Origin of the sequence: Hyphomonas oceanitis (assembly GCF_036964545.1) — a bacterium.
Lineage (GTDB): Bacteria > Pseudomonadota > Alphaproteobacteria > Caulobacterales > Hyphomonadaceae > Hyphomonas > Hyphomonas oceanitis.
Genome location: NZ_JBALTL010000004.1, coordinates 1 through 57,671 on the forward strand (window position 1 = coordinate 1; position 57,671 = coordinate 57,671).

Here is a 57,671-nt window from a genome sequence, read left to right on the forward strand (position 1 = left end):
ATCGCGCTTGCAGCAGCCGTCATCTGGTGGCTGTAATGAGTCCGGACCCTAGTCACTACAGCTTGTCTGGATCCAACTCCTTTACTCACGATAAGCTTCTTTGTCGCTTCCATTGCCCGGGTTGTGCCGTTTGACACGGGGTGTTTCTGGTGCCAGTTTTGCTAGCGCTAACAAAACAATAACACAGCGATTAGGGGAGGAAGGGATGAGACATTCCCAAAGAGCAACGCGCGGTAAATCCGCCCGGATGTCAGCCTATCGATATTCGGCCATCGCGTTGCTGCTGATTGCCGCGTCGGGCTGTGCATCATCGCAATCTTCTTCCCCAAACGTGGACCTTCGCGCCGAGGAAGGGGGCACCACGGTAGCTCAGGCGACGGCAAAGGGCCTCCGCGGCGCCGAGCGGGTGGGCTTCATTCTCGATAAGATGACGACCGCCGAGAAGCTTGGTCAACTGAACCAGATGGCAGGTGGGCGGCAAATCGCGCTCAATTCGCGCATCACAGATGCAGAGCGCGATCGGGTCCGGACCGGCGGCGTTGGTTCCTATCTGCATGTGGCCGGCGCGGAATTCCTGGGCGACCTACAGCATGTTGCGGTGGAAGACAGCCGCAATGGCATTCCGCTACTGTTCGCCATGGATGTCGTGCATGGCTACCGCACTATTTTCCCTGTCCCGCTTGGCATCGCGGCAACGTTTGACGTGGATGATGCGGAGCTAGCTGCTCGTGTGGCGGCCGTGGAGGCATCTGCTGCCGGATTGCATTGGACCTTCGCGCCGATGGTGGACATCGCGCGTGATGCGCGCTGGGGGCGGATCGTCGAAGGGGCGGGGGAAGAGCCCTTTCTCGGCTCGGCCATGGCCCGAGCGCAGGTACATGGATACCAGGTTGAAGACCTGAAGCGTCCAGATACGATCATCGCCACTGCAAAGCATTTTGGCGCCTATGGTGCAGGTACTGGCGGGCGCGATTATGACAGCGCGGACATTTCTGAACGCACGTTGATGGATGTCTACCTCCCGCCATTCCGTGCAGCAGCAGAGGAGGGGGCGGCAAGCTTCATGGTTGCCTTCAATGACATCGGGGGCGTGCCGACAACGGCCAACAAGGCGCTTGTAAACGGACTGCTCAGGGGACAGTGGGACTATGACGGGCTTATAGTGAGTGACTGGAATTCCGTTCCGGAGCTGCTCAACCATGGTGTAGCGGAAACGCGCTCTGAAGCGGGGGCACTGGCGCTTCTAGCGAGCGTCGACATGGAGATGACGAGCGGGATCTACGCGGCGGATATGCTCGAAGCTGTCGAGGCCTCGCCGGCTCTTGAGGCGGCACTGGATGCCGCGACGAAGCGAGTGCTGATGGCAAAAGATCGTCTCGGCTTGTTCGATGCGCCCTATGCCTATCATGACCCGGCGCGGGAGGCGGCAGCTATGCTGACGCCGGACCATCGCGCCGCGGCACGGCACGTGGCTGAGCGCTCGATGGTGTTGTTGCGCAATGATGCAGGCATGTTACCGCTCAAGCCACAGCCGGGGAAGGTCGCCGTAATCGGCGCGCTAGCGGGTGACGCGCGTTCAATGATTGGGTCTTGGAAGGCGCAAGGACGCGAAGAGGATGTCGTCACAGTCGTGGAAGCCCTGCGCAAACGGCTAGGCGAAGAATTTGTTGTCTATGAACCCGGTGCCGGTACGCGCGATGTGGCAGACCCAGCCGCAATCGCCAAGGCTGTTGCGGCGGCTGAAGCGGCGGATGTGGTGCTCCTCATAACGGGTGAAGACTATAATATGTCCGGCGAAGCGCGTTCCCGCTCCGATATCGGCCTGCCGGTGCCTCAGAAAGCGCTCGCCGAAGCCATTCTCGCAACCGGTAAACCGGTCGTAACTGTGCTGATGACCGGGCGGCCCCTCGACATTAGTCCACTGGACAGTGATGACGCCTCAATCCTGTTAGCTTGGTTTCCAGGTGTCGAGGCGGGGCCTGCTATAATCAATGTGCTGTTCGGAGATGCGGTTCCGGCCGGCCGGCTCCCGGCATCGTTCCCGCGCCGTTCAGGTCAATCGCCCTATTTTATTGGACACAATCCGACGGGGCGGCCTGCGGATGCGGACCTGTCGAAAGACTCTGCGCGCTACATGGATATACCCATTACGCCAGCTTATGCCTTCGGTCATGGGCTCAGCTATGCAACGTTCGAATATACCAATCTGCGGCTATCGAGCGACACGCTTGCCCCTGACGATACGGTTTCGATTGGCGTCGATATAACCAACACGTCAATGACAAATGCCGATGAGGTCGTGCAGCTCTACACGCGCGATCCGGTTGCACAGGTTGCGAGGCCGCAACAAGAATTACGTGGGTTTGCGCGCGTGCACATCGATGCTGGCAAGACGAAGCACGTGACCTTCACTCTGCGGCCGGAGCAGTTCGCTTATTTTGCGCCATCTGCTCGGTTTGAGGCAGATGCAGGTCGCATTGATTTTGCCATCGGCGCGGGGGCGGCCGACATTCGCCTGGCCGGGAGTTTTCAAGTTACGGGGCACGTCATCGCGGATGGACCTGCGGCCGCAATTGCAACACCGGTTTCGATTTCGGAGGAATAAATGCAGACTGTATGGAGTATATCGGGTGCCGTCTTACTTGCGGGCGCCTTGGCGATTGCAGGCTGCGAGTTAAAAGACAGCACAGCGGTGCCGTCACCGCTGCAAGCGACCGCCGTGTATGCAGAGCCCGAAGGCGCCGAGATTGTGGTTCTGGATTCTGCGCTCGCTGCCGAGGTGTTGGCTGAGAGCGCGGGAATCGAGAAACTTACGGAGGATCGGTTCGGATGGTCCGAAGGACCTGTCTGGATAAAGGAGGGCGCCTACCTTCTCTTTTCGGATGTTCCCGGCAATACGATCTACAGGTGGACCGAACAGGCTGGTCTCGAGTCTTTTCTCCAGCCTTCCGGCTATGACGGTGAGGACACGGCAGGCGTATTTCGCGAGCCAGGCGCGAATGGCCTTATACGTGGTGACCTTCCGGGGACCATTTTACTCGGCGACCATGGTAATCGGGCCATCGCGCGACTTGATTTGGAAACAAAGGACAAGACCCTTCTTGCGACGGATTTTGAGGGCAAGCGCTTCTCAAGCCCGAATGATCTCGTCCTCACTGAAGAGGGGGCGATCTATTTCACCGACCCACCCTACGGCCTCAAAGGAGAGGATGAATCTCCCTTCAAGGAAATCCCTTTGAATGGCGTGTACCTATGGCGACCGGATGAGGACGGCACTTCTGTTGTCGTTATCGATGACAGCCTGACGCGTCCGAACGGCGTCGCACTCTCGCCGGACGGTGGAACGCTATATGTGAGTGTGTCAGACCCTGAGGCTGCTCGGGTATATGCCTATTCTCTTGGACCAGACGGCATGGCCACCGACCGCAGGGTATTTGTGGACCTGACCGCGATGGTAGAGCAGGGATTTAGCGGGTTACCAGATGGGATGGCAGTGGATGTTGATGGTCGGGTCTATGTTGCCGGGCCGGGCGGTATCCATGTGCTCTTGTCTGATGGTACGCCCATTGCCAGAATTGCGACTGGAGCACCGGTCGCGAATTGTGCCTTTGGTGATGACGGGCGTACGCTTTACCTGACATCTGGCGCTTTCCTCGCGCGCGTTCGCCTCCAGGCAACCGGACTCGGTTTCGAGGGCTGACGGTGATGGGGGAGACAGCCTATGCGCTGGTGGTTGTCACCGCGAGCATCGCGGCGCTCCTTGGCTTGATCCTTCGCGCGAGAATGCCAGCATTTCTTGCGCTGCTTCTGGTTAGTGCCGGCTTTGGAATCGTTTACGGCATGGAGCCAGCGGCGATCATCCTTTCGATCCAGGCAGGCATGGGCGGCACGCTCGGCTTTGTTGCCGTCGTCGTAGGACTCGGTGCGATGTTGGGTGGGTTGCTGGAGGTTTCCGGGGGTGTCCAGGCCCTGTCCTCGGGCACGCTAAATGTCTTTGGCGAAAAGCGGGCTCCTCTGGCGCTTGGATTTGTCGGGTTTGTGGTAGCGATGCCCGTATTCCTCGATGTCGCGCTGATCATTCTCGCGCCGGTACTTTACGGTCTGACTCGGCGCACAGGTCGCCCGATTGTCGCATTCGCAATTCCCCTCCTGGCCGGTCTTGCTGTGTCGCATGCATACATCCCGCCAACCCCGGGGCCTATTGCCGTCGCTGACATTCTCAACGCCGACCTGGGACTAGTCATCGCTTTCGGAGCGATCACCGGGCTGCCGGCAATGTTGGTGGCAGGGCCGCTTTTTGCGCGCTGGCTGGAGCGGCAACCGGCGTTTCAGGGCGAAATCCCTGAGGGGCTCCAAGAAGTGTCGACCCGTGACAGTGTGGGCTTCGTGTCCGCCCTGAGTATCGTCTTGATACCGCTAGTGCTTATCCTGGCGGGCACAATCGTCAACACGCTCGGACAGGCTGGCTTACTGGAATTGCCCGTTCTGGTTTCAAGTTTCGTGATGTTTGCCGGGCACCCCTTCATCGCGCTCATGATTGCATGCCTATTGGCTTGGTTCGTCTTCGGACGATTGCGCGGGGTGCCATCAAAAGCGCTGACAGGAGCTATGGTAAAGGCGCTCGAGCCAGCAGGCGTCGTCGTGCTGATTACTGGGGCAGGAGGGGCTTTCAAGCAAATCCTTGTGGATTCTGAAGCAGGGGCGGAGCTTGCGGCGACTTTGACGGCGACAGGCATGTCTCCGCTTCTGTTTGGTTTTGCTGTGGCGGCGATCATCCGTGTTGCGCAGGGTTCAGCAACCGTTGCGATGTTAACAGCAGCAGGCATCGCTGCGCCTGTGGTTGAGCTTGCCGGACTTAGCGCAGGTGGTACGGCGCTGATGGTGATGGCGGTTGCTTCGGGAGCGACCGTGCTCAGTCACGTAAATGACAGCGGTTTTTGGCTTGTGAGCCGTTACTTGGGATTATCGGAATCTCAGACGCTTCGCAGTTGGACTGTGACGTCTACATTGGTTGGACTGATTGGTCTCGCTTCTACGCTTGTCTTGTCGCTGTTCGTCTAGAAAGCGGCGCCGTGGCGCTGAGCCTAAGATATTCTCAGATCATGTCTGCGTGAAGCAGAGTGACCGTTGAGGTTTTATGTAAATGGATTTTGACTGGCATCAGCGATCTTTTGCTGGCCCTGTTCGCTCAAGAGGGAGCGCACATTGATTGTAAAAATCTTGGCAACAAGATCCCTGTCTCCCAGCAGTGTCGGCGGAATATAGGCTGCCTGACTACCGAGATAGAGGTGAGCCAGGCCAAAGGCAGTCGCTTGCAATGACGCCATGGCGAGGTCTGTATCGATCTCAATGAAAAGCCCGGTATCAATGCACTCCTTGACCAGTGACCTAACGAGCGAGAGGCCCTCGTCACGCTCTTCCTGATATTTCTCGGAAGAGAGAATTTCATCAGTCTCTAGATTTTTCATCAGCAAATAAAAGCCAGGGCATTCCTTTGCGAAATGCACGTAGGCATATCCAATCGAGAGGAGGCGAGCCAAAGGCGACGTCGCGCACTGATCCAGCGCATGGGCGCGAAACGCTTTCTGGAATTTATATCCGGCCACAGCGGTTTCCACCAGAAGATCCTGCTTGCTGGCGAAATGGCGGTAGATCGCTGGCGTAGATGTTCCAACAAGTGAGGCGACATCCTTAAGTTGGAAATCAAGCGATTTTCGCTGATCGATAAGTTGAGATACCGCCTCGATAATCGAATTCCGCAGATCTCCGTGATGATAAGCCGATTTTTTCTGGATATCTCTCGCGGTCCCGATCTCGGTGCTCTGCATCTCATTTCTCCCCCAATTAATATCGTCGCGCACGCGCGAAGTGATCTGCGTCACCCTTCGCAATATAGGCTGATATTTTTACCAATCAGACAATCATTTTCGCTCGACTAATTGAGTGTCTTGCGTAATGGGTTATGTTGACATAATGATGTTAATTAAATTAACATTATGTGGCAACAATGTTCTGGGAATGCCGACTTTGATGCTTCGGGGAATATAAATGCCGGCAAGGTCACCGGCGAAATCGGAGATAAAATGAGATACAATTTACTACTCAGCGTCAGCTGTGCATCCTTTGCTATGCTCGCTGCCAGCGGCGCAGCTTCGGCCCAATCAGAAACGGAAGCACCGGAAGATTCGGTGCATGTTCTGCAGGAAGTCGTCGTCACGGCAACGCGCCGGGCCGAAAAGCTTTCCGAGGTTCCAATTTCCATGTCGGTCGTAGGTGCCGGAGATATTGAACAGACAAGCGTACGCGAACTGTCGGAGCTGACCGGCACCATTCCGAACGTTTCCATTTCTGGCCATAACGATTTCAGGTCGGTTATCACGATCCGCGGCGTCGGCTCCGCCTCGCGCAATATCGGTTTTGACAGCCGCGTTGGCGTCTATGTCGATGGCGTTTACATGGGGCAGTCGCCCGCTGTGAACCAGGAGCTGTTGGATCTCGAGCGTGTCGAAGTTCTGCGCGGTCCTCAGGGCATGCTGTTTGGTAAGAACACGGTCGCGGGGGCGATCAGCCTTGTTACCAAAAAGCCCACCAACGAATTCTCCGGCAAGCTCAGCGCCAGCCTCGGCAATTTCAACTCGCGTGAAATTCAAGGCATGGTGAACGTGCCTCTGGCTGAAAACCTAGCCGCCAAGGTCTCGGTTTCCAAGACGGACCGTGACGGTTACATCAAGAACATCATCACCGGCAGCGATCTCGACAGCAAGGACGTCCTCGCCTATCGCGCCCAGCTCCGCTACGATCCGACAGACAAATTTGAAGTCAATTTTGCCTATGACGGCCTGCAGGCGGATAATAAAATCCTGGTCGGCGAGCCCCTGACGGATATGCTTGGCACGCGCCCTGCGCCCATCGCTCCCAAGAAACGCGAAGTCGCTTTCGATTTCGATCCGCAGGAAGACCGTGACGTCTCTGGTGCGATGCTGAATACAAACTAGATAGTGGCTTCACGCTGAAATCAATCACGGGCTACCGCGATACGGATGCATTTTATATGAATGCGACTGACTATTCGCCAGTGTCGATCATCTATGTGGAGTACTCTGACAAGTTTGAGCAGCTTACCCAGGAGTTCCAGCTTATCTCTCCCGCAAACGAGCGCCTGACCTATATGGCGGGCCTCTATTACTACAAGCAGGATGCTGATACCGAGCGTAACGTCACGCTGGGTGACGACTTCAATGAAACGTTCATTGCGCAAGCCGTCGCGCCATCAGTTGCCCCGCTTCTGGGGCTTGATCCATCTAATCTGACAGAGGCCCAGCTTGCCCTCATCGCAGGCGCGGTCGGCTTTGGGCCTGAGGGCTCAGTTGTTTTCAATTCGGGCACAGTCGCGACGGAAAGCTACGCCGCTTATCTCAATGGCAGCTTCGACATCACTGATCGGTGGACCCTTGGGTTTGGTGGTCGTTATAGTGTTGAAGACAAGGACGTGAACTGGCTTTTCGACGGTCGTAATTCCGGTATCTTCAACCTTGGTTCCACCAACTACGATCCGGCTAATCCATCCGTTGCGCCAAGCCCTCTCATCAATAGTCGGCAAGACACATTCTTCTCGCCCGCTATCAGCGTGAGCTATGCCCTGAGCGGGGATGCAAATGTCTACGCCAAGTATTCTTCGGGTTACAAAAGCGGCGGATTCAACCTCGACTTCATCAACAAGGACGAGCTTGCTGCCAACTCCGGTCTTGAGTTCGGCAAGGAAACCGTCGACAGCTACGAAGCGGGCTTGAAAAGCACCCTTCTGGGCGGTCGTATGACGCTGAACCTTGCCGCTTTCCTTTCCGAATATGACGACTATCAGGTCAACCAGTTCGTTGACCTTGGGGGCGGACGTACATCGATCCGCATCACGAATGCGGCAAAAGTCATCACGAAGGGTATCGAAGCAGACTTCAACTTCCAAGCCACCGAGAACTTCGGCGTGCAAGGCACACTCGGTATTCTGAATGCGGAGTTTGACTCCTTCCCAGACGGCGGCACCTTCGGTGAAGACGCGTCAGGCAAGAAACTGCCAAACGCACCTGAAATTACTGCATCAATTTCGGGGACCTATATGCGCGACCTTCCGGCCCTAAGCAGCTCACTGCTGGCGCGCCTTGATGTTACGTACTCAGATGGATATTTCACGACGATCGATAATATCAAGTATGTTGACCTTCCAAGTGGCGACCGCGTTCCCTTCGGCTATATTGCCGAGTTGACACAGCTGAACGGTCGTATCGGCCTTCTCCGCAACAAGGGAGATTTTGAAGTCTATCTATGGGGCCGTAACCTCACGGATGAGGATGCCATCGTTGACGACTTCCGCGACTTCTTCGGCACCTTGGTGAACCACCCGAATATCGGTCGCACCTACGGCATCGAACTGGTTGCCAAATTCTAGAATCTGACAGTCCGATCTGTTGGATATTTGATAGCCGAATTTGAGGGGCGGCATCTTTGGATGCTGCCCCTTTTGTATTCCTGCTTCACGAAGTCATGCGTTGTGGCATGACTGGCAAGCGCTAAGCAATGTCATTGCGTGACGTGGAGACCAAGTTCACGGCCTGCCGTCTGGCAGGCTTCCACATATTGTGCGGGCGCTCCGGCCTGACTGTTCAGCGCTTTGAGGGAGGGCTCAAGATGGGCGCGTGCGGCAGTCCTGTCGCCGAGGCCCAGTCGCGCCATGCCGATACGGCAGCGGGCTACTTCCGTTGCGTAGTGGCCAGCAGGAAGGGTCTTTGACAGAATCTCATAGGCGCTCCGGGCGTTTTGTTCGGCCTCGCCATAGGTCTTCATATCAAGTAATATCGCGGAGCGCGTGAGTGCAGGAAAAGCCCGTCGCGGATTTCCTTCAGGCAAACGGGCATCAAATATTGCCTCGGCGCGCGCAAGCGAGGCAAGCGCATCGTCCGCGAGTCCTGCTTGAGACTGCGTCACGGCCAGGTTTTGGAGCAATTCCCCGGCATCAAGAGAATATGCCCCTTCCGTACGTATGCGAGACGCGAGATTCATTTCAAACAAGCTGATCGCTTCATCTGATCGTCCGGCACTCAGTAAAGCGAGCGCCAGGTTATTCTGGTGAGACAGCGTCGATGAATTGTCCGGACCGAAGGCTGCACTTGAAATTGTCAGTGCTCTGCGGTGAGTTGCAATAGATTCCTCGGGCCGTCCCATGTCATTTAGAATGCGACCCATATCTGAAAGCGGAAGGGCAAGTCGCGGATGGTCAGCGCCGTAAATCCTTTCGGTTAAAGCAATTGCCTGGCTTATCTGGGCTCGAGCTTCGCTCAGTTCACCCAGCTCACAGAGCGCGCGACCGAGACCTGAGCGCACTTCGATCTCCGCTTCGACAGAGCCTGTGGCCAAAGCGCGGGGAAGCGCTTCTTCAAACAAGGCCCTAAGTGAAATCCAGTCGCTGTCCTTTGACCAGGCTGCGCTCAGGTAAGTATCGAGCGCCTGTTCATCGGACGCAGGCGCAGATCTCGCTATGGTCAGCGCTTCGTTGATTGAGGCCTCGCCCTTTTCACGGTGATTCAGATCGATATCCCGGGCGCCGAGATACGCGAGCGCGGCAGCATAAGTTGTGGACGTTTGGTCTCCTGAAGATGCCAGAAGGTCTACCGCTTCACCCGCTAGTGCACGTGCTTCCTGCGTTTCATCCGTGCGGTCCTTGGCACGGGCAACCCAGCCGATTAATTCAGCCTGAAGAAGTGGATCATCGGTCAGGCGGTGGCGCACATCATTTATAGTGGGTTCTAGGAGGCTAACGGATGTTGCCACATTGGAGCTAATGCCATCTTGCTCGAGTGGGTCTAGTCGGCGAAAAATATCGAGCAAGACACTTTTGCCCCTGTCCGCCCTGTCTGCGGAAGCAATAGCGACGGCGCGCTGCTGTTCCAATTCTCGGGCATAGATCGAGAGGGTCAATCCCCAGCCTGCGAGGCCCATCAGCAGGACCATAGACAGGGCCGCCGCGATCTTGTTGCGTCGCACAAGCCGGAGGGTTGCCTCAAGACGTGTGTCAGGTTTCGCTAGAGGCGCTCTTCCCTCAATGACGCGTCGCACGTCATTCGCGAAACTCGCAGCTGAGGAATACCTCTCGGAAGCGACGCTCGCTGTCGCTTTTGCAATGACTGCCTTGACGTCTGTAGACAGTGAAAAGGGTTCGCAGAGTTCGGCGAGCACACGCCCAAGCTGGTAGATATCGCTCGCGGTAGATGTTTCTTCCAGCCGCCTTTGTTCTGGCGAAGCATACTCAGGCGTCATGGCGCTTGTGCCGCGTGGGTCATTCAGAACATTAGCAAAGCTGGATACGCCAAAATCCAGAAGGCGCGCGTGACCATCGTCCGACACGATAATATTGTCGGGTTTAATGTCGCGGTGGACAACTAGATTAGCGTGCGCCGATTGCGCGGCGTCAGCGACATCCGCAATGAGCCCCATGCGTTCGTCGATGCCGAGATCTGCCTCGCGGCAATAGGCGGTTATGGATCGTCCCGGCGCCATATCCATGACCAGCCAAGGCGCGCCAGTTGCCGTCTCGCCGCCATCGAGAATGCGCACGATGCCGGGATGGTCCAGCGTCGACAGGATCTGGCGCTCTCTCAAGAAATACCGGACGAGATCGGCGTTCTGCACGCCGCCGCGAATAACCTTCAGGGCAGCAGTCTGCTCATAACGGCCATCATCGCGCCTAGCCTCATAAACGACTGACAAGCCGCCCGAGCCTATCCGTTTGATTATGCGCCAATGTCCGTAACGGGCGCCGATCCGCGGGTCACCAGACGGGCCGTCCATGTCTGCAGCGAGGTCCGAAAGAGCCATGTCGCGGAAGGTACTCAGTTCATCAAAGCTTGCCTGGCTCTCTCGCTCTCGCCTCAGGAGTATCGTTGCCTGATGCAATACATCAGGAGCGTCCGACAGTTCACTTTGCAGCCAAGCATCGCGCGCGCTCTCGGGCATGTCCAGGGCTGCCGAGAATGCCGCGTCCAGCCGACTGAATTGTGCAAGCGCGTCAATGTCCAAAGCGTGCCTTTCTGATCAATACCGAGTGTCCCGCCGTCCTTCACTGATTTCAAGTTGCAGCACCATGAAATTTGGCCTGCGTGCGTCCTTGTCCCACAATCCCTTACGCAGCGCGACCGGAGTGTCCGCCTAAAAAAAGCATGTGCGAGTGAATGCGCTTTCCGATCAGGCGGGCTGGCTAGGTTCTGGGCCCCAGATAGTCTGCCAGGTATGCCCGTGCCCGCGCCCAATCGCGCTCGACAGTGCGCACGGACCGGCCAAGCGCGCGCGCTGTTTCATCAACTGTAAGACCAGCAAAGAAGCGGCACTCGACAATACGCTCCAGTTCAGGTGCCTTTTCAGCCAGCGCCGCCAAGGCAGTATCGATATCGACTAACTGCGTCTCAGGGGTACGATCGGGAACCGGGTGGTCGTCTATATTGAGGTGCGCTGCCCCGGCGCCGCGTTTCTCGGCAAGTTTTCGGCGCGCATGATCGACCAGAACCTGCCGCATGGCCCGCGAGGCGGTTGCGAAATAATGGTCCTGGTCGGCAAAGCGACGGTCACTGTCGTTGGATAGTTTCAACCATGCTTCATGCACGATCATGGTCGTGTTCAATGTTGCGCTTGGGCGCTGGCGGTTCATCTGCCGGGAGGCAATGCGGCGCAAAACATCGTACGTCTCTGCCAGCAATTCCTCGGAGAGGCTGAGTTCATACCCATTTCGGTCTTCAGAAGCCTGCTTATCGGGTGTACGTGCCAATTCGAGATCCCCGCAAAAAGGCTCTGAGCACAGTAAGAACCTTTCTACGAGTAGGCAAGAACTTGCCCCAATGCAACTACGGGAAGGTGTAGTCGCTATTCCGGTTCGGGCTCCATAATGAGGGATATCGTAAACGTGGTGGTGCCTTCGCCATACATGTCCATGATCAGGACGCTGGCATCGTCGAGTCCCGGAGCACCAAAACGGATAAGCGTGGCGTTTCCCTTTTCCACTTCGAGAATATCAAAGCCTTTTTTTGCCAGCATGCCTTCGTAGAATTCGATGACGCTTCCGACAGGCAGGTCAGTTTCGGCCGTCACGTTATAATTCCGGGTTTCATATTCCGGCGGCTGTCCGCCTGATGTCGCAATCAGGCGTGTCCCGGCCGGGAACATGATTGTCTCCGGATACCCTTCGGGTAGATAGATCGTGCCTATCTCATCCGATGCCGATTCGGGACTGCCTGGGTCGCCAGTCGGCGCCTCGGCCATCGCGCAGCCTATTGGGGTGCCCACCAGAAAGCCCAGCGCCATCATCTTGGTCATCCAATTGCGATTGGGAAGTAACTTCATCATTGCTCTTTCCTCACAAGTCGGTCGATGCCCGACCCGCTGAATCCAACGCAATACGAAGTTCAATCCCGCCAGACATCTTGCGTGGCAGTCGGCAGGCGCGATCGCTCGCAGTCGATTGAGTGGCTTGCAGAAGGGATATGGCCGTGTGCCTGCCGGAATTCTGACCATGGCTGCATTGCATGACGCGTCACTGGGCACAAAGTCACAACGATGGCCTGCTTTCATTAGAATGCTGTCGACACGCCCCATCAGAACGGCTCCGTTTCTGAAACATGCACGAAGGCAGAAGCCTGCGTGCACATTGCCTCAGGCTTCGCCAAAAGCTTGAATGCTGTGACCCCGCTTCAATTGGCGCTTCTGTATTGGAACTGAAACATGATCAAACACACAGGATTGGCGCTGTTCACACTCATGGTGTGTACAGAGGCCACATGGGCAGACCCGCTAGCGATTGTTGGCGCAAAGGTTTTCGATGCCACCGGTAGCGAGCCCTATATGGCCACGGTCGTTATCGATGATGGTGTTATCACAAGCATCGACAAGAAAGGCCGTGTGCCCAAGAAGACGAAGACAATTGATGCGAAAGGTCTGTCTCTTCTGCCTGGATTTTTCGATCTTCACATTCACTACACGCCTCGCGGGGAGCCCGGCACCTCACCTCAAATATCGCAAGCCTATATCGAAGCCGGTGTGACATCCGTCTATGACTTCGCTCAAGCGCCGGAGGCCTTTGCGCCCCGTCGTGAATGGCTCACCGAAATCCCAGGACCACATGTCAATTTTGCGGCCAGGATGAGCACGACCAATGGTCATGGCGCTGACTGGAGCGACACGAACACAACCAAATGGGTCAACACGCCCTATGCGGCCACGGAAGCGGTCAAGGAACTGCTTCCCTACAAGCCGGATGTCATCAAGGTCTTCACGGACGGCTGGCGGTATGGATCGGGCGTTGACAATACGAGCATGGATGAGCCGACCCTGACCGCGCTGGTCGCTGAAGCACACGCCAATAATCTCAAGGTCCTCACCCATACAGTCACCGTAGACCGCGCTGCCATCGCAGGCCGGGCTGGCGTCGATGTGCTGGCCCACAGCATGCTTGATGCGGATGTTGATCAGGAGACAATCGACATCCTCAAGGCCAGCGGCACGGCCTATGCTGGCACACTTGCCGTCTATGAGGCCGACAAGCCAGGCATGCCCTCGTTCGGTGAAAACACACCGGCTATTGAAAGCCGCCGTGCCCGTTTCGCCACAGGCCTGCGCAACGTGAAGGCGCTTCACGACAATGGCATCCTCATCGCCCTTGGCACCGATGCTGGCATGCCGCTCACGCCACATGGCAAATCAACGCTTCACGAAATGGAACTTATGGTGAAGGCGGGCTTGACCCCCACCGAGGCCCTTATGGCGGGCACGTCGAACAGTGCTACGGCTCTGGGCATCATTGGCTATCGTGGCACAATCGAAGTCGGCAAGGCGGCAGATATCGTCCTGATCAAAGGCGAACCGTGGAGTGATATCTCGGAGCTACACAATACCGCCTACACCTTCGTTGGAGGTGAACTCATGTTCGGCAAAGGCGCGCCAGAGCCAGTCGGCGAAACCTATATGACCGCGAGCAAGATCACCTCACCGCTGATCGCCGATTTTGATGGTAGCAACACGGAACGGACAACTCGCGATACGCTCGTTGTGGGTGATCCAGATGGCGGTAAGGAACGCAGCTGGCAGGTTTATGAAGTCATCCCTGAAACAGGCAAGGACGGCGTCCTCCACCTGACAGCTTCCTTGTCGCTGCGTGAAGAAGCACGTGCAGGCGTCGTGCTGCCGCTCAATCGTGGTGACGTACAGCCTGCGGATGCCAGTGACTACAAAGGCCTTAAATTCGATATCCGGGGCGATGGCGGTGACTATGTCCTGGTCGCAACGACGACAGCAGGGACTTGGACGAAGGCGCTGGTGGCAGGAGAGAAATGGTCCACTGTCGAGGTGCCGTTTGATACGCTGGAAGCCCCCGCCGAGGACGAGGTCTGGAGCGGAGACGACATGCTGGATGTCCGTTTCCTTATCAAGCGGCCGGGTGGCCATGATGTCTGGATGGAGGTCGACGATGTCAGCTTTTACTAAGACGCCAACGAGCAAACTCGCATCGACGGCTGACGGGCCCGACAGGCGCCAGTTCCTTTCAGTAGGAACGGTGGGTCTCGCGGCTGGGCTGGCGGGGGCTCTGTCGGCTCCCTCAGCTTTTGCGCAAAGCGGGCAGAAAGCGCCCGATGCGCCGGAATCCGGCGCAACGAAAGTCGAAGCCTATCGTGTTGAAACGCCGGGCCTCCACGGTGTCGTCAGCGCCGGTCATCCTCTGGCGGCGACGGCGGGCCTCCGTATTCTCATGCAGGGCGGTACGGCGGCCGACGCGGCCGTCGCCGTCATGGCCACGCTCAACGTGGTTGAACCATGGGCGTCCAGCATTGCCGGCAACGGCTTTGCCACTGTCCATGAGCGCGCAACGGGAAAGGTCAAGGCGCTCAAGTTTGGGGGCGCTGCGCCCTTTGCGCTCGACCCGGCGTCGGACCCGTCGAACTATGATTGGGGTGTCAACGCCGCCACGACGCCCGGCGCCTTCGGCGGCTGGATCGAGCTTGCCCGCAAGCATGGCAAGCTATCGCTGGCGCAATGCCTGGCTCCCGCTATCGACTATGCTCGCAATGGGCATCCAGTCGATCCTTCGATTGCTCGTATTATTGGCCTTATGCAGAAGAAGATCTCGCTGCATCCGACGACCGCAGCGATCTATCTGCCCGATGGCAAGCCTCCGGAACCGCGTCAGCTTCTCAAGAACGAGCACTTGGCCCAGACCTTCGAGTCTCTGGTCAAGGTAGAGCAGGGGGCATTGGCCTCGGGCGCTGACCGGGACACATCGCTACAAGCGGCGCGCGACTATTTCTATAAGGGCCCCATAGCGCGGGAGATCGACCGCTTCTTCAAGGAAGTCGGCGGCTGGCTGCGCTACAAGGACATGGCCGCTTACAAGGCCGAATGGGCAGAGCCGGTATCGACGAGCTATCGCGGCTACAATGTTTTTTCCTCCCCGCTCACATCGCGCGGCGGGCTGGAAGTCTGCATGCAGCTCAACCTGATCGAACGTTTCGACATGGCCGCGCTTGGTCGGCAGACCGCTTCTTCGGTTCACGTCATGGCTGAAGCGATCAAGCTCGCCAAGGCTGACATCTACGCTTATGCAGCCGACCCGGCCTTCGCGAATACACCCGTCAAAGCCATGCTGTCGGCCACCTATGCTGCGCAGCGAACGGCCATGATCAGTCCCACAAAGGCACGTTCTGTTTCCACTCCGACGGACTTCCGTGCCATTGATCCGTCTGCACCGCCGCCTCCGCCAGAACCTGTGCCGTTTAAAGGAGACACTGCGCGCTTCAGCGACACGGCAAGTTTCACCGTTGTCGACAGAACTGGCGACACGGTCGTGGTCACCGTCACACTCGGCGGAGGCTTTGGCACGGGTGTCGTTGCAGGCAATACGGGCTTCCTGCTGAATAACGGCATGCGCCTTGGCTCCACCTCGCCTTATCCCAATAGCGTGAACTTCGTGGAGCCCGGCAAGATACCTATCCTCAACAACTCACCTACCATCGTCATGAAGGGGCAGAATCTCGTTGCGGCCTTCGGTACGCCTGGAGGCGAGACGATCGGCCAAAGCGAGTTCCAGTTCCTCGTGAACGTATTGGACCATGGCATGGGCGTTCAGGAAGCGATCGAGGCGCCCCGCTTCGCCGTTAAGGCCGATCCGAGCTTCTATATGCCGGGGGCGTCCTGCGTGCTGCAGATGGAGTCACGTTACGACGAAGGCGTCGCCGACAAGCTCCGGTCATTGGGCCATGACGTCAAGCAGGTCGGACCCCTTGCAATTGGCAGCCTGCAAGGGGCCTGCATGACAGCAGACGGCATTCCGATGGCGGGCGCCGACCCTCGTCGAATGGCCATGGCAGCCGGCTGGTAGCAGGGCGGGGACGAAACGGGCGCGGATTGAGTATTCCGCGCCCATTCCCTGTCCGTTAAATGGCCAAAGCGAGACCGTCCTTGCGCATTTCGCTGGCCGCGCCATAGGCCTCCTCTGTCTTCATCGTGGCCTGGTAACCGCCAAAGCCACCGTCGGTGCCCCCAACAGTCCAGCCCATTGCTGCCAGTTCAGCCTTGGTTGCATCCGGGATGCCATTCTCCAGTCTAAGCTCGCCCACGCCCGGCTTGTAGACACCCGTAGGTTCGGACGAGCCATCATGTCTCCAGCGTGGGCAGTCGCCCGCCGCTTGCAGGCCGAGTCCATAGTCCACCATATTGGTGATGATTTGCGTTTGCCCTTGCGGCTGCATGCCTCCACCCATCACGCCAAAGCTAAGCCAAGGCGCGCCATCCTTCAGCGCGAAGCCCGGAATGATCGTATGGAAAGGACGCTTCTTGGGCGCGTAAATATTGGGCGAGCCGTCCTGGAGGCTGAAGCCGCTGCCGCGGTTCTGGAACGAGAAGCCCAGCCCGTCCGGCATCAGTCCGGAGCCCATGCCCGCATAGTTGGACTGGATAAGACTTACCATCATGCCATTGGCGTCGCTGACGGTGAGATAGGTCGTTCCCCCCTTGTGCGGTGCATCTCCGGGGAAAGCACGCTCCATCACTTTGCCGGGATTGATCAGCGCGGCGCGCTGCTGGCCATATTCATCCGAGAGGAGGTGTTCAATCGGAATTTCGGCAAAATCAGGATCGGCAAACCACTTCGCGCGATCTTCGAAGGCAAGCCGTTTGGCCTCAGCCTGCAGATGGATTGACTTCGCGGAGACAAGCCCAAGTTCTGCCATGTCAAAATTCTTCAGGATCGACAGCATCTGCAGCGTTGTCGGCCCTTGGCTGTTCGGCGGCAAACCATAAACGGAGACACCGGCGCGATAGTCTACATGATTTGGCTCGACCCATTTTGCGTGCTGTGCGGCGAGATCCGTCCGGGTCATCCAGCCGCCAATGCGTTTGAAGTACGCTTCAATCGTATCGGCGATAGGGCCATCATAGTAAGCGTCGCGACCACCTTCGCCAATCATGCGCAGCGTACGTGCCAGGTCGGGGTTGCGAACAACTTCGCCTTCATTCGGTGTCCGGCCGCGGGTCATGTAGACTTTGCGGATATTGTCGATTTCTTCGACATTGGATTCCGGCTTGACGATCCGCGCCATGTCACTGCGCATGCGGTCGGCAATCATCAACGGGATGGGCATGCCTTCTTCGGCGAGGGCCGCTGCAGGCTCCATCAGGTCCTTCCAGGGCAAGACCCCATACTTCTGATGAAGCGTCCACCAGGCATCGACGGCTCCCGGCACACTCACGGCAATGGCGCCGAGCGAGGGAATCCGTCCCTTGGGCGAACGCTCCCGCACCGTTTCCAGCGAAAGCGCCGCGGGTGATTTTCCGGATCCATTCAGCCCCATCACTTTTCCGGCCTTGGGGTCCCACAGCATACAGAATGCATCGCCACCTATTCCATTCGCGGTGGGTTCCAGAAACCCAAGTGAGGCATTGGCTGCGATGGCTGCGTCAACGGCGGACCCACCCTTCTTCAGTATTTCAATCGCCACCAGGGTGGCGCGAGGGTGTGATGTCGCTACGGCGCCCTTGGTACCCCACACCGTCGAGCGTGAGGCGAAAGACGCGCCAGCCAGACGGTCTCCCGAACGAATGTCTGGCCGATCAACCAAAGGCGTAGCCGATGCGCGACCCGAGATCAGCGACGATGCGCCAAGGGCGAGAGGCCCCAGCGCAGAGAGGGAGGAAAGAAAAGTTCGGCGGCGCATTTGGCTGTCTCCATGTGTGGGAAGCGCAGAGACCTGATGCCTGCGCTTATGAATGAGTTGCCGGGACCGATGCGTTGTTCAAGCAGATCAGCGCACCGGCATGCGTGAATGTATTCAGCGCCAGAACATTTGTCGGAAATGGCCGCACGGGCTCAACAATTGGACATGGCGGATATGCTGCCCCACCATAATGCTGCTGTATCGACTGCACGTTTGCTTTCGAATGAGCCCACTTTCTGGGCATCTGACATATTTGTTTAAAAGAATAGCAAATTGTCATGTGCGGCGCGTCACGAGTTTGTCACTTGGGATGTGAGCGTTGAACAACGGTGTTCAGGCGATCTCGGGAATGTACCGTAATTATCGGAAGTTTGCGTATTGGCGGCCGCTTGATGGCGGTGGCTGATGACGGAAGAGATGTGCCCGAATTTGCCTGAAACTAATCTTTGGGATCGCTCGTTTTCATTGCGCAAGGGGCCAATTAAAATGAGTCAAATAAGTAAAAGCGATTTCGGTCGTCGTTGTAGGATTTCGGTTGCCACGTGCGCCTTGTTGACGGGTCTTCTTGCCCACTCGGCATTCGCTCAGGAGGCAGGTGCTCCGTCAGAGGATGAAGAGGCAAAGCTCAATACCGTTCTGGTTCTGGGCTCTCAAATTCAGGGGGCAAAGGTCTCCGGCGCGCTGCCGGTAACCGTCGTCTCGCCAGATGATATCGAGGCGACCGGAGCTGTGTCAGCGGAAGATCTCTTCCGTACGGTGCCATCCGCTGGCGACATCACTTTTAACGGCACATATCTCGGCGGCGGCAACTCGAACGCTGCACGGGGCGACATATCCACGGTCAGTCTGCGGGGACTGGCACAAGGTAACACGCTTGTCCTGATCAACGGCCGCCGTTCAGTGGTTCACCCCACCTCACAAACCGACAACCAGACGCCGGTCTTCGGGTATAACGTCAACGCTATTCCGGTTCAGGGTCTGGCAAGAGTCGAAGTTCTGAAAGACGGTGCGGCGGCCATCTATGGTTCGGACGCTGTTGCCGGTGTTGTGAACAACGTCATGCGGAACGACTTTGTCGGCCTCGACATGAACCTCCAATACGGCGTGGCCGAAGGCACGAATCTTGATGAACTCACCGGCGACATTCTCTACGGAACGGATTTTGACAACGGCAAGGGCAACATCTCCGTCTATCTCGGCGGCACGACGCGCTCTTCGCTTCTGAGATCGGATCAGGAGTACACCAGCCTCTCCGATATGCGGCCGTTGACAGATGGTACAAACTGGGAAGGTGTGGCTTGGGATAACCGCTCGACATCCAGCCCGTGGGGTTATTTTGCTCCCGTCGATACATCCATCGGAGCAATATCAGCGGACGGATCGACATTTACCGATGCGGCTGGAGCCTTTCATATTCAGGCGCCTCAGTTTGGCGCAGGTTGTCTGGTTCCTGGTAGCGACACTTGCTACGGCCCAGGAAGCCTCACGTCATCGACGTATCGCGACATGCGCTATGATGAATTGGCAGCCTTTGAAACGCTTACAATGCTGCCCGCCGTCGATCGCATCAACTTCTTCAGCTTCGCGAACTATGATGTTTCCGACAGTCTGAATGTTTACGGCGAAATCGGCATTTACACGGCTGAAACTGACGCGGTTATCGGCGCGCCAGCCAGCCTTGGATCGGGTCCGATTTATATCGCCGCGGACGCATATTATAACCCGCTGGGGCCGGTCGGTTCTGCAAATCGTATCGATGGCCTCAGTGCAAATGTGCCAGCTGAAGGTGTGCCACTTCGCATTGCTTCCTATCGCCTGGCTGATTTCGGCACGCGCGACGTGAACGTGAAAAACGACCAGTATCGCTTCCTTGTCGGTGCCAAGGGCGATGCCTTTGGATGGAACTGGGACTCGGCACTTCTATATAACGAAGCGAAGGTGAAAGACTCCGCTGATGGCGTTGATTCCCGTCTCTTCCAGGAAGCATTGAACCGCACGGACGCGACCGCCTACAATCCGTTCTGTGGCGGGGATCCCCTGAACCCAAGTCTGCCTGGTCCATCCTGCAATTCGCAGGAGACAATTGACAGCTTCCTGATCACGCAGGTTCGCGAAAACAAGACGACACTGTCTCTCGCAGACTTCAAGGTATCCAAACCTGACCTTATTTCGATGTGGGCGGGTGATATCGGCATCGCGGGCGGTCTCGAATTCCGCCGTGAGACTTATCACGATGACCGCGATTCTCATCAGGATGGATCGCTGCCTTACTATGATCAGATTACCGGGGATCTGGTATCCGACTCCAGCTTGATGGGCCATAGCCCATCACCGGACGTGAAGGGCAGCCGCAATGTCTCCTCAGCTTATCTTGAGCTTGCGGTGCCGCTGATCTCTGAAGAGATGAATATCCCTCTCGCGAAATCCATCGAGCTTCAGCTCGCTGCCCGCTACGAGAAATATTCGGATGTGGGCTCTGTGTCGAAACCGAAAGTTGCGGCTGCTTGGGACGTCATTGACGGCCTGCGCTTCCGGGCTTCATGGTCGGAAGGTTTCAAGGCGCCAAACCTTGAAGTGGTCAACACGCCGCTTCTGGAGCGTGTGAACGGCTATCCGGACTATATCCAGTGCGAAGCTGCTGACCGTCAGGGCCGGATCGCAGACTACTCCAACTGCTCTACGCTGTCCGTCACGGTGGCCAGCCTTCGCTCGGGTAACTCCGAGCTGGAGCCCGAAGAGTCGGAAAGCTCGTCCTACGGCGTGGTCTTCGAACCGCAATTTATTCCGGAAGCATTTGGCAACCTGACCTTTACGACGGACGTCTGGAGCATTGAGCAAGAGAACCCGATCGGCCTTCTGAACGACTCTGTGGCACTTACATATGACTACTTGCTGCGTCTGCAGGGCGGCTCAAACCCGAACGTGATCCGCATGGATCCAACGCCTCAGCAAATCGCTGAATTTGCGGGCACGGGCCTTGAGCCGGTCGGTGACGTCCTGAACGTCATCGCGAAGTTCACAAACCAATCCCCGCTCAAAGTAGAGGGCATCGACTATGGGGCATTCTGGGATGTGAAAGTTGGTCCGGGCGAACTATCCCTGAATGTCAATGCGACCTACCTCAACACCTACTACCAGAGCCCGACAGCCGAGGCGGCAGCCATCCAGGCTGCTCTCAACGATGGTACCCTGAATTCGTACGTGACCGTGACGGGTGGCGGCAGCCTCATCAAGGAAGGCGGTCGTCCGGAATGGAAGTATTCCATGTCGGCATCCTATGAATGGGCAAACTGGAAAGTCGGGGCGTTCTCGCAATATACCGGTGACGTATACAGCACGAGCGTCTCCAGCACGGACTATGGTCCATGGCCCATCGAGGACCAGACGACCTGGAACTTCTACGGCCAGTACACTGTGGAGAATGATGGGTGGACCAATGGGTCATCTATCCGGGTAGGCGTGCGGAACGCCTTCAACGAGGATCCACCACTGGCAGATACCTACGGCTACCTCTCGTCGCTCTACCAGCCGCTGCCACGCTACTGGTATGTGAACGTCAAGAAATCCTTCTAGAGGATGATTTCAATGCCCGCCGGCACTCTTGTCGGCGGGCATTTTTTCTTTAGTCACATTGGTGACGCCGCATCAATTTTTCATAATCCGGAGGTCCTGCCTTGGCCCACACTCGCTCTCTCAGAGCATCGCTGCTTTCCGCCATCTCAGCTGTTGCTCTTGCGGGGTGCGCGACGACGACGCAATCGCCCGCGCAGCTGGATACGTCAAAGCCCGATGAACCGGTTGTAGCCGATGCCCCCGAGGCGCGCGTCATCATCGACGTGACGATGACCGAAGGTACCAACATGGCCGCCGCCATGTCGCCCGACGGCAAGACGATCGTCCTGGCGCTTCAGGGTGTCCTCTGGTCGATCCCGGCGGAAGGGGGTGACGCCACAGCGCTCACCTCGCCTGCGCTCGATGCCCAGGAGCCTGTCTGGTCGCCAGACGGGTCCGAGATCGCCTTCTACGCATTCCCCGATAACACATTCTCAATCTGGACCATGAAGCCCGACGGATCAGAGCTGACGCAGCTCTCGGATATAGCCAGTGACGCGCGCTACCCGTCCTACACGCCTGACGGCTCGTCCATTCTCTATTCCAGCGATCAGGACGACGGCTATCAGGTCTGGTCGATCGATCGCGCAAGTGGCGCCACAAAAGAGCTCACCTCCGCTGACGAGACCGGCTACCAAACACCGCTCACACCGTATTTCCGCGGCGCCGGCAATGCGGTCTATCCGATTCTCTCGCCCGATGGCTCGCAGATCGCCATGGTCATTGATGGTGAGCGCGATGCACTCGTCATTCGGGATACGGCCGGCAGCGAGCCCCCCAAGGTCTTGTTTGCCGCCAATACGCTCGGCGCCCCCGTTTGGGCGCCGTCCGGCGACGTCCTCTATGTCGCTGGCATCATCGGCGACAATGGCCTTCTGGCCAGCGTGCCGGTCGACGGCAGCCCGGTGACGCGCCTCGTCGATGGTCCGGACGTCTTCCCGTTCCGCCCAAATGTCACGCCAGCCGGCGACGTGTTGTACACCGCTGATGGCGGTGTCCACACGATCTCCATTGATGGCACATCCACGACTTCCATTCCATTCGCAGCGCACGTCTCGCTGGACCGCACACCGTACAAGCGCCGCGTCTACGATTTGGCGTCTGAAGCGCCGCAACCCGCGCTTGGCGTCATCGATCCGATCCTCTCGCCGGACGGCAGCAAGGCCGCGTTCGCTGCCCTCGGCGATATCTGGATGGCCGACCTTGCCACAGGCGAAACAACGCAACTGACCGATGACGTGTTTGTCGACCTCTCGCCAAGCTGGTCGCCGGACGGCAGCAAGCTGGCCTTCTCGACGGATCGTGGCGGCAAGACCGACATCTGGCTGATGGATATCGCCAGCGGTGCGCTCACCCAACTCACCGATGATCCCAAGCCTGCGAACTCCGCGATCTGGTCCCCAGATGGAACGCGTATCGCTTATCTCGCCGACGCCCTCACAACCGTGTTCCTTGGCAGCACGGTCAACGTGATCGATGTGACGACGGGAGAAGAGACTGTCCTGTCCGATCCCATCTTCGGCCCGAGTGCGCCCGCTTGGTCGGCCGATGGAGAATCTATCATTGTGGTGGCACGCCGGCCGGTTACGAACCGGTTCCGCGAGGGATACAATGCCTTCTACATGATGCCGTCATCCGGTGAGGGCGAGAAGTCGTGGGTGCTTCCGGTTGGCGAGGTCAAATCGCTCGGACGTCGCCAGTGGAACAGGCCTGCCTGGGGCAGCGACGGTACGGTTGTCTACCGGCTCGATGGCGCGCTCTACATGATGCCGATGACGTCTGACGGTGTGTTTGGTCAAGCGGTAGAGGTCGCCAAAGCGGGTGAAAACCCGACATGGTCGGCCGATGCCAGCAAGCTGATCTATATCGATGGCAAGGACATCATGCTGTATGACCGCGCCAGCGGCGAAACCAGCACGCTCGACATAAAGCCCACCTGGGTGCGTGACATGCCGGACGAAAGCCTCACGATTCGGGCTGGCCACATGTTCGATGGACTCGGTGATGCCTATGTCGAGAATGTTGATATCATTGTCGAGAAAGGTATGATCACCGCTGTTCATCCGGCTGGGGAAAGCCCGGTCGAAGGCACGCTCATCGATGCGTCCGACAAATATGTCATCCCCGGCCTGATCGAGAGTCACACCCACCAGTCCACGAGCCAGGGCGTCCCGCTCGGCGATATCTGGTTCAGCCATGGCATCACCAGCGTTCGTGAAACGGGCGACGATCCCTATCATGCGGTTGAGCGCCGCGAGGCATCAGACTCCGGCAAGCGCCCTGCACCTCGCGTATTCACGGCAGGGCCGCTGAACGAGGGCGCTCGCGTCTCCTACGGCGTGTCGGAAACAGTGGGCACGGTTGAACGCGCAGCGGACTCGATGCGCCTGTCGACCGAACTCAAGCTAAACATGTACAAGAGCTACGTTCGCCAGAACTACACTGTGCAGAATCGCACGATCGAGCTGGCGCATGAAAGCGGCATCCCTGTCTCGTCGCATGAGCTTTATCCAGCGGTCGCCAACGGTATTGACCAGATGGAACATTTTGGCGCCACCAGCCGGCGTGGATACTCGCTGAAGATTTCGGCACTCAGCAACACCTATCAGGACGTCATCGCCCTGATCTCGGAATCCGGCCTCGTCGTCACGCCAACGCTCGCCCTGATGACGCGCTATGGCACGACCAATACCGAAAAGATGGAAGCCACGCTAAAACGTATTGTCGATAATGGTGGACGCATCGTTGCCGGAACAGACTCACCGTTCATTCCTTATGGCGCCTCCCTCCACAAGGAGCTGGAAATCTATGCCGAAGCCGGGCTGACACCGGCAAAGGTGTTGCGCACCGCCACCAGCGAGGCGGCTGTTGCAATCGGTGTGGGTGACTTCATCGGCTCCATCGAGCCCGGCCATCTCGCTGACATCGCCATCCTTGATGCAGACCCGTTGGCCAATATCTCCAACGTGTCCACGGTGGACACCGTGATCAAGAACGGCGAGGTCGTCTGGTCGGAAGACTAGGCGCGCGGGCATATGATGTCGCAGCTGGAGTGAGGTCGCCATCCTCTCCAGTTGCGATCGCGCCTCTGATTTTTAGGATAAATCAGGTTCGCGTATATATTGGTCAAGAAAGTCCTGGTGAAGTGGCATACGCGTAACGGCATTAGCGATGTTCGTGCGCAGGCCGTTAAGGGCCATCTTCATTTGATCTTCTGACATGAGACGACCGAGGTGGTGGCGTCCCTGTGGTTGCAGTCGCTGCCCCATCATGACCTGCAGCCAGGAGTCGACCTGGAACAGCTCGGCTTTCTCTTGATAGGCCAGTCCGGTGTCACGGAAGAGCTCTATCCGGTTCTGTAGCGACTCGGGGATATCCATTGTCCCCATCCTTTTCCAGAAATCACTGTCTGTGCGCTCGGTGAGTTTGTAGTGCAGGACAATGAAGTCGCGTATCCGCTCAAGTTCTATCCGCGCAAGATCATTGAACCGGGTTGCCAGTGCGTCGCTGAACCCGCTGAACGGGAACATTTGTACCAGACGTGAGGCGTAAATCTGGATCAGATGAATCGATGTCGACTCCAAGGGTTCTACGAAGCCGCTGGATAGACCAATCGATATGCAGTTTTTCACCCATACTTTTTCGCGGCGGCCGGTCCGATAGCGAATGACGCGGGGGTCAGTGAGCGGCTCGCCGTCTATCTCTGCAAGTAGGCGCGAGCGCGCCTCATCATCCGACAGGTGGGCGCTGGAATACACGAGACCATTTCCGACGCGGTGCTGAAGCGGAATTTTCCAACGCCAGCCGGCGTCATGCGCAATTGCGCGCGTGTAAGGCAAAGCCGGTCCTGTCGCCTTGGTTTGCACGGCGATGGCGCGATCTGTCGGCAGCCAGTGAGACCAATCTGTAAAGCCGGTCTTCAAAGTTTTATCTATCAGAAGTGCGCGGAAGCCCGTGCAGTCGATAAACAAGTCGCCTTCAATACGTTGACCGGATTTCAGTATGAGCTCTGTGATGAAACCTGTTTCCGGGTTCTGCTCTACGGCTTCAATCAGGCCCTCGACGCGGCGAGCGCCAAAGGACTCCGCAAATTGGCGCAGAAACCCCGCATAGAGGCTCGCATCGAGATGATAGGCATAATTGATCTGCGATGTGTCGGAGGTCGCGAACTTGTTGGCCTCTGCCGCTTTGAGTTCGAAACAATAGTCGCCAAGATCGCTTGCAAGCCCCATCTCGCGCGCCTGCATCCATATGTGATGGAAATCAGCCATCCATGTCGATTTACCGACCACGCCAAATGAGTGGATATAGCGGTCGCCTATTTGTCCCCAGTTTTCGAAGGCGATGCCAAGCTTGAAAGTCGCTTTCGTGGCGCGCATGAAGGCCCGCTCGTCGACGCCGAGCAGATGATGAAAGATGCGGTGCGTTGGAATTGTCGCTTCACCAACGCCTACGGTTCCTATCTCGTCTGACTCCACAAGCGTGATGTCGATGAGCGGGCCAAGCTGACGTGAAAGGGCCGCGGCCACGATCCAGCCTGCTGTGCCACCGCCTGCGATAACCACTCTCTTTACAGTCTGCCCGGCCACATGTGTCTCCCTGTCAGATCTGGTCAACGGTTTAGACGTTGAAGCAATTTTGCTCGCAGCCGACGCGCACGGGCCTCATCCATGGGGCCGAGGTCGCCCTTTGCATGGTCAGGTAGATGCGCGCCAGGAAGCTCGGCGGGGCCGAATACATAATAATCGAATAGGGCTTTCCACGCGCGCTTTTCCTGATCGGGTCGGTCCCGCAGGCTGAGCAAGCCGTGGAGAAGCGTGTTCTGAGGCGTATCGATATAGGCCGGAGATGTATTCCACCAATAGTTCACCAGTGTGTTGAAGTCGCTCAGCGCCTCGACATGGTGCCACCAGAGGGCAGGGTAGAAAAGCGCGTCACCCGGCTCTAGTTCAGCAACTTCCGCAGCCTCCAGGGCACCATTGAAGCGTGGATGCTTTTCAAAGTCCGGATTCTGAAAATCAACCATGCTGACAACCTGACCGCCGGGCGTAGGCTCCAATGGACCAGGATAGAGATTGGCGACCTGCTCTGGCGGAAAAAGCGTAAACCTTCTTTTGCCCACAATACAGCAAGCGATATTGTTGGACATGTCATAATGGGCTGTTGCGGTCGTGCGATTGCCTAACCAGAGACTCACGATGGGCGGATTTAGGTCAAACATCGGGTCATTGAGGATCAGGTCATTGTCCTTGCGGAAACCGGGAAAATAAAGGTCTGCGTCAGTCGATCCAATGTAATAGGATGGGGCGCCGGGGTGACCGAATTCGCTGCGTATCAGGTCAAGGAACTTATCAAGCTGAACGCGCTCCCGCTGGAAGTTCAGGCCGGAGATATCTTCATTATAGAAATATCTGCCATTCAGGCTTGGCGCGCATGTATACCCAACCACGGGGCGGCCTTGGTAGAAGCCTGAAATATAGTCCATGGCGGCCTCAGGCGATTCAATGCCCTTGCGGGTGAGTGGCCAGTCTCTGGCAACACCTTTGAGAATTGTAGGCCGCTCTTCACGCATGAGCCTTTCAAACGGAATAGCGTCCGCTGAAGTGCCTTCCAGTACGCGCGTCTTGCGTTCTATCTCGACCATGACATGTCACTGTGGCTCAACGAATGATCAGGAATCATGGGCGCGTTTCGCATTCTTCAGAGCAATCAGCCGGCTGACGTTTGGCAGGGAGGCCAGAACCAGGTAGGCTGCACGCAGGAAGCCCGACTTGTGCAAATTCTCCAAGGTCGCTCCTTCAAGTGCAGCAAGCTTCTGTTCGTTGATGGAATAGATATCTGGCACATTATAGACCGTGTGCTCATCCAGCCGGATCTCAAGAGACGCGGGCTCAATGAGGTCAGCGGCCTCAAATGCCGCGAACATGGGACGGGCAATTTCGGCGCCCTTGTTTATGACGCGAAGCACATGGCTGACATGCTGGAGATAGGGTGAATTGCCACCGTGCTTGAGAAACAGCGGATGTCCGTCAGAACGGCTCACGCGGCTGTCCTCAAGATCAACAAAGATCACAGGCTCTTGCCGGGTTTCGCCATCAATTTCCTGATTTTGGCGGCCAATAACAAAAGGGCCACGTTGATGGATAGCGGGAATATATCGGCCCTGCCAGCCTTCATTTGTTAGAAATAGATTTTCGCCCTTGTCCAGGCCGAGCAAAGCGACGGCACTATATTGGCCGTCCTCACCTTTCCGAAATAATATCGGATAGTCTCGCTGGGCTTCGGCGAACTCGGTGGGGAAGACGGGCGTCAGGTTGATGCTGTCGCCATATTCCGGGCCATGACCAGAGATAACTCTCAGGTCGTGATGTTCTATATTGTTGAGCAAAGCCATATTGGTCATGCTGCGCCTCTTGGTGAATGGTCCGGTCGGGCAAAAAAGGCCGCTGCAATGAGCGGCCTTTTCCAATTTATCCCGAACAGTGTCTGTCTGTCGACCGCTAGAACTTGTAGCGGGCGCCGATCAGATAGCGCGGAGACAGTTCGTAGGAGTAGTAGAACTGCTCCGGAACACGGTGGTAAACCCGCTGGTCTTCGCCCGTGATGTTGATCGCCTCGAAGGACACAGCGACATGTTCGTTGATGTCATAGCTGACGTTCAAATCGAACTGACCGAAGTCTTCCACATAAATACCGCTGCGGTCACCACCTTGGTTGGTGGCCTGCAGGAAGGTATCCCGCCAGTTGTAGGCCAGGCGTGCCGACAGCCCATTCTTCTCGTAGATCGCCGTGAAGTTGGCAGAGTCAGAGAGACCAACCAGCGCGAACTGATTTTCGTATGGAGAGGCCGTCGGATCAAGTTCCACGTCGCCATTGACCATCGTGTAGTTGGCCGCGAAGCCAAAGCCGGTCTCACCAAAGAAGTGCTGCCAGGCAAACTCGATGCCGTCGATATTGCCTTCCTTGTTATTGATCGGCTGGGACACTGCAAAAGTAAGCAGCGGGTCATTCGCATCTGCCACCACGTCGTACTGCCCGAGAATAGAGTCTACGTAGGCTTGCGGCAGGGCACCACCAACCAGGTTGGACTGGAATTCGGCCTGAGCAGCAGCCACGTCACCGCCGTTTGCGTCAATCAGGGCAACCATGGTGAAGAGGTTGGCCTCGGATTGGTCTGCGCCCAGAGTGTTGATGACATCCAGAGCATCGCCTGAACGCGTACCCGACAGGCCTGATGCAGGATCGCGAAGACCAAACAGGTTGCGCTCAACGACACCATTACCGATGAAGTTCTTAACGCGCTTGTCGAAATAGCCAATCGAGACGTAGCTCGTGTCCCCATAGTACCATTCAAGCGACACGTCGAAGTTGTCTGATTCCAGTGGTAGCAGGGCAGGGTTCTGCGAGTCGCCTGTCACTTGGCCGCCAAGGGCCGAAGGGCGGTTTGGTGCGTTCGCGGTGGTTGAGGCGAACAGGTTGCTGTAAGCTACGCGACCGATCGTTTTCGAATAGGATGCGCGTGCCACGATATCGTCTGTGACATCCAGCTGGAAGTCTACGTTAGGCAGAATATGATCATAGCTGCCTTCACCTGAAAGGTCCTGCTGTGTGCCGGATTGCTGAATGAGGAAGTCATTGTCAGACTGCCACAAAATTCCTGAAGGAATTGACTGCAGTGTTGTCGACTTCACTTTCGTATCTTCGTAGCGGATGCCTGCGCTCACGCGCGCAGGGCGGTTGAGCAATTCGGCTTCCATATCGAACTGGGCGAAAAGTGAAGTAATTTCTTCCGTCACCTGGTCCGCAGTTTCCGTGATGTTCGGAGCATTGCCAGGGTATGCCGCAGAAAGGGCTGTAAAGAGATCCGTTGCGCTTCCTTTGAAGGCCGTATCCGCCTTGCCGACTGGAAGGTCGTCAAAGACGCAGCTCAGGCAATAGGCCGACATGATGCCAGGAGCGAATTGCTCGACATCCCGCGGATTGCTGAAGCCCCAGCTTCCGAGATCCTGTTGGGTCGTGCGGGTGCTGCGGTTCATTTCCGTATCGCGGTAGTTGCCGCCGACGGTCAGACTGCTGGAATCAAAGTCCCAGACGAAGCGCATGTCGATTTCATCAACTTCGTGCTTCATGTTTGAGGCGGCTGAGCGGGCGACCTGCGAGGCAAGGTCACCTACGTCCAGGATGCCATTGTTGTTGCCGGCTGCGCTGTCGTCGATCGTGTACGACTGGATCGGATATCCGCCCTGGAAATCCACCGAGTGTTGCAGGTTCACGGGTGCGCCAATCGCCACGAATGTCGCAGAATGACCGAGCGGGTTGTCACCGCCTGAAGTCGACTCTGAACTGTGCGCGTCGAGTATGAAACGGGCGCGGTCATTGAATTCCCATTCCGCATTGAAGCCAAACGATTTCAATTCGTCCTTCGTTGCGCGATTGGTTTGTTCGAAACCAATATCCTTCGTGCCGTTATTGTTTTCCTGGAGGAAAACAGCCGTTGCCACAGGGCCATCATTGTCGAAGGTGATCTGGTCGAAAGGTGTCGCAAACCAGTTGGTCTGCTCAAACCGGTCTTCTTCCGATTTGTTCTGGGCGTAGGTGACGTCGCCTGTCAGGGTCAGGTTGTCCATCGGGCGGAATTGAAGGACCAATTGACCATTGATCCGCTCCCGCGAGATATCCGAGAAATCATACCGGCTGTCCTGAGGGATAGCATAGAGCTGGCCATCTTTTGGCGCGTTGGTGACGACTGTAGACCCGTCGCCACGCACATAGCTGCTGTCTCCGAACTCTCCGTCTACAGCGGGGTCGAACACGAGCCAGTCATTGACCTGCTGTGTAGGCGCGCCGGAATCGCGTTTCGAATAGGATCCGAAAACACCCACGCCAAAGCGTTCGCTATTATCGGTCCAGCTCGCGAGGCCTGTCAGTTCAGGCGTGTAATCGTCGCCGTTTTCGTTGCTTGTGTCATTCAGCACCTTGACGCCGGCGGATGCCTGGAAGCCTGGTGTGTCAAGCGGACGACGTGTCCGGATATTGATCGTTGCGCCGATACCGCCCGATGGCAGGATGGCCTGGCCGGTCTTGTAGACTTCCAGAGCGCTCACGCCTTCGGAGGCAAGATTGGAGAAGTCGAACGAGCGGTCGCCGCCGGCACCATAGTTGCCGCGCTCGCCGATCACGCCGATGTCGGCCGTGGGCAGCGTGCGACCATTCAGCGTTACGAGGTTGAAGTCCGGACCGAAGCCGCGGACCGTTATCTTGGAGCCCTCACCGTTCGAGCGGTCGATCGACACACCGGTGATACGCTGAAGCGATTCAGCGAGGTTGGTGTCAGGGAACTTGCCGATGTCTTCGGCCGAAATGGCGTCGAGAACGCCATTGGATTCACGCTTGAGATCCATCGCGCGCTCAAGAGAGCCGCGAATACCTTGAACCACCACAACTTCCTGGCGGGACTCTTCCTCTACTGCTTCCTGCGCCGATGCCGGCATGGCGCTGATGAGCGACACAGCGGAAACGCCGCAGAGCAGGGCGGTCCACTTGGGGGTGCGCTTATCGCGCACCACGACTTGTTCCTTGGTAAAGGTCATAGACTTCCTCCCTCTGAGCGTCGACGTCATCCCACGATGCGCCGAACTTGTTTAATTGGGTCATGGCCCGAAACGCCGGTCTTCATGCCTGAGTTGATGCGACCACGAAATGTTTGCGCTATCAATAGGCCGTAACGAAAATCTTAGCGAAGTCCAAAAAGTGTGTCGTATTGGCAACACCTCGCGCTAAGGGCGAAAACCAAGCGTTGCGGGATTTGCATTTTGTTGAAGCCGCTTTGGGTCTTGAAAAGACTTGGCGAACGCTATGTTAGCGTGCAACAAAGATGGCCAGACAAGTGGAGATGCGCACGATGCGACATCTCCCATATGCGGAGGAGTACACATGCGCACATCAGTCAGATCAAAGACTATTCGGTTTCGGGAAACGGTAGCAATCGCTGCTCTGATTGCAGGAGTCGCCGCATGCGCAGGCATATCTGAGCAAGCTGTAAATGCTGATGATGTAACGACAGAGCTCAGCGATAGCACGCCTACAGCACCCGTTTATGAGTATCCTTTTCAGGATCCGTCCCTAAGCGCCGAAGCACGTGCTGCCGACCTCGTGGGTCGACTGACTCTCAAGGAAAAATCTGAGCAAATGTATGACAAGGCAACGCCGATCGAGCGTCTTGGCATTCGCAAACACAATTGGTGGAACGAGGCGCTGCATGGAGTTGCGCGTGCAGGCGAAGCGACTGTTTTCCCGCAAGCGATAGGCCTTGCGGCGACATGGGATGAAGATCTCATGCTCAATGTTGCGACTGCGATCTCGGATGAAGGCCGCGCCAAGCATAATAATTTCGCCAGGCAAGGCGTATACGAGATGTATACGGACCTGACCTTCTGGTCGCCAAACATAAACATTTTCCGCGATCCGCGCTGGGGACGCGGGCAGGAGACTTATGGAGAGGATCCATTCCTCACCGGTAGGATGGCGACGAATTTCGTCAATGGCATTCAGGGTGACGACAAGAAATACCTGAAAGCCGTTGCAACCGTGAAACATTTCGCCGTCCACTCTGGTCCCGAAACGACCCGCCACTCTGACGACTATAATCCGACCGAAGCGGACCTCCACGAAACCTATCTCGGCGCGTTTAAGGCTGCATTCGATAACACCCAGGTTGCCTCTGTCATGTGCGCCTACAACGCCTTCCGCGGCGCACCAGCCTGCGGCAGCGAGGAGCTGATGGTCGACATCCTCCGCGGAGAACTGGGTTTCGATGGATATGTCGTGTCCGATTGTGGCGCGATCGGCGACTTCTATTATGATTACGCGCACAACTATGTCGCCACACGAGCTGAAGCCGCAGCGCTGTCAGTCAAAATGGGCACCGACCTGAATTGCGGCGACGGCGAAGGCAACAAGATGGATGCGCTTCCGGAAGCCGTCGCGCTTGGCCTGATTGATGAGGCAACAATCGACAAGGCCGTCACGCGGCTCTTCACAGCGCGATTCCGCCTCGGCGAGTTCGACAAGGAAGTTCCGTATTCCGAGATTCCCTTCAGCGTCGTTGCGAGCGAGAAGAACCTGTCCTTATCAGCGGAAGCGGCGCGTGATTCGCTCGTGCTCCTTAAAAATGATGGAATTCTTCCGCTCAAAGAGGGCACAAAGGTCGCCGTGATCGGCCCGAACGCCGATAATGAGCTGACATTGGTCGCGAACTATTTCGGTTATCCGACCGCACCTGTCACGGCCCTTGAGGGCGTGATCGCCAAGGCTGGCGCCGGGAATGTCGTCTATGCGCCCGGCTCCGCGCTGGCTGGCAACGTATTCGGCAACAGGAAGCCGGTCGAGGCGGGCGTTTTCAAGCACCTCGACGAGAACGGAGATCTGCAGCCCGGCCTGACGATGACGAGTTGGCACAACCGTACGGGTGAGGGCGATCCGGTGTCGGTGACAGTCGACGCGCAGATCGACCACCACTGGAAAACCTCGCCTATCAACGGCGAGGTGGCCGACGAATTTGTGATTGTCTGGACGGGCTTCATCGTTCCGGAAACCGATGGTGCCTACAGCTTTGGGGTCCCGAGAATGTCCGAGGCTACGGTTGACGGCAAGAATATCACGGATGGTCCAATCGAGATGAAGGCTGGCGAGGCCTACCCGGTCGAATATACGCTGAACGCGGTGCGGGACTGGCCGGTCAACACGATCGAACCCACAGCAAAGCTTTCATGGGTGAATACATCCCGTGACTGGGCCGGGGAGGCGCTAGAGGCTGCCAAGGACGCCGATGTAGTGTTGTTCTTCGGCGGGATTGATGCCGATCTTGAGGGCGAGGAGATGAGCGTCAAGATTGATGGTTTTCTCGGTGGAGACCGGACTGATCTCAAATTGCCTCAGGTCCAGGAAGACCTGCTGAAAAAGCTCCACGCTACCAGCAAGCCAGTCGTTCTGGTCAACTTCTCCGGTAGCGCTATGGCACTCAACTGGGAAGACGAGAATCTGCCGGCGATTGTCCAGGCCTTCTATCCTGGCGAAAAGGCAGGCGTGGCGATCGCTGACCTTCTCTGGGGCGAATACAGTCCTTCTGGCCGCTTGCCTGTCACCTTCTACAAATCGCTCGAAGGTATGCCTGCCTTTGACGATTACTCGATGAAGAACCGGACCTATAAGTATTACGAGGGCGAACCGCTCTATCCGTTCGGTTACGGCTTGAGCTACACAACGTTCAAGTATTCCGACATCTCAGTGCCTGAAAATCCTGATGGCGGTGATGCAATGCCTGTCTCTGTCATGGTGACGAATACAGGAGACCGTGCAGGGCGCGAAGTTGTGCAGGCCTACATCCAGCTCAACAGTCGTCCTAACGCTTCCACGCCGCGTGTAGAACTCGTTGCTTTTGATGTGGTTGATCTGGCCCCAGGTGAGAGCCAGCGCGTTACATTTGACCTGTCGCCTGAGCGGCTTGGTTATTTTGACGATGCCGGAAAACTGATCGCACCGGCTGGTATGTCAGCAACACTTTCCGTTGGTGGCGGGCAGCCAGGCTATATGACTGAAGATGGCGCAGTCTCAACCGAGGTCAACTTCGCACGGGAATAATGCGGGGCATATGGGGCACTCCCGCTCCCCAATGGGGCGGGAGACACCATGCTCAATCCACCGCGAGGCTAAAGGGCGCGACTGGCACATCCTTAGCCGAGAACAGGTTGCATAGAGGCGCATCACCCCAGCAGTAGCGAACCTCCACAGGCTCCATGTTGGCAGGAATGTTGATCGTGATTGTCTTGCCATTCAGCTTTGCCTCGGCCCATTTGCAACTGCCGGATGTATCGCAAGTCTGAAATGCTATTGGCCTGTCAGATCCGATAATCTTGAAACCGTCTGTTGGCATCTCCATCGTGATCGTCCCTTGGCGCCGCGTCGCGATAGACGGCGCAATGCCGTCTGCAAATCCGTTTTCGCTTCCATCGAGCACATTGAATACATCGGTCACCCGCTCCGCCACGAGCTGCTTGTTCGGGGGGTGAATATCCGTCCTGTCGCCGGCATCAATCGTTACGGCCAAGCCGGTGAGGGAATCCTTGAGTGCGACCCTGCGCTCTGCTTCCCGCACATCAGACCAACCCGACGGTCCTGCCTTGTCAGGCAGTGCTCCATAGCCTGGCAACTGCACGACTACGACAGGCAGTTCCGCGCCAAAGTCTTGCCGCCAGCGGGCGATCAATTGCGTGAGTAGGGCCTGGTATTGTCCGCCCCGGTCCGTATTGCTTTCCCCTTGATACCAGATCGCTCCGCCCATCGGGTAGCCAGCGAGCGGCGCGGTCATGGCATTGTGGATCGTCGTGTGCCCGCTCACCGATTCCCACGGCGGCTGCGGTCCGCCGGCTTTATCCTCGCTGATGACTTTGTATGACCAGTCCGTGCCAAGCGGGAGGGTCTCTCCAGAGTCCAGTTGCAGGCTGACCACATCAGCCGGCCCCATCATTCCGCCTGGCCCGTAGGTGTTGCGCACATTGACGATGATGGTGTTCTTCCCGGCCTTCAGGAAAGAGGCGGGCACTTCATAGGTTCTGTTGTCCGTCCAGCTGGAGGTCGAACCGAGGAAGCGGCCATTGATCCAGGTCGCATCCGTATCGTCGAACAGGCCAAGGGACAAGGCACCGGCCTTGCGCGCCTGTGTTTTTGAAAGTGTGAAAGACTTGGAGAACCAGACGCGGCCAAGATGACCCTTCATGTCCCGGTCTTCATAGGTCTGCCAGTCGGCCATTTCGGCTGGCGCAGGTTTCCATCCCGCGCCTTCGCCGGAATCAGTCCATGTCGCGCCGTCCTCATAAGCGGCCCGCCACCAGCGTTCCCATTCTTCGCCATAAGCCATCATCGCTGCGTGCTTGTCGCGGGCGTAGAGAGACAGTTGGTGGAGTTGCGCAGAAAATCCGCCGATCTTTTCGAGATCGGCCGCCGAGAGCCAAGACTCAATCTGCGAGCCACCCCAGGAGGCATCAATCAGGCCGACCGGGACTCCGCGATGCTCCTGCAAATCCGCGCCTGAAAGATAGCAAACAGCCGAAAAATCCCTGACGGTCTCCGGCGTTGTATTCTCCCAAATCGCGCCTTCCGGCAGCATCTCGAGAGGTGTGATGCTCGTGACCTGCGGAATTGTCATCAGCCGTAGGTTTGGGTTGTTTGCTTCGGCAATCACGCGGTCTGGATTGAGCGTCCTGTAAACCGGGAATTCCATGTTCGACTGGCCCGAGCACAGGATGACGTCGCCAACGAGTATGTTTTCGTACGTGGAAGTGCCTGAAGAGTCCCGAATCGACAATTTATAGGGTCCACCGGCCGCCATCTCTGGCAACTCGGCCTGCCACGCGCCACTCTGATCTGCCCGGGTCGATAGGCTCACGCCCGCGATCTCGATAGAGACTTGCGAGCCTGCTGCCGCAGATCCATGCAGTGGAATGACCCTCTCACGCTGGACGACAGCCGAATTCATCACAGGCCCGCTGAGCACTGGTTCGGAAAATGCCGGTTGATGCAGCCAGGGCAAGATCGCCGCAGAGCCCAACAAAACGCCAATAATCCGGGATCTGACGGTCATATCGTGCTCTCTCCGTTCTTTCAGGCAGAGGGTGTCGATTTTTCTAGATCGTGATCCCGGCCGTTTTGGCGTCGGCCAGAAATGTTTCCAGACCTTTTGCCGTCAGCACATGATCGGCCAGCGCGCTGATGACATTCGGCGGCGCCGTCATCACATCCGCGCCAATCAAGGCGCATTCCTTTACATGGAGTGGACCACGGATCGACGCGGCAAGTATCTGCGTGTCGAACATGTAGTTGTCATAGATCGTGCGGATTTCCCGAATAAGGTCCAGTCCATCGACATGGATGTCGTCGAGCCGCCCGATGAAAGGAGAGATATAGGTTGCGCCAGCCTTGGCCGCGAGAAGAGCCTGGTTCGCTGAAAAGCAGAGCGTCACATTGGTTTGCGTGCCCTCATCGGACAGCGTCTTGCACACCTGCAATCCGGCCAGGGTCAATGGCAGTTTGACAACCACATTATGCGCGATCGCCGCGAGCTTGCGGCCCTGCTGCAACATTCCTTCCGCATCAACTGCAATAACCTCTGCGCTGACGGGCCCGGATACGATGCCACAAATCTCGGCAATCGTTTCCTTGAAGTCCCGGCCTGATTTCTTGATGAGGCTGGGATTGGTAGTTACGCCATCCACGAGACCAAGCGCGTTGAGTTCCGCGATGGCATCAAGGTCAGCTGTATCGACAAAAAATTGCATGGGTAGACCCTATTTGATGCTGCGGGCGACAAGGTTTTCAAGGTACTCTTGCCGACCCGAGCTATGCTTCCCGTTAAGGCTATCGGAGGCGGCCTGATCCGCAATGGAGGCCAGCGAAGCGCCTTCGGCGAGCATCTTCTTGCCGAGTGACCCATTCCAGCCGCTGTAGCGCTTCTCTTTCAGATCGTTGATTTCGCCACGCTCGATCAGGTCCGCTGCAGCCAGCAGCGCCCGGGCGAGGGCATCTGCGCCACCGATATGGCCGTGGAACAGATCGGCAAGATCGTTGCTTTGGCGTCGCACCTTGGCATCAAAGTTGAAGCCGCCTGTGTCGAGTCCGCCCGATGGGAGGAGCTCCACCAGCGCCAGTGTGATGTCACGAACGTCCAGGTTGAACTGGTCCGTATCCCATCCATTCTGGTAGTTGCCAGAGTTGATATCGATAGAGCCCATCATGTCGAGCGAAACAGCCGTGGCAACTTCATGCGCGAAGCTGTGGCCAGACAGCGTCGCGTGGTTCGGCTCGATGTTGACGTGTACTTCGCCGAGCAGGCCAAACCGCGAAAGGAAACCGTAAATCGTGGCCGTATCGAAGTCGTACTGATGGTACATCGGCTCGTGCGGCTTGGGTTCGATCAGGATTTTACCCTTGAAGCCGATCTTGTGCTTGTGCTCGACAACCATCGACAGGAAGCGACCGAAATTCTCAAGCTCGCGCGTCAGGTCTGTATTCAGAAGCGTGTCATAGCCTTCACGGCCACCCCAGAGGACATAATTCTCGCCGCCCAGACGATGCGTCGCCTCAAGGCAATCACGTATCTGGCGCACGGCGCAGGCCGCCACTTCCGGATCAGGATTGGTCAGGCCACCAGCGGCGTAGCGCGGGTGGCTGAAAAGGTTCGCGGTGCCCCAGAGCAGTTTGACGCCGGTCTCTTCCTGGTAAGTGCCAAGTCGGTCGCTTGCGCGCTTGAAATTGCTCGAGAGTTCGTCCGGCGTAGCGGAGGCTTCGGTCACGTCCACATCATGGAAGCAGTAATAGGGAAGCCCCAGTTTCGTGAAGAATTCAAAAGCCGCTGCCATCTTCGCGTCAGCAGCGCTCCGGTCATTGGCGGAGTTCTGCCATGGGCGATCAAACGTGCCTGCGCCGAAAATGTCGAAGCCATCCCAGCAGAAGGTGTGCCAATAGCACACTGCCATACGCAGGTGGTCTTCCATACGCTTCCCAAGCACCATCTGGTCTTTATTATAGTAGCGATAAGCGAGCGTGTTCTCGCTGTCGGGGCCCTCAAACTTGATTGGGGCGATGTCACCGAAGACCGGATCCTTAAGCGTCATTCTATCTGTGTCAGCCATTCGAAGCTCCTGTAAATTCATCTGAGAGCGCCCCATAAAGGCGCGTAAATTTTTTGCGCTTGGTTTCGAGCCGATCCATGTCGGCGTCGTGTGGTTCGATGACGTTGGTCGTCGCAGGGGCGCCGAACGCATCCTCGTAGGACATCGGGTTTTGGGAATACCGGGCCAGCCGGGCTGCGCCGAGTGCAGGCCCGCTGGACGCGCCGTCGCGGTAGAACAGAGGCCGCTTCAGGACCGCTGCGAGAATGCGTCCCCAATAGACCGATTGCGAGCCGCCGCCGATGACGGAGATGGACTTGATATCGATTCCACATGCCAGCAACGCGTCCAGGCCATCGGCCATCCCGAAAGCCACACCCTCGAGCACAGCCTGGGCGATCTGGGCTGCGCCAGTGTCATGCGTGAGACCGAACAGGACGCCGCTCGCATAAGGATTGTTATGCGGGGTACGTTCACCTGACAGGTAGGGGAGGAAAACCTCCTGTCCGGCGATCGTGCCGTCCTGTTCGGCCTTTTCGATGAGTATTTCAGCGTTCTTTGTGCCTGTGGCGCGGCATGCCCAATCGAGACAGCTGGCGGCGCTCAACATGACCGACATAAGATGCCAGCGATCGGGCAGGGCATGACAAAAGGCATGTGCCGCAGAGCCGGGGTTTGAACGAAACTTGTTGCCGGCGACGAAGATCACTCCCGACGTTCCGAGGGAGAGCAAGGCATCGCCTTCGTCCACTACGCCGACGCCGACTGCGCCCGCCGCATTGTCACCGCCCCCTGCCACGACAGGCACGCGGTCCATGCCCCAGGCTTCAGCGGCCTCCTGTCGAAGGATGCCGGTTTCTTCAGGGCCTTCATACAGCGTCGGCATCTGGTCTTCCGACAGTCCGCAGGCCGCGAGCAAGGGGGCATGCCAGCGACGTTTCGCGACATCCATCCACAGCGTACCGGCTGAGTCAGACATGTCGGATGCAATTTCACCCGTCATGCGCAGACGGACATAATCCTTGGGCAGCAGAACTTTATGTATTTTGGCAAAGACATCCGGTTCGTGTTGACGAACCCATTCGAGCTTCGGCGCCGTGAAGCCGGGCATGACGATGTTGCCGCCCTTGGTAACGAAGTCAGGCTCGCGCGATTGCAGTTCAGCACTCTCAAGAATGCTTCGGCCGTCATTCCACAAAATAGCCGGCCTGAGTGGCGTCAGCGACTTGTCGAGCAGCGTCGCGCCATGCATCTGACCGGAGAGGCCAACTGCACGCACCTTGTGTCGCTTGTTCACATCAAGTCCGGCGACGGCCATGTTGGTCGCCGTCCACCAGTCGGATGGCTTCTGCTCTGACCAAAGGGGACGGGGGCGCGATATCGGTATTTCGGCGCTGCTTGTGCCGACAACGTTTCCTGCATCGTCAAGCAGGAGCGCCTTCACGCTCGATGTGCCGATATCAATTCCCAAATACACGAATACCGTTCCCTCTGGCCGTCCGTCTGTGCGGACAGGTGATTTTTATTATTATATGATACCGCTAACATCAGAGGTCGCGCCCGACAAGATGGGCCGGCATTTTTTCTTGAGTTCAGATGACAAAATGGCAGTTCGAGGGCACTCTACTCGTCGGGAGAGGGAAACTCCGATAGAGCTTTGGCGTGTTCATGCCGTCGCAAACACGACAGACCACGGCTTTTTTTAAATCGCTTTGCGGATTGCGCAGGCTGAGTTAGCGTTGATAATGGTAGCCCTAACATTATGGGGTTTTGATTCATCAAGACGATAAGACGGACTTGATTCCGCGGAATGCCAAGGGAGGCAAAATGACTGATACGACAATCACACCGGGAAAATTCGAAGGTGACTTCGCATTTGTACTGCTGATCAGTTGCGTGGCAACGATCGGGGGCTTCCTGTTCGGATTTGACAGCGGTGTCATCAACGGCACCGTCGATGGCCTACGCTCCGCCTTCAATTCAGAAGAGGTCGGCACGGGTTTCAATGTGGCCTCCATGCTGCTCGGCTGCGCTGCGGGCGCCGCCCTCGCGGGGCGCCTGTCTGACACGTTCGGGCGCCGTACCATGATGATCGTCGCATCGATCTTCTTCATCGTCAGCGCCTGGGGGTCAGGCTTTGCACACAGCTCGTTCGAATTCGTAATCTTCCGTATCATTGGCGGTCTTGCGGTGGGCGCCGCGAGTGTTATGTCGCCGGCCTATATTTCAGAGATCGCGCCGGCTCGGTTTCGCGGGCGTCTCTCATCCATCCAGCAGGTTGCCATCATCAGTGGCCTCTTCGTGGCGTTCCTCAGCAACTACCTGATCGCCGGTTCGGCCGGGTCGTCCCTCAACGAATGGCTTTTCGGTTTTGAAGCCTGGCGCTGGATGTTCTGGGTCGAACTCCTGCCGGCGACCTTCTTCCTTGTTGCGCTTCTGTTCATCCCGGAAAGCCCACGATTCCTCGTGGTCAAAGGTAGTTCGGAAAAGGCCGAGAGCGTACTCGCGCGTATCGGCGGTGCTCGCCGCGCGCCGCAGAAAGTCAGCGAGATCGAGCGGTCGCTCGCGGTTGATGATCACAAGCCGCGCATGTCTGACGTGCTGGCAAAGGGCACATTCCTGCGGCCCATCGTGTGGATCGGTATCGGTCTAGCCACCTTCCAGCAACTGGTCGGTATCAACGTCGTCTTCTATTATGGCGCTGTGCTCTGGCAGGCTGTCGGCTTCTCGGAAGGCGACGCGCTTCTGATCAACGTGATCTCCGGCGCCGTCTCTATTCTGGCCGTCATCGTAGCCCTCGCCCTGATCGACCGTATCGGGCGCAAGCCGTTGCTTTTCGTCGGCTCGATAGGCATGGCTGTTTCGCTTTCCGTGCTCGTCTTCTGCTTCTCGCAGGCGCGGCTGGTGGATGGCCAGGTCAGCTTGCCCGGCAGTATCGGCCTGATCGCGCTTCTGGCGGCAAATGCCTATGTGGCCTTCTTCAATGGCTCGTGGGGCCCCGTCATGTGGGTGTCGCTGGGTGAGATGTTCCCCAACCAGATCCGTGGTTCCGGCCTTGCGGTTGCGGGCTTCTTCCAGTGGGTGGCGAACTTCCTGATCACCTGGACCTTCCCGATGATGCTGGGAAGCGCGGCCATCGGCCTGACAGGCGCCTACGGTATCTACGCCATATTTGCGTTCATCTCGATCGGCTTCGTCGTCTGGGCCGTTCGCGAAACCAAGGGCAAGGAACTGGAAGACATGCAGAGCTAGGCAGCGCTGCAGCATTCATGAAAGGCAGGCGAGTTGAGGCTCGCCTGCCTTTTTCATGTCTGGGGAAAGTCAGGGCACCCGCTTGGGGCAAACGCTGCTATTTCGGCTCTGTCAGGCTTTCGCGCTCAACAATCTCAATTGCATCGATGGTCACGTGCAATTGCTCACCATTCCATGTCCGGCTGGTGATTTCCGAAATGATATCGACCGCATTCTGCGCCATTTCCGCGATGGGCTGGCGCACGGTGGTCAAGCGGGGCCAGATGGCAGCGGCAATCGCCGTGTCATCGAAGCCGACAATCGACAGTTCGGACGGGATTTTCAGTCCGCGACGTTGGGCGCCCGCGCTGATCCCTGCCGCCATATCGTCGTTGCTTGCGAACACGGCGGTCGGAGGCGAGGTGGTGTCCAGCATCTTGCTGGCCAGCTCAAGGCCCGACACGAACGTGAAGTCCCCCTGAAACATCAGGCTCTGATCCACGGGGATACCGTGCTTCTCCAATGCCTTCTCGAAACCGGCTTGACGCTGGAGGCTCGAAGGATGCTCAACAGGTCCACGAATGAATCCAATACGGCGGTGGCCCTTGGCGATCAGCAGTTCCGTCATCTCGAATGCTGCAGCGACGTCGTCGAAGGCGACACTGGAATGGACCGATTCCTCATCCCGAAAGCTGAGCGCTACGACAGGAATACCCATTTCCTTCAACAGGCCGAGGAGCGTCAGATTGTTGCTCAGCGGCGGCGCTAGGATCAGCCCATTGAGACGGATCGAGCTCAAGCGCTTCACAATGAGGGATGTGTCGAGATCACCCTCGATATCGGACAGGTCTTCAATGACAAGGTGGTGGCCCAGGTCGCGGCACCGTTTGAGGGCGCTGACCAGAAGGGCGCTGAGATAGCTGGGGCTCGGGTTGTAATAGGCGAGACCAATCAGCTTTGACTTACCGCCTGCCAGGCTCCGGGCCATCAAATTCGGGCGGTAGTTCAAGGCGGCGATGGCGGCCTCAACCTTCAAACGGGTCGATTCCTTGACCAGTTTTTGTTTGTTGAGAACGCGCGAAACCGTCATCTGCGAGACGCCGGCTTCCTCGGCAACTTCCTTGATCGTGATCGGCTGAGGCTTGTTCACTGCAATATTATCCATCCATTTCCCACTATGGGGGCCTCAGCCTCTAACTATCCGAAGACTGAGTTGGCAAGGTTATTCTCCTCGCAATTGATGAACTTTTGGATGCCAAACCTGCGAAAAATACAAGATTATACCTGTATTTTCAGTGCCGCGACCTATATCGGCTGCCTGTAAGGTGCAGCTGCGAAAGCAGAAGCCAAGGCGTTTCGAACGGCTTTTGGCTTGTAGTCCTTATCGTACAAGGTCGGGCGCTTGAGCACACCGTCGGAGCGCGGAAGGAAACCCTGAAGCCAGTTCTGGTCGTCCACCATCCCCCAGGCGAGCACCTCTTTGACCTGGGGATAGGACAGCATCAAGTCAAAATAGTCGCGTGTGTAGCTAGCGATCAACGCATCGCGATAGCCAATGTCGGGCTTCAGCTGCGTATCGTTCACGTCGAACTCCGTGATATACATTTCGAGCCCCATGCCTGCGACTTCGTCGCAAAAGGCAACCCATTCGCGCTGCTTCGCTGTCGTGTACTCATCCGGCATTTCGTAATTCGAATGGCTCTGAATCCCTAGGCCATCGAGCGGCACATCGCGAGACAGAAGGCGCTCAAGAAACCGCAGCACGCCCGCACGGTGGGCGGTGCTGGTCGTTTCCCAGCTCATGAAGTCATTATAGACGAGCCTCGCGTGAGGTGCGTGGGCCTTGGCAACGTGGAAGGCATGGTCGATCAGACCTTCGCCCATCTTGGCGCTCAGCGAGGTCTCCCGAAATACGCCCGTCTCGTCATCAATCGCCTCGTTTACGACGTCCCAGGCGTAGATGCCCTGACCGTAACGGTCGACGATGCGGGCGACCTTCTCTTCAACAAAGTCGGCTGTTTCCGATGCGCTCGAGAATTCCAGATCGTTGACCCATCGCGGTGAGTATTGCTCTCGGTGCCAGAGAAGGGTGTGGCCTCGCATTGTGAGCCCATTTTCGCCGGCAAAGGCAAAGAGGCGGTCGGCAGGTTCAAAATTCACAACATCCGGTGCTGGGTAGACAGAATACCATTTGAACTCATTCTCCGCGACCATCGTGGAGCACTCTCGCAACATGATTTCCCGGTAGCGGGCATCGTTCAACTGACCGGCGTTCATGGCAGATCCAAATCGCATGCCCTTTGCGGCGGCAAGCGTTTGAAGCGGTTGTGTTTCGGGGTGCGCGCTGGTCGTCGTCGCGCATCCACTCAATCCGACGGCGGATGAAGCCCCTGCCAATGCAAGCCACTCGCGGCGAGAGATTTTGGACATGCTGGTCCTCCCATGATTTTTCTTGAGACAGGCCGAGTTGACGCCGTGCCGGTCCACTTATTATGGTAACGCTATCATTCCCCGGATCGATACGTCCATAGGCGACCGGGACGAAAACAAAAAAAGATAGCGGAGGAAATCGGCGAATGGTTCGGGCAAAATCCATAGGGCATGCAGGGTGCGCTCTGGCGCTTGTGTTACTGGCCGGGTGCGACAGCGGACATAAAGACGCTGCGCAAGAAACGGCTCCGGCCTCCGAGGCGGCAATCTCGGCAGCGCGCTTCGAATGGTTCAAATATTCCGGGAATGACCCTGCCTTCGAAACATCGGGAGACCTGTCGACAGGCTATGTCAATCCAGTTCTCGCGGGCTTCTATCCGGACCCCAGCGTCACACGCGCGGGCGACGACTATTATCTCGTCACATCCACCTTCGGCTATTTTCCCGGTATACCGGTCATGCACAGTCGCGACTTGGTCAACTGGGAGCAGGTGGGCAATGTGATTGATCGCCCCGGCATGCTGGACTTTGACGGTCTCGGCCTGTCGCGCGGCGTGTTTGCCCCGACAATCGAATTTCATGACAGCACATTCTATGTCGGCAATACCTGCGTAGACTGCGGGGGCAATTTCATTGTCACAACTCAGGATCCAGCCGGACCCTGGTCGGATCCGATCTGGCTGCCCGAGGTCGGCGGCATCGATCCGTCCGTCTTCTTCGATGAGGACGGCAAGGTCTATGTCATCAACAATGACTCCCCTCCCGAAGAGGCTCTATACGAAGGCCACCGGGCAATCTGGATCCGCGAAGTCGATCCGAAAACATTCCAGTCCATTTCCGAACCCATTGTCCTGATCGATGGCGGCATACACCCGGAAGAAAAACCGATCTGGATTGAAGGCCCGCACATCTACCGGATTGGTGACTGGTATTACCTGAGCGCGGCCGAGGGCGGTACAGCGGTGGACCATTCCCAGGTCGTTCTCCGGTCGAAGACGGTGACTGGTCCGTATGTCGCGTATGAGGATAACCCGATCCTGACGCAGCGCGACCAGCCGGAGGACCGGAGCGATCCGATCACGTCAGTCGGTCATGCCGATCTCGTGCAGGATGGGGCAGGGCAATGGTGGGCCACATTCCTCGGCGTGCGGCCCTACGAAGACGACTATTACAATACCGGCCGCGAGACCTTCCTTCTGCCTGTAGACTGGTCCTCGGGTTGGCCGGTGATACTCCCAAAGGGCGAGCTTGTGCCTCACTTCGTGCCGCAGAGGCCGTCCGCACCGGCTGCAGAGGCGTCGTCCGTGCCGCTCACCGGAAACTTTGAATATGTCGAGGAATTCAATGCGGATCGCTTGCCCTTCAACTGGATGACTCTACGTGTTCCGACCTCGCAATGGTGGACGCTGCAGGATGGCGAACTGAGACTTGAGCCGCGTCCGGTCGATCTTGGTGCCGGCGCCCAACCATCCTTCTGGGGTAGGCGTCAGCAGCACCAAAACGCCAGCGCCGAAAGCTCCCTCATCTTCACGCCCGAAGCGGCCGGTGAGGAAGCTGGCCTCGCCGTGTTCCAGAACGATAACTATTTCTATGCCTTGGGCGTCACGCGAGACGAGGCAGGCAATGTCTTCATCAAACTACGCCGCAAGGCTGGGCCTGAAGCCGCCCTCGGCGGTGAGGAAGTCGCGGTGCAGGGGATTGAGCCATTACCCGGCACACCCATACAGCTGCGCATCACGGCGCGCGGCGATGTCTATGATTTCGCCTATCGCCTCGATGGAGACAGTGACTGGATCACGCTGGCCGACGGCCTTGATGGCAAGATCCTCAGCACGAATGTCGCAGGCGGTTTTGTCGGCGCCGTTTTTGGTCTCTATGCCCAGGCACCGGATGCCAATCCGTGAGCCTCTATTCGCCAGCCTGAACACTCGGCGGTGGTCCCAGATAGGAAGCGGGCAGGGGCCGCCGCGCGACAATGACATGCTGGAACACCACACCCGGATCAACCGCCCATAGCGTGATGCGCTGCAAACCCGGCGCTTCGATACTGTGCCGGGTTGCCTGAACATTGGCATAGTCAGCGACAGTCTTCTCCCACGCCGCCTGCGACGTGTCCGCATTGATGTTGACCACCTGCGGCGCCTCGTCATTCACGGAGACGGCATATCTCAGCCCCCCCTTGCCGCGAAAATCGAGGCTCGGCGCCAAGGTCGTGTAGACGCTGTAGTCGCCGGGTTCGGTGACATAGATATCGTAGGACAGGCTCGGCGAATTGACCGTTCCGGGCACCTGGCTATCCGCCGTCACCGGAAAGACAGTGATGCTGTCATCCGTCCGGCCAAGGTTCGGGATCACCTTCCAGCTCACGTCCTCGCCATTACGAACAGTCTGCGCCGCACTTGCTGCAAAGCTGACAATGCCGTCCGTCTCCACAAAAGCCTCTCTGCCGGTTGCCACGCCGAACTTGTGCGTCGGAACGCTCACTGGGATGCGCACGTCCCCACTCGTGATCCACACCGTCGCGTCGGCCCGTCCCTCAGGCGCAAGGCGCCAGTCGATCGACACGGTCACTTGGCTCTGTGTGGTCACCGCTTCACCAGATGCCGAAATCTCGACCCAATCGGCATCCGACGCGACCTCAAACATGAACGGCGTCTCTCCCCGATTGAACACGTCAAACGTCTGCACTGATCGCCCGTAAGGCTCGAACACGGGCATCGCCAATTTGGTATCGGACCCCGTTGAAATGGCCTCCGTACCCGCAACAGCGATACCCGGACCCCCCGCTTGCGGCACATCAATGCGCACAGTGTCCGGCTTGTTGTCCTGCTCCGGCTGTTGCCAGTAGGTGTAGCCGATATGGGTCTGGGCCATCATGTGGTTCCATTTCCCGTTAGCGATATCCTCGTGATAATGGCGCGTCAGCTCGTCATCCTTTTCGAACAGCGCATCGACCTTGTCTGCCATCGCGTTTGTCTCTGCCCGGCCCTGCTTCGCATAGAGCTGGTTCTTCGCCGCCGCTACATAGAGCGCATTCAGGTTTGCCGCCGCGTGGATGGGGAACCAGACCAATTGCTTGTAGGCGTCCTGATAGGCTTCCGGCAGCTGCTCGCCGATAGATGTCGCGCGTTCCGCCAGCGCTTCATAGTCGGCGACAATCCTGTCGGCTTCATCGTAATTGACCAAGCTATATGTGCCCGGCTCCAGCAGCTCCGGCTTCCGGCGCGCATTGAAGCGCGTATAGGCCGTCAGCATCTCGCCGATCTCTGCCGCGTGTTCCGGTCCGAACTGTTCCGCCGCCCATGTCTCCGGATAGTCCGCCAGCCGTTCCAGCGGCCAATCAGACGGGTCCCACGCCATGTTCATGAAGAAGCTGATCGGGAATTCCATCGGCTTCAGGTCGCCGACATTCACAATCCATATCTGCTTCGCGCCATATTCATCGGCGAGATTCATCTGTTCCCACACGCGCTCGATCTGCGTCGTGTTGATCCATTTATAGTTACGCGGATCGCCCACATAATCGAAATGGTAGTAGACGCCATAGCCGCCCGGCCGCTCACTCCCCAGCTCCGGCAGGCGCCGGATATTACCCCAATTATCATCTGCAAACAGCAGGGTCACATCGCCGGGCGCGTCCATGCCCTTGTCGTAATAATCCTGCACTTCCTTATAGAGCGCCCAAAGCTGCGGCGTCTCTTCCGCTGGAGCGCCGGTCACGTCTTCGATGATCTTGCGCTGGTCGGAGACGATCTCTTCAAGCAGGTCAATCGCCGTGCCTTCCGCCATCGCCTCATCGCCATCGCCGCGCATCCCGATTGTCACGATCGCCTCATGCTCGCCAATCCGCTCGACGCCATAACGCCAGAAATCCTGCAGCCTGTTCTTGTTGGCGGCATAGTTCCAGTCGCCCTCGCCATAGCGCTCCCATTCGATATGCGCGCGCCCAAGCGGCTCGTGATGGGAGGTGCCGATAACGATGCCATACTCATCAGCCAGCACTGCGTTCATCGGGTCGTCATCATAGAACGCCTTGCCCCACATGGCAGGCCACAGGTAATTCGCCTTCTGGCGCAGCATCAGTTCGAAAACGCGCTCGTAGAACGCGTGATTGAAGCCGCCGAAGGTCTCGTTTACCCAGTCAAGCAGGGCAGGGTTTTCATCGTTCAGGAAGATGCCGCGATACTTGACCTCTGGCTTCTCAACGCGCCGACCGGGCGCAACATAAAGCGCCTCCACCTGTGCAATCGGCACATCCGCCCACCAGTTCCACGGCGACACGCCGGCCCGGTCGAGCAGGTCATAAACGCCAAAGATCGTGCCGCGCTTGTCCGAACCAGTTATTACCAGCGCCCGCTCAATGCCGTCGAAAGGTCGCTCCACCACTTCCTGCGCAAACGCCTCCCATTCTCCGCTCAGGCCGGTGTCTGTCACATGCCCGCTGGCCATCAGGTCCGCGATCCAGCGCGAATTGGCGAGTGAGCCGACAATGATCAGGTTGCTGGCATGCTTCGGAACGGCCGTATTGATTTCAGGGCGGACAGACCCGCGCGCTTCGAGATCGGATTGCAGGTTGTGCACGGCGCGTAGAATGCCGGGATCTTCATCCGGATCGACCAGAATGGTTGTCGCGACTCCATCCTCGAAAAGCGGGAAGCCCTGCGCGACTCGTTCAGCGGAAATCTGCCCCGCCGGCGCAATCGGGGCAATCAGAGCAGGGGCAGGGGTCTGCGCGCAGGCGGAGGGAATCACAAAGGAAAACAGGGCGATGAGCCGGAGGAAAACACCCGGTATGAACGATCTTCGCGCCTGTTGAATCATGATGTTTTCTCCCCTGAGTTCGTTTCCCGTTGAACCGGGGCACATTTTCATTTAGCTAAAATGTTAACGCCATCATTTTTCGGCGCAACCCTTCTTCGGAAGGCGCTGCAAAATGGCCGGCGACCCATAATGCCCGCAAAGGGCAAATCATCCCGGGAGGAACAGGAATGGCAATGGACTCGCAAAAAGGGGCGCTGCTCGGCTTTTCAGCCTTGCTGCTGGCGGCCTGCAATACAGCGGCGCCCGCAAATCTCGAAAGCGCTGAGGCACAACAACCCGCACCGGAAGCCCAAGTGGTCCCGGAAGGTGACGTCGAACTCTGGCCTGCTGTCGAAAGCAACCTGATCGATCCTGCCATTGAAGCGCGCATCGATGAGCTGATGGCCAAGATGACGCTGGAGCAGAAGGTCGGCCAGGTCATTCAAGCGGATAACGGATCGGTCACACCGGAAGAGGTCAAGGAATACCGGCTCGGCTCTGTGCTGAGCGGCGGCAATTCCGGTCCGAACGGCAAGCAATACGGCACAGTCGATGAATGGCTCGCGGCCGTCGACGCTTACTACATGGCGTCTGTCGATCCTGAAGGTGTTGAAGTTGCCATCCCGATCCTCTGGGGTATCGACGCCGTCCACGGTCATAACAATGTGATCGGCGGAACGCTCTTCCCACACAATATCGGCCTCGGTGCCATGCGTGATCCGGATCTCATGGGCGAGATTGCGCGGGTAACGGCAACAGAGTTGCGCGTGACCGGTCATGACTGGACCTTTGCGCCAACGGTCGCGGTGCCGCGCGATAGCCGCTGGGGACGGTCCTATGAGGGCTTCGGTGAAGACCCGGAAATTGTCGCGGCCTATTCACCCCGCATCGTTGAGGGCCTGCAGGGCGTATTCGGCTCCGATGACTTCCTGAGCGACGCGCATATCATCTCCACCGCCAAGCACTTCCTCGGCGATGGCGGAACGGATGGTGGCAAGGACCAGGGCGATGCCATCTTGCCGGAAGCTGATCTTGTGCGCCTGCATGCCGCCGGCTATCCGCCTGCCATTGAGGCCGGTGCCCTGTCGGTCATGGCCTCGTTCTCAAGCTGGAACGGTTCCAAGATCCATGGCGACCATTACCTGCTCACCGATGTCCTGAAGGGGCGTATGGGCTTCAACGGATTTGTTGTGGGCGACTGGAATGCCCACGGACAGCTGGACGGCTGCACGAATGAAGACTGCGCCGCAGCTCTGCTCGCGGGGCTCGACATGTATATGGCGCCTGACAGCTGGAAGGGCCTCTACAAGAACACGCTGGCCGAAGTGAAGTCCGGCGAGATTCCAATGGCGCGGCTTGATGATGCGGTCCGCCGCATCTTGCGCGCCAAGTTTTACTATAGAGTCTTCGACCAGGTCCGGCCCGCCGAGCGTCCGCTGTCCGGTCGGTCTGATCTTCTCGGTTCGCCTGAGCATCGCGCTATCGCCCGTCAGGCCGTCAGGGAGTCGCTCGTACTGCTCAAGAATGAAGGCTCTGTTCTTCCCATCCGCCCGGATGCAAAGATTCTTGTGGCTGGTAACGGTGCCGACAATATTTCCAAACAGGCCGGGGGTTGGACCCTGACGTGGCAGGGCGGCGGTCTGTCGAACAACCTGTTCCCGAATGCCGATTCCATACTGGATGGGCTCCAGGGCGCCGCCGCGAATGTCACGTATAGTTCTGATGGCAGCTACACGGCCAAGCCTGACGTCGCCATCATCGTCTTCGGTGAAGAGCCGTATGCGGAATTCCGCGGCGACGTCGACCATCTCGCCTATGACATTGACGGAACCAAAGAGCGCAACCTGCTGCAGAAGCTCAAAGCAGACGGCGTCCCGGTCGTAACGGTCTTCCTTTCCGGTCGCCCGATGTGGGTGAACCCGGAACTGAATGCCTCCGACGCCTTTGTCGCCGCATGGTGGCCGGGCAGCGAAGGTGCCGGTGTCGCTGACCTCCTGATTGCTGATGCAGATGGGCAGCCGCGAAATGACTTCACCGGTAAGCTTTCATTCTCCTGGCCGCGCGCCGCTGACCAGCAGCCACTGAACGTCGGCGATGCGGTCTACGATCCGCTCTTTGCCTATGGCTATGGCCTCTCCTATGCCGCGCCGGGCGCCGTTGCTTCTGATCTTGATGAAACGGTCAGTGCCGATCTCATGTCGGCACGCGCCAATAGCGTCTTCTTCGAGAATGGCAGCTTTGTCTCCGACTGGGCGGCCGAACTTGTCGGCGACGTCACGCAGTCGCGTGTCGATCACAATGCCCAGGAAAATGCGCTCCTGTTCACCTTTGGTGGGGCAGGGGGCAGCGTGGCCTTCAAGGACGGCAACGCCCGTAACTTTCTCCGGGAGTCCAATGGCGACATGGAACTGACGCTCATGCTCAAGTCCAGCGTCGCCGGCCAGGTCGAGATCGGCATGCAATGCGAAGCCGATGGCTGCGCCAGCTATGACACGCTCCCGGCCGAAGTCGCCAATGCGAATGAATGGACCGAAGTCCGCCTCTCGCTCAGCTGCCTGAAAGATCTGGACCTTGAGGCCGTGACATCACCCTTCACCCTGAAGGCCAACGGCGCTGGCACGGTGGCCGTCACCGACGTCCATTTCGCCGAAGACGAAGATGCGCAGGAAACCTGTCTGAGTGAGTAATACCGATCTTACGCGCACGACGGCTAGCACTCTGGCCGTCGTGCGCATTGCCGCACATGGATACGAAGTCGAGATCGACGCGGCCCGCGGCGGTCGCATCGTCTCAGCCTCGTTCGAAGACGTCGACGTCCTGCGGCGGGACGTGACATCAGGCGCCTCAAGTGCGCTTGAGTCCGCCTGCTTTCCGCTCGTGCCCTATTCAAACCGGATACGCCGGGGCCAATTTGTGTTCGAAGGTGAGATCCACCAGCTCGCGCTGAACTGGGATGGCGACGAACATGTCATCCATGGCGAAGGCTGGCAGCGCGCGTGGGACGTGGTGGAGCAAGACACTGCCCGCGCCGTGCTTCGCCTCACCGGCGCCGAGGGCTGGCCCTGGCCCTATGAATGCCTGCAGGAAATTACTGTCAGCAAGGCGGGCATAGGTCTCTCGCTCACACTCCGAAATACTGGCCAAATGCCGATGCCTGCAGGCCTCGGCTTCCATCCCTATTTCCCGCGCACAGCCTCCACGCGTCTCCAGTTCGACGCCAAACGCATCTGGCCGCCCCTCGGCGACACAGCTCCCACGCCGCAGGCTCCAGACAGCACCAACAGCTTCGCCACGCTCCGCCCCGTTTCGGATTGCGTGCTGGATCATTGCTTCGACGGCTGGTCCGGCACGGCTCGCATCACGCAAGCTGACACCGGCCTCGATCTCACTATCAAGGCAAATGGCGCTGCCACTCATTGCGTCGTCTACACACCCGCGAACGAGCCCTATTTCTGCTTCGAACCCGTCACCCACTGCACCGGGGCCTTCGAGGCCGACGACCAGCGCGAGGCAGGCCTGAAGGTCCTGCAGACCGGAGAAACGCTCCACCTCGCCATCACCATCGGCGCAAACCGCCTCTAACCCGCCCCATTCCCTTCCTCTGCGTCATAGCTTGTCAAATAATTAGAACGCGTTCTAATTATGGAAAATGACGGAGGAATACACATGCCGGTTGAACAGCTCTCACGCGTTCGCAAATCCATCCTGCCCCAAGTAGGGGACGACTGGAGCCATATCGCCAGTCGCGAACTGCCGGATCTTTCCGAAAAAGACGCCATTGCCAGCCTTCAAAGCTGGAACCTCCATGTCTACATGCGCGCCGCCGCTCGCATGGGCACGGGTAGCAACAACATCCTCCCAAGCGATGTGATCTTCGTTGAGCCGCCGCTCGCACACGGATGAGCGGCGCAGTCATCAGCCGGGTCGAGCTTGCAGCAGCCCATGACGGGGATGCCGAGCTCAACGTGACCCTGCAATACGAAAATGGCGGCCAGACCCTGGTCGCCCTTGATGAATACGCCGTGCGTGTCCTGATGGACAGCTGCGGCGCCAGCACGCCGGACGGTCTGATCGGGCAGGGCTGGCATCATGTGCGCGATGCCCTTGAGGCCGCGTCGAACAGATTTGTGAATTCGAATTCAACACAACAATAATAACGGAGGGACATCGACATGTATGATCTTGTCATCAGAAACGGAAAAGTGGTCGACGGCTCAGGCCTGCCGGCTTTCAAGGCCGACGTGGCCGTCATGGGCAATCGCATCGTCAAGATCGGGCAGGTGCCGGAAGCCGCGCGCGAAGAAATCAACGCAGAAGGCAAGATCGTCGCGCCGGGCTTCATTGATCCCCATACGCACTTCGATGCCCAGCTTCTCTGGGATGGCTGCGCCAAGCCTGCCCTCGCCCACGGCGTTACGACCATCGTGCCCGGCAACTGCTCGCTCTCCCTTGCGCCGCTCAAGGCCAAGCACCGCATGAAACTGGTTGGTATGTTCAACCAGATCGAAGAGATGCCGCTCAAGGCCTTCAAGGAAGGCGTCGTCTGGGACTGGGAAACCTTCTCCGAATACATCACGCGCATCCGCAAGGGCCTCGCCATCAATGTGGCGCCGCTCGTCGGCCATTCGGTCATCCGCCTCTGGGTCATGAATGAAGCGGCCACCGAGCGCACGGCAACCGATGCCGAGATCGCTGAGATGCAGAGCGTCCTGCGTGAATGCCTCGATGCCGGCGCTGCTGGTCTCTCGACCAGCTATGTCGACATGGACGAAAAACTGCTGCCCGTGCCAAGCCGCTACGCCGATGCCCGCGAAGTCGAAGCGCTCGCCAGCGTTCTCGGCGAATATGGCCGCGTTTTGCAGATCGTACCGGAATTCTACGATTCCGATCTCACCATCGCGCGTCTCGACCAGCTCGCCGAGCTGTCGCTGAAGTACAATATCCCGACCACGTTCTCGCCGCTCTTCATGAATGCCGACAATGTCGACGCAGTGAACCGCGTCATGGCCCGCGTCGACGAACAATTCGCCCGCGGCGCCCGTGTGTGGCCACAGGTCCAGACCCGTCCGATCGACATCAGCTTCAGCTTCTCGGTGCCGAGCCTCCTCTTCATGCGCTTCCCCACCTGGTACAAGATCATGCGCTTCGGCACGCCGGACGAGATCAGTGCGTTCTTCAGCGACAGCGAAAATCGCGTGAAGCTGATCGCGGAAGCGGCGCCCCTGCAAGGGCTGTGGCCCACGCTGGTCCTGCGTCATGTCGAGACCGATGCGAACCAGAAATACGTCGGCAAGACGCTCAAAGAGATCGCCGAGCTGCGCAATACAACGCCGGTTGAAGCCATGATGGACCTGTCGGTCGAAGAGGGGCTCGAAGCCCACTTCCTGTCGGCCGGCATGGGCCACAATGATGATGCAAAGGTCGCTGGCCTGCTCAACCATCCGCGCGTGCATATCGGCGCCAGCGATGGCGGCGCGCACATCCTCTCCTTCTCCACCTATGGCGATACGGGCTACCTCTTCTCGCACTTCGTGCGTGACCTGAACCTGATGACGGTCGAATCCGCCGTGAAGAAGATCACGTCAGACACAGCCGCCATCTGGGGCATCCCGGAACGTGGCATGCTGAAGGAAGGCATGATAGCCGACATTGCCGTCTTCGATCCCTCTACCATTGCGCGCGGCGAAGAGAAGTTCGTCAACGACGTTCCGGGCGACGGTCATCGCTATGTCCGTGACTCCCATGGCGTCGATACGGTTATCGTCGGTGGCGGCATCGCATGGTCTGAAGCCAAGGGCTATCAGGACGCGCGCGGCGAAGTGCTTCCGGGCGTGCGCGAAATGGTTGCGGCATGAGCTGGCCGGGTGTCACGCAGCGTCGCATTGCCACCAACGGAATTGAACTGAACATTGCCGAAGCCGGTGAGGGGCCATTGGTGCTCCTCGTTCATGGCTTCCCGGAATCCTGGTATTCCTGGCGACATCAGTTCAAGCCCTTGGCCGATGCTGGCTATCACGTCGTCGCGCCAGACATGCGCGGTTATGGCAAGAGCGACAAGCCGGAAGCCATTGAGGCCTATAACCAGGTCGAAGTGGTCAACGATATTGTCGACCTCATCCCGGCGCTCGGCTACGAAACAGCCGTCGTGATCGGGCATGACTGGGGCGCGCCAACAGCCTGGGCCACAGCGCTTCACCATCCGGACAAGGTTCGCGCGGTCGGGGCCATGTCGGTGCCTTTCCTGCCGCGTTCGCCGGTGCCCCCCATGGCGATGCTCCGGGAAATGTACAAAGGCCAGTTCTTCTACCAGCTCTATTTCTATGAGCCGGGCGTCGCAGAAGCCGAGTTCGAATCCGACATCCGCACCGCCTTGCGAAAGTTCCTTGTCATGGCCGGCGGAGAGACTGACCTGACCAAACTCGCCCCCAAGGCCGAAGACGATGACATGTTCTCCAGCCTGCCATATCCGGAAACCCTTCCGGACTGGATAAGCGAGCAAGATCTCGATTTCTATGAGGCCGAGTTCAAGCGCTCCGGCATGCGCGGCCCGCTCAACTATTATCGCAACCACGACCTTACATGGAAAATGACCGAAGGCGCGCCATCGACCATTTCCCAACCCGCCTTCTTCGTCGCGGGAACCAATGACGGCGTCATCATGATGGCGGAAGAAGCCCTCAAGATCATGCCCATGTTCGTGACCGACCTGCGCATCAACAAGCTGATCCCCGGTGCGGGTCACTGGACCCAGCAGGAAGCGCCCGAGGCCGTCAACGAAACCATTCTCGATTTCCTGAAGGAGCTGGATGGATGACCGAATCCGTTCTCATCATCGGCGCCGGCATTGGTGGGCTGTGCACAGCGCTGGCGCTCGCGCCAACGGGCAGGGAGATCACGCTCATCGAGCGCGATGCCCCGCCGCCCGGCGATGATCCGGACACCGTGTTCCATGAGTGGAAGCACACGGGCGTCGGCCACCTGCGCCAGAGCCACGCCTTCCTTGCGCGCCTCCGGTCCATCATCAAGCGGGACCATCCGCGACTGATGCAGGAATTGCTCGACCTGGGCGTGCGTGAACTCACCTTCGACGCCATGCTCAGTGACCTGCAGCGAGATGATTACAGTCCTGAGCCGAGTGATGCCGAACTCACCATCATTACCAGCCGCCGCACGACGCTTGAGCTGGCGATGCGCCGCTATGTCGGCAGCCTCGACAACGTTACCATCCGTTCGGGCTTCCTTGTGCGCCGCCTCATTACCGACAAGGGCGAAGATGGCGTCCTCAACGTGCGCGGCCTTATCGGCGACAGCGACGGTGAAGAGACCTCCGCGACCGCCGACATCATCGTCGACGCGTCGGGCAAGAATGGCTTCACCATCGACCAGCTGAAGGCCGACGGCGTCGACTTTCCGGAAGAGGCCGAATCCGCCGGCATCCTCTACTTCACGCGCCACTACCGCCTGAAGCCCGGCAAGGACGAGCCCTCCCGCATCGACAACCCGCCCCCCAGCGGCGATCTCGGCTTCCTCAAGTTCGGCGTCTTCCCGGGCGACAATGGCTGCTTCTCGATCACGATGGCCGTGCCTGAAGTCGAGATGGAATTGCGCAAGGCCATCCTGAACCCCGACGTGTTCCACGCAATGACCCTGCTGCTGCCCGGCCTTGCCCCATGGACGGAGTCCGAACGGTCCGACCCGGTCGGCCGCGTCCACGGCATGGGCGACCTGATCAGCCGCTGGCGCGATCTCGTCGTCGACGGCAAGCCGCTTACGCGCCATTACTTTGCCCTCGGCGACACGCTGATCCGCACGAATCCGCTCTATGGACGCGGCTGCTCCTTCGCTGCTGTCAGCGGTCAGGTCCTGCGCGAGATACTCGACGAGACGTCCGATCCCGACGCGCGCTCCGTTGCTTTCCACCAGCGCCTTCTCACCGAGCTGAAGCCCTATTACCTCAACCAGCGCGCCCAGGACCGCGCCGCCATCAAGCGTGCCCGCCAGGCCCTGACGCCGGACTACAAGCCCGGTCTGCGTGCCCGTCTCATGCAGGGCTTCTTCGACGACGGCGTCCGCATTGCCCTGCGCTATGACACGCGCCTCCTGCGCGATGCCATGCGCGGTTTCCACATGCTGGAGCATCCGAACAAGTGGCTCGGCAAGCCCGCCAATCTCGCCAAGGTCCTGTACTATTGGGCACGAGGCCCCAAGCGCAACGCGGCAGCCTATCCGCCCAAGGCCGGCCCGGAGCGCAACGAGATGATCAAGGCATTGTCCCTCGACTATCAGGCTGATATCGACCGCATCGCGCAAGGGGCCTGAGCCTGATGGGAGACGCAGTGATCGAAGAGACCGGCAAACGCGAACAGGCCAAAGCCGAACGGCGCTCGCGCATCGTGCAGGCCGCCCGCGATCTCATCCGCGAGACAGGCGACACCGACCTGTCCATGCGCATGATCGCCAAGCGCGCCGATGTCAGCCTCGCGACGCCCTACAACCTGTTCGGCTCCAAGCGCGCCGTCGTGCTCGCCGTGTTCGAGGACGAGCGCGACTTCGTCGTCCGCTTCGGCAGGATCAAGGCGGCCAATGCCATCGACCGCCTGTTCGCGGCGCAGGAACTCGCCTCCAGCTATTTCACCGACGATCCGGACTTCTACCAGACCATCTGGAAAGCCCTCCTCGACACGCGCGGCACCGA

36 protein-coding genes (1 of these 36 running past the window's edge) are annotated in these 57,671 nt (G+C 58.1%); 20 read left to right on the forward strand and 16 right to left on the reverse strand.

Translation table 11 applies throughout. The annotated features are described in order from the left end of the window. Nucleotides 1-205: 205 nt before the first annotated feature. Genes V7651_RS11850 through V7651_RS11860 form a run of 3 tightly spaced genes read left to right on the forward strand, consistent with a single transcriptional unit; the run spans nucleotide 206 to nucleotide 5,061 of the window. Nucleotides 206-2,605, forward strand: a complete 2,400-nt coding sequence (locus tag V7651_RS11850; RefSeq protein WP_335613325.1) for a glycoside hydrolase family 3 N-terminal domain-containing protein — start codon at nucleotides 206-208, stop codon at nucleotides 2,603-2,605. After that, entirely contained in the window at nucleotides 2,606-3,700 is a 1,095-nt protein-coding gene (locus tag V7651_RS11855) for an SMP-30/gluconolactonase/LRE family protein (RefSeq protein WP_335613326.1), read from the forward strand. A gap of 5 nt (nucleotides 3,701-3,705) precedes the next feature. Next, complete coding sequence (locus V7651_RS11860; RefSeq protein WP_335613327.1) at nucleotides 3,706-5,061, forward strand: GntP family permease; 1,356 nt, start codon at nucleotides 3,706-3,708, stop codon at nucleotides 5,059-5,061. A 74-nt stretch (nucleotides 5,062-5,135) separates the two neighbouring features. Here V7651_RS11860 and V7651_RS11865 read toward each other — a convergent pair whose 3' ends face one another. Next, nucleotides 5,136-5,828, reverse strand: coding sequence for a TetR/AcrR family transcriptional regulator (locus V7651_RS11865; RefSeq protein ID WP_335591700.1), 693 nt, complete (start codon nucleotides 5,826-5,828; stop codon nucleotides 5,136-5,138). Nucleotides 5,829-6,083: 255 nt separating this feature from the next. Here V7651_RS11865 and V7651_RS11870 point away from each other — a divergent pair, with 255 nt between their 5' ends. Both V7651_RS11870 and V7651_RS11875 read left to right on the forward strand, forming a co-directional pair. Then, nucleotides 6,084-6,995, forward strand: coding sequence for a TonB-dependent receptor (locus V7651_RS11870; protein ID WP_335613328.1), 912 nt, complete (start codon nucleotides 6,084-6,086; stop codon nucleotides 6,993-6,995). Between the two features lie 23 nt (nucleotides 6,996-7,018). Then, entirely contained in the window at nucleotides 7,019-8,443 is a 1,425-nt protein-coding gene (locus tag V7651_RS11875; protein WP_335613473.1) for a TonB-dependent receptor, read from the forward strand. Between the two features lie 131 nt (nucleotides 8,444-8,574). Here the strand turns inward: V7651_RS11875 and V7651_RS11880 are convergent, their stop codons facing one another. The 3 genes from V7651_RS11880 to V7651_RS11890 form a co-directional block, all read right to left on the reverse strand. After that, nucleotides 8,575-11,004 carry a serine/threonine-protein kinase gene (locus V7651_RS11880; RefSeq protein WP_335613474.1) on the reverse strand — a complete coding sequence of 810 codons (2,430 nt, stop codon included), beginning with the start codon at nucleotides 11,002-11,004 and terminating at the stop codon, nucleotides 8,575-8,577. A gap of 241 nt (nucleotides 11,005-11,245) precedes the next feature. Further along, nucleotides 11,246-11,809: an ECF-type sigma factor gene (locus tag V7651_RS11885; RefSeq protein WP_335591698.1), complete on the reverse strand. Its 564-nt coding sequence runs from the start codon at nucleotides 11,807-11,809 to the stop codon at nucleotides 11,246-11,248. A 95-nt stretch (nucleotides 11,810-11,904) separates the two neighbouring features. Further along, complete coding sequence (locus V7651_RS11890) at nucleotides 11,905-12,384, reverse strand: hypothetical protein (protein ID WP_335613329.1); 480 nt, start codon at nucleotides 12,382-12,384, stop codon at nucleotides 11,905-11,907. A gap of 375 nt (nucleotides 12,385-12,759) precedes the next feature. Between V7651_RS11890 and V7651_RS11895 the strand changes: the two genes are divergently transcribed. After that, the gene (locus tag V7651_RS11895; RefSeq protein WP_335613330.1) at nucleotides 12,760-14,517 is read left to right on the forward strand and encodes an amidohydrolase family protein; all 1,758 of its coding nucleotides are present in this window, start codon (nucleotides 12,760-12,762) and stop codon (nucleotides 14,515-14,517) included. Then, nucleotides 14,501-16,405 (forward strand): gamma-glutamyltransferase family protein, encoded by a 1,905-nt coding sequence (locus tag V7651_RS11900; protein WP_335613331.1) that lies wholly within the window; start codon nucleotides 14,501-14,503, stop codon nucleotides 16,403-16,405. The genes V7651_RS11895 and V7651_RS11900 overlap by 17 nt, the downstream gene beginning before the upstream one ends. 55 nt (nucleotides 16,406-16,460) lie before the next feature. Here the strand turns inward: V7651_RS11900 and ggt are convergent, their stop codons facing one another. Next, the gene (gene ggt, locus V7651_RS11905) at nucleotides 16,461-18,239 is read right to left on the reverse strand and encodes a gamma-glutamyltransferase (protein WP_335613332.1); all 1,779 of its coding nucleotides are present in this window, start codon (nucleotides 18,237-18,239) and stop codon (nucleotides 16,461-16,463) included. 552 nt (nucleotides 18,240-18,791) lie between these two features. Between ggt and V7651_RS11910 the strand changes: the two genes are divergently transcribed. Continuing rightward, the gene (locus V7651_RS11910; protein ID WP_335613333.1) at nucleotides 18,792-21,812 is read left to right on the forward strand and encodes a TonB-dependent receptor domain-containing protein; all 3,021 of its coding nucleotides are present in this window, start codon (nucleotides 18,792-18,794) and stop codon (nucleotides 21,810-21,812) included. Between the two features lie 101 nt (nucleotides 21,813-21,913). Then, nucleotides 21,914-24,874: an amidohydrolase family protein gene (locus V7651_RS11915; RefSeq protein WP_335613334.1), complete on the forward strand. Its 2,961-nt coding sequence runs from the start codon at nucleotides 21,914-21,916 to the stop codon at nucleotides 24,872-24,874. A gap of 72 nt (nucleotides 24,875-24,946) precedes the next feature. Here the strand turns inward: V7651_RS11915 and V7651_RS11920 are convergent, their stop codons facing one another. The 4 genes from V7651_RS11920 to V7651_RS11935 all read right to left on the reverse strand — a co-directional run bounded on the left by V7651_RS11920 (nucleotide 24,947) and on the right by V7651_RS11935 (nucleotide 31,441). Next, on the reverse strand, nucleotides 24,947-26,440 hold the full coding sequence (locus tag V7651_RS11920) for a tryptophan halogenase family protein (protein ID WP_335613335.1): 1,494 nt from the start codon (nucleotides 26,438-26,440) through the stop codon (nucleotides 24,947-24,949). A gap of 23 nt (nucleotides 26,441-26,463) precedes the next feature. After that, complete coding sequence (locus V7651_RS11925; RefSeq protein WP_335613336.1) at nucleotides 26,464-27,495, reverse strand: cupin-like domain-containing protein; 1,032 nt, start codon at nucleotides 27,493-27,495, stop codon at nucleotides 26,464-26,466. 27 nt (nucleotides 27,496-27,522) lie between these two features. Further along, nucleotides 27,523-28,254, reverse strand: a complete 732-nt coding sequence (locus tag V7651_RS11930; RefSeq protein WP_335613337.1) for a SapC family protein — start codon at nucleotides 28,252-28,254, stop codon at nucleotides 27,523-27,525. A gap of 97 nt (nucleotides 28,255-28,351) precedes the next feature. Further along, entirely contained in the window at nucleotides 28,352-31,441 is a 3,090-nt protein-coding gene (locus V7651_RS11935; RefSeq protein WP_335613338.1) for a TonB-dependent receptor, read from the reverse strand. Between the two features lie 343 nt (nucleotides 31,442-31,784). On the opposite strand from V7651_RS11935, the gene V7651_RS11940 reads away from it, so the two are divergent. Further along, on the forward strand, nucleotides 31,785-34,490 hold the full coding sequence (locus V7651_RS11940) for a glycoside hydrolase family 3 C-terminal domain-containing protein (protein ID WP_051625051.1): 2,706 nt from the start codon (nucleotides 31,785-31,787) through the stop codon (nucleotides 34,488-34,490). 52 nt (nucleotides 34,491-34,542) lie between these two features. On the opposite strand, the gene V7651_RS11945 is transcribed toward V7651_RS11940, so the two are convergent. The 4 genes from V7651_RS11945 to xylB are packed head-to-tail and all read right to left on the reverse strand — an operon-like array spanning nucleotide 34,543 to nucleotide 39,992. Continuing rightward, nucleotides 34,543-36,489, reverse strand: a complete 1,947-nt coding sequence (locus V7651_RS11945) for a sialate O-acetylesterase (RefSeq protein ID WP_035541031.1) — start codon at nucleotides 36,487-36,489, stop codon at nucleotides 34,543-34,545. A gap of 43 nt (nucleotides 36,490-36,532) precedes the next feature. Continuing rightward, nucleotides 36,533-37,183, reverse strand: coding sequence for a fructose-6-phosphate aldolase (gene fsa, locus V7651_RS11950; protein ID WP_035541033.1), 651 nt, complete (start codon nucleotides 37,181-37,183; stop codon nucleotides 36,533-36,535). 9 nt (nucleotides 37,184-37,192) lie between these two features. Then, nucleotides 37,193-38,536 (reverse strand): xylose isomerase, encoded by a 1,344-nt coding sequence (gene xylA / locus V7651_RS11955; RefSeq protein ID WP_418887243.1) that lies wholly within the window; start codon nucleotides 38,534-38,536, stop codon nucleotides 37,193-37,195. Next, entirely contained in the window at nucleotides 38,529-39,992 is a 1,464-nt protein-coding gene (gene xylB, locus V7651_RS11960) for a xylulokinase (protein WP_035541035.1), read from the reverse strand. The genes xylA and xylB overlap by 8 nt, the downstream gene beginning before the upstream one ends. Before the next feature lie 350 nt (nucleotides 39,993-40,342). On the opposite strand from xylB, the gene V7651_RS11965 reads away from it, so the two are divergent. Next, nucleotides 40,343-41,767: a sugar porter family MFS transporter gene (locus V7651_RS11965; RefSeq protein ID WP_051625054.1), complete on the forward strand. Its 1,425-nt coding sequence runs from the start codon at nucleotides 40,343-40,345 to the stop codon at nucleotides 41,765-41,767. A 97-nt stretch (nucleotides 41,768-41,864) separates the two neighbouring features. Here the strand turns inward: V7651_RS11965 and V7651_RS11970 are convergent, their stop codons facing one another. Together V7651_RS11970 and V7651_RS11975 are read right to left on the reverse strand one after the other, a co-directional pair. After that, a complete protein-coding gene (locus V7651_RS11970; protein WP_035541037.1) occupies nucleotides 41,865-42,911 on the reverse strand; it encodes a LacI family DNA-binding transcriptional regulator in 1,047 nt (348 codons plus the stop codon). Nucleotides 42,912-43,051: 140 nt separating this feature from the next. Next, on the reverse strand, nucleotides 43,052-44,176 hold the full coding sequence (locus V7651_RS11975) for an endo-1,4-beta-xylanase (RefSeq protein ID WP_035541039.1): 1,125 nt from the start codon (nucleotides 44,174-44,176) through the stop codon (nucleotides 43,052-43,054). 146 nt (nucleotides 44,177-44,322) lie between these two features. On the opposite strand from V7651_RS11975, the gene V7651_RS11980 reads away from it, so the two are divergent. Continuing rightward, a complete protein-coding gene (locus V7651_RS11980) occupies nucleotides 44,323-46,080 on the forward strand; it encodes a glycoside hydrolase family 43 protein (protein ID WP_084146432.1) in 1,758 nt (585 codons plus the stop codon). Between the two features lie 4 nt (nucleotides 46,081-46,084). On the opposite strand, the gene V7651_RS11985 is transcribed toward V7651_RS11980, so the two are convergent. After that, nucleotides 46,085-48,997: a glycosyl hydrolase 115 family protein gene (locus tag V7651_RS11985; protein ID WP_051625052.1), complete on the reverse strand. Its 2,913-nt coding sequence runs from the start codon at nucleotides 48,995-48,997 to the stop codon at nucleotides 46,085-46,087. Nucleotides 48,998-49,164: 167 nt separating this feature from the next. On the opposite strand from V7651_RS11985, the gene V7651_RS11990 reads away from it, so the two are divergent. The 8 genes from V7651_RS11990 to V7651_RS12025 all read left to right on the forward strand — a co-directional run. Beyond that, the gene (locus tag V7651_RS11990) at nucleotides 49,165-51,663 is read left to right on the forward strand and encodes a glycoside hydrolase family 3 protein (protein WP_035541041.1); all 2,499 of its coding nucleotides are present in this window, start codon (nucleotides 49,165-49,167) and stop codon (nucleotides 51,661-51,663) included. Beyond that, entirely contained in the window at nucleotides 51,656-52,558 is a 903-nt protein-coding gene (locus V7651_RS11995; protein WP_051625053.1) for an aldose 1-epimerase, read from the forward strand. Before V7651_RS11990 ends, V7651_RS11995 begins: the two co-directional genes overlap by 8 nt. Before the next feature lie 84 nt (nucleotides 52,559-52,642). After that, nucleotides 52,643-52,879 (forward strand): hypothetical protein, encoded by a 237-nt coding sequence (locus V7651_RS12000; RefSeq protein WP_035541044.1) that lies wholly within the window; start codon nucleotides 52,643-52,645, stop codon nucleotides 52,877-52,879. Beyond that, on the forward strand, nucleotides 52,876-53,130 hold the full coding sequence (locus V7651_RS12005; protein WP_035541046.1) for a hypothetical protein: 255 nt from the start codon (nucleotides 52,876-52,878) through the stop codon (nucleotides 53,128-53,130). Before V7651_RS12000 ends, V7651_RS12005 begins: the two co-directional genes overlap by 4 nt. 18 nt (nucleotides 53,131-53,148) lie before the next feature. Beyond that, nucleotides 53,149-54,831 carry an N-acyl-D-amino-acid deacylase family protein gene (locus tag V7651_RS12010; RefSeq protein WP_035541048.1) on the forward strand — a complete coding sequence of 561 codons (1,683 nt, stop codon included), beginning with the start codon at nucleotides 53,149-53,151 and terminating at the stop codon, nucleotides 54,829-54,831. Beyond that, the gene (locus V7651_RS12015; RefSeq protein WP_035541051.1) at nucleotides 54,828-55,790 is read left to right on the forward strand and encodes an alpha/beta fold hydrolase; all 963 of its coding nucleotides are present in this window, start codon (nucleotides 54,828-54,830) and stop codon (nucleotides 55,788-55,790) included. The genes V7651_RS12010 and V7651_RS12015 overlap by 4 nt, the downstream gene beginning before the upstream one ends. After that, a complete protein-coding gene (locus V7651_RS12020) occupies nucleotides 55,787-57,295 on the forward strand; it encodes an NAD(P)/FAD-dependent oxidoreductase (protein WP_035541054.1) in 1,509 nt (502 codons plus the stop codon). The genes V7651_RS12015 and V7651_RS12020 overlap by 4 nt, the downstream gene beginning before the upstream one ends. A gap of 5 nt (nucleotides 57,296-57,300) precedes the next feature. After that, nucleotides 57,301-57,671 carry the 5' portion of a TetR/AcrR family transcriptional regulator gene (locus tag V7651_RS12025; protein WP_156950529.1) on the forward strand. 352 nt of this gene lie beyond the right edge of the window, so only the first 371 of its 723 coding nucleotides appear in the window; its start codon is at nucleotides 57,301-57,303; the stop codon falls past the right edge of the window.

What these genes read in the sequence shown, in the direction of transcription:
- V7651_RS12010 (WP_035541048.1), top strand. Translation starts at nt 53,149, where the DNA reads ATGTATGATCTTGTCATCAGAAACGGAAAAGTGGTCGACGGCTCAGGC.
- V7651_RS12005 (WP_035541046.1), top strand. Translation starts at nt 52,876, where the DNA reads ATGAGCGGCGCAGTCATCAGCCGGGTCGAGCTTGCAGCAGCCCATGAC.
- V7651_RS11890 (WP_335613329.1), bottom strand. Translation starts at nt 12,384, where the DNA reads ATGATGAAGTTACTTCCCAATCGCAATTGGATGACCAAGATGATGGCG.
- V7651_RS11945 (WP_035541031.1), bottom strand. Translation starts at nt 36,489, where the DNA reads ATGACCGTCAGATCCCGGATTATTGGCGTTTTGTTGGGCTCTGCGGCG.
- V7651_RS11980 (WP_084146432.1), top strand. Translation starts at nt 44,323, where the DNA reads ATGGTTCGGGCAAAATCCATAGGGCATGCAGGGTGCGCTCTGGCGCTT.
- V7651_RS12015 (WP_035541051.1), top strand. Translation starts at nt 54,828, where the DNA reads ATGAGCTGGCCGGGTGTCACGCAGCGTCGCATTGCCACCAACGGAATT.
- V7651_RS11925 (WP_335613336.1), bottom strand. Translation starts at nt 27,495, where the DNA reads ATGGTCGAGATAGAACGCAAGACGCGCGTACTGGAAGGCACTTCAGCG.
- V7651_RS11965 (WP_051625054.1), top strand. Translation starts at nt 40,343, where the DNA reads ATGACTGATACGACAATCACACCGGGAAAATTCGAAGGTGACTTCGCA.
- V7651_RS12000 (WP_035541044.1), top strand. Translation starts at nt 52,643, where the DNA reads ATGCCGGTTGAACAGCTCTCACGCGTTCGCAAATCCATCCTGCCCCAA.
- V7651_RS11880 (WP_335613474.1), bottom strand. Translation starts at nt 11,004, where the DNA reads ATGCCCGAGAGCGCGCGCGATGCTTGGCTGCAAAGTGAACTGTCGGAC.
- V7651_RS11940 (WP_051625051.1), top strand. Translation starts at nt 31,785, where the DNA reads ATGCGCACATCAGTCAGATCAAAGACTATTCGGTTTCGGGAAACGGTA.
- V7651_RS11900 (WP_335613331.1), top strand. Translation starts at nt 14,501, where the DNA reads ATGTCAGCTTTTACTAAGACGCCAACGAGCAAACTCGCATCGACGGCT.
- V7651_RS11855 (WP_335613326.1), top strand. Translation starts at nt 2,606, where the DNA reads ATGCAGACTGTATGGAGTATATCGGGTGCCGTCTTACTTGCGGGCGCC.
- V7651_RS12020 (WP_035541054.1), top strand. Translation starts at nt 55,787, where the DNA reads ATGACCGAATCCGTTCTCATCATCGGCGCCGGCATTGGTGGGCTGTGC.
- V7651_RS11975 (WP_035541039.1), bottom strand. Translation starts at nt 44,176, where the DNA reads ATGTCCAAAATCTCTCGCCGCGAGTGGCTTGCATTGGCAGGGGCTTCA.
- V7651_RS11970 (WP_035541037.1), bottom strand. Translation starts at nt 42,911, where the DNA reads ATGGATAATATTGCAGTGAACAAGCCTCAGCCGATCACGATCAAGGAA.
- V7651_RS11990 (WP_035541041.1), top strand. Translation starts at nt 49,165, where the DNA reads ATGGCAATGGACTCGCAAAAAGGGGCGCTGCTCGGCTTTTCAGCCTTG.
- V7651_RS11850 (WP_335613325.1), top strand. Translation starts at nt 206, where the DNA reads ATGAGACATTCCCAAAGAGCAACGCGCGGTAAATCCGCCCGGATGTCA.
- ggt (WP_335613332.1), bottom strand. Translation starts at nt 18,239, where the DNA reads ATGCGCCGCCGAACTTTTCTTTCCTCCCTCTCTGCGCTGGGGCCTCTC.
- V7651_RS11870 (WP_335613328.1), top strand. Translation starts at nt 6,084, where the DNA reads ATGAGATACAATTTACTACTCAGCGTCAGCTGTGCATCCTTTGCTATG.
- V7651_RS11865 (WP_335591700.1), bottom strand. Translation starts at nt 5,828, where the DNA reads ATGCAGAGCACCGAGATCGGGACCGCGAGAGATATCCAGAAAAAATCG.
- xylA (WP_418887243.1), bottom strand. Translation starts at nt 38,536, where the DNA reads ATGGCTGACACAGATAGAATGACGCTTAAGGATCCGGTCTTCGGTGAC.
- V7651_RS11895 (WP_335613330.1), top strand. Translation starts at nt 12,760, where the DNA reads ATGATCAAACACACAGGATTGGCGCTGTTCACACTCATGGTGTGTACA.
- fsa (WP_035541033.1), bottom strand. Translation starts at nt 37,183, where the DNA reads ATGCAATTTTTTGTCGATACAGCTGACCTTGATGCCATCGCGGAACTC.
- V7651_RS11930 (WP_335613337.1), bottom strand. Translation starts at nt 28,254, where the DNA reads ATGACCAATATGGCTTTGCTCAACAATATAGAACATCACGACCTGAGA.
- V7651_RS11935 (WP_335613338.1), bottom strand. Translation starts at nt 31,441, where the DNA reads ATGACCTTTACCAAGGAACAAGTCGTGGTGCGCGATAAGCGCACCCCC.
- V7651_RS11860 (WP_335613327.1), top strand. Translation starts at nt 3,706, where the DNA reads ATGGGGGAGACAGCCTATGCGCTGGTGGTTGTCACCGCGAGCATCGCG.
- V7651_RS11985 (WP_051625052.1), bottom strand. Translation starts at nt 48,997, where the DNA reads ATGATTCAACAGGCGCGAAGATCGTTCATACCGGGTGTTTTCCTCCGG.